The organism is Variovorax sp. CF079 (genome assembly GCF_900101545.1).
In the GTDB taxonomy this organism is placed as follows: domain Bacteria; phylum Pseudomonadota; class Gammaproteobacteria; order Burkholderiales; family Burkholderiaceae_C; genus Variovorax.
The window spans coordinates 1-55633 of sequence record NZ_FMZU01000021.1 but is presented as its reverse complement, the minus strand read 5'-3'; the positions used below and the strand labels follow the sequence as shown (position 1 = coordinate 55633).

Here is a 55633-nt window from a genome sequence, read left to right as displayed (position 1 = left end):
TCGTTGATGCCGTATTCCTTGTACTTGCGCCGGATCTTGGTGAGCAGCGCGTCCACGTGGCTGGTCAGCACGTCCATCCCCTGGCCCTCGGCGACATCGACGCCGCCGGCGCGCGCGTACATCGGGTTGATCAGCCAGGGGTCGATGCCCAACAGCTTGCCGAAGCGCTTGGAAACTTCCTCGTAGCTGTGGAAGTGGTTGCTCTTGCGGCGTACCGACCAGCCGGCATGCAGCGGCGGCAGCAGGTACTGCTCGTGCAGGTCTTCCAGGATGCCGGGCGTGCCGGCCGCGAGGTCGTTGTTGAGCAGGATGGTGCAGGGGTCGAAATGCTTGAGCCCCAGGCGCCGCTTGCCGCGCACCACGGGCTCCAGGCACACGGTCTCGCCGTTCGGCAACTCGATCTTCTTGGGCGACTTGATCGCCGGATCGATCGAGCCCACGCGCACATTGAGCCCCGCCATATGAAAAATCCGCACCAGCCGGGCCACGTTGGCCAGGTAGAAGGTGCTGCGCGCATTGTTTTCCGGGATCACCAGCAGGTTGCGAGCTTCGGGGCAGATCTTCTCGATCGCGGCCTGCGCGGCCTGCACCGCCAGCGGCAGCATGTCATCGGTCAGGTTGTTCCAGCCGCCAGGGTAGAGGGTGGTGTCGACCGGCGCCAGCTTGAAGCCGGCATTGCGGATATCGACCGAGCTGTAGAAGGGCGGCGTGTGCTCCATCCATTCGAGCCGGAACCAGCGCTCGATGGCCGGCATGGAGTCGAGAACGCGTTGTTCGAGTTCGTTGATGGGGCCGGTCAGGGCGGTGACGAGATGGGGAACCATGCGACGGCCTTGTTATGCGTGTTCTGCGACGAAAGGTGGAGTGGAATTGTAGGATTTGGGGGCGCTGGAGCGGATGACAAGCGCTGCCCCGATCCGCGCCACCTTCAGCTCCGCACTTCGCCCTGGCCCAGCACCACGTACTTGAGCGAGGTGAGCCCCTCGATGCCGACCGGCCCGCGCGCATGGAACTTGTCGGTGCTGATGCCGATCTCGGCCCCGAGCCCGAACTCGAAGCCGTCGGCAAAGCGCGTGCTCGCGTTCACCATCACGCTGGCCGAGTCGACCTCGCGCAGGAAGCGCTGGGCGTGCATGTGGTCGCGCGTGACGATGGCGTCGGTGTGATGGCTCGAATAGCGGTTGATGTGCGCGATGGCTTCGTCCACGCCCGCGACCACCTTGATGCTGATGACGGCGGCCAGGTACTCCTCAGACCAGTCGGACTCGACCGCGTCCACCACCCGGGCGCCCGGCGGGAGCGCACCGTCGGCGCGCAGGATGCGCGCCGCTGCGGGGTCGCAGCGCATCTCCACCCCCTTGGCCGCGAAGATCGCGCCGATCTCCGGCAGGAAGCTCTCGGCCATCGAGGCCGCCACCAGCAGGCCCTCGGCCGCATTGCAGGGGCTGTACTTCTGCGTCTTGGCGTTGTCGACGATCTTGACCGCCATGTCGAGCTCGGCCGTGTCGTCCACGAAGACGTGGCAGTTGCCGTCCAGGTGCTTGATGACCGGCACCTTGGCCTCGCGGCTGATGCGCTCGATCAGGCCCTTGCCGCCTCGCGGGATGACCACGTCGACGAACTCGGGCATCGCGATCAGCTGCCCCACCGCCTCGCGGTCGGTGGTCTGCACCAGCTGCACCGCCTCGACCGGCAGGCCCGCCTCGGCCAGCGCCTCCGACACCAGCAGCGCGAGCGCCTTGTTCGACTCGATCGCCTCCGAGCCGCCGCGCAGGATCGCCGCGTTGCCGCTCTTGATCGCGAGGCTCGCGGCCTCGATGGTCACGTTGGGCCGGCTCTCGTAGATCATGCCGAAGACGCCGATCGGCACCCGCATCTGACCGACGCGGATGCCGCTGGGCTGCTGCTTCATGCCGATGACTTCGCCGATCACGTCGGGCATCGCGGCGAGCTGTTCGCAGCCCAGCGCCACGGTCTCGATGACCTTCGGCGTGAGCTTGAGCCGGTCGACCATCGGGGCCGAGAGGCCGGCCGCGACAGCGCGCTCGATGTCGCGCGCATTGGCCGGGGCCAGGCCCTCCGCCCTCTCGCGCAGGCGCCGTGCCAGCGCCTTGAGCGCCTTGTTCTTGGTGGCCGCGGAGGCCTTGGCCATCAGGGCGGCGGCCGCCTTGGCCTGCAGCCCCAGGGTCTGCATGTGTTCGTTGACGTTGAACGCGTTCATCCGCGCATTTTCCCACGCGGGCTGCGGGCAGGGCGGCAATGCGTGGAAACGCGGGGTTCGCGAAAGAGGAACGATCGCGCGCTCAGCCCCGGGCCGGCGCCGCGCAGGCCCGGCACAGCATCAGCGCCAGCCGCTGCAGCGCCTGCCAGCCGCCGGCCGGCCAGTCGGGCTGCTTCAGGCCCTTGACGATGCCGTCCACGATGTGTGCGGCGCGCAGCATGCGGGCCAGCGCACGATCGTCCAGCCGCGGCAGCACGCGCTCGAAGGCGCGCTCGCGCGGGCCCCAGATGCGGTTCTCGCGCAGCGCCATGGGCAGCGGCCGGCCGGCGGCCATCGCGTCCTTGACGCGCTTCAGCGCCCGGATGTCCTCGGCCAGCGTGTAGTGCACCAGCACCTCGGCCTCGCCTTCGGCCTGCAGGCCGTCGAGCATGCGCGCGACGCGCTGCGGATTGCCGCCGAGCACGGCTTCGGAGAGCTTGAACACGTCGTAGCGCGCGACGTTGTTGACCGCGCCTTCGACCTGCTCCCACGACAGCTCGCCCTCGGGATGCAGCAGCGCGAGCTTCTGGATTTCCTGGTGCGCGGCGAGCAGATTGCCTTCCACGCGGTCGGCGAAGAACTGCAGCGTGCGCTGGCCTTCCTCGCCGCCTCTCACGCGCTGGCCCTGCTGCGCGAGCCGCTGCGCGATCCACTGCGGCAGCGCGGCGCGCTCGATGCTTTCGATCTGCAGGCTGATGCCGTTGTTCTCCAGCGCCGAGAACCAGGCGCCGGTGCGCGTGGCCTTGTCCAGGCGCGGCAGCATCACCAGCGTGAGGGTGCTGTCGTTGCCTTGCGCGGCCTCGGCGATCTGCTGCAGCGCGACGCTGCCGTCCTTGCCCGGCTTGCCCGAGGGGATGCGGATTTCGACGATCTGCCGGTCGGCGAACAGGCTCAGCGACCCGCCCGCGGCGAGCACCGCGCTCCAGTCGAAATGCGCGCCGGCCACGGTGTACGAGCTGCGCTCGGTGTAGCCCTGCGTTCGTGCCGCTGCGCGGATCGCGTCGGCCGCCTCCTGCGCGAGCAGCGGCTCGTCGCCGTGGATGGTGTAGAGCGGCTTGATGCCCTTCTGCAGATGGGCTTCCAGCTGCGCGGGGCCGAGCTGCATCAGAGGCTCTTCACCGCGCCCAGCCGCCGCATCGTCTGCTGGGCGATGTCGCTCTGCATGTCGCGGAACAGCAGCTCCGCTTCGCTTTCCTTCGCCAGCGCCGCGGTTTCGTTGTAGGTGATGTCGCGCTGCTGCTGGATCTCGGTCGGTGGCAGCAGTTCCTTGCCGCCCGGCGTGCGCAGCCTGAAGCGCATCGTCAGGCGCAGCTGGAGCTCGCGCACCTGGCCGGCCGAATTGGTGGAGAGCACGATGCGCTCGCGGTTTTCGGCAAGGATGTCGAGCACCGCTTCGGCCGTGTCGAGCTTGTCGGCCGGAATCAGCTCGACGGTGCCGGCGGCGCGGATCTGGCGCCGAAGATCGTTCACGAAAGCCGAGCTGCCCGGCACCGCCAGCGTCTTGAACGCGAAGATCGGCGCACGGCGCAGCTCGAAGCCGCAGCCCGCGACCCCAAGCGAGGCCGCCGCGGCAAGGGCGAGAAAGCCGCGACGCGGCAGGAGGCGCTGAGACCGGGTGCGTGTATTCATGCTTTCCTTCATACCACCACGTTGACCAGCCGCCCGGGCACCACGACCACGCGCTTGGGCACGGCGCCCTCGGCATGCTTGGCCAGCACCTCGCTCGCGAGCGCGATCTTCTCGATCTCCTGCTTCGAGGCATTGGCCGGCACGCGCAGCGAGCCGCGCAGCTTGCCGTTGACTTGCAGCATGAGCTCGATCTCGTCCTGCTCCAGCGCGACCACGTCGACCACCGGCCAGGGCGCGTCGAGCAGCGGGCCGTGCAGCTTGTCGTAGCCCAGCTGATGCCACAGTGCGTGCGTGATGTGCGGCGTGGCCGGGTAGAGGCAGCGCATCAGGATGCCGAAGCCTTCGCGCACGGCCGCGCGGTCGCCCGTGCTGCCGTCGGACTTGAAGCCCTCCAGCGCATTCAGGAGCTTCATCGCGCCCGACACCACGGTGTTGTATTGCATGCGCTGATAGTCGTAGTCGATCTGACGCAGCACGGTATGGACCTCGCGGCGCAGCGCCTTGGCCTCCTTGCCGAAGGCCGAGCGCGGGTCGATCGCGTCGATCTCGATCTCCGCGTTCTCCGCGGCGCTGACGGTCGCCGCTTCGAGCGCCACCCCGAAGTTCCAGACCCGGCGCAGGAAACGGTAGCTGCCTTCCACAGCCGCATCGTTCCACTCCAGCGTGGCCTCGGGCGGCGCGGTGAACATGGTGTAGAGGCGCGCGGTGTCGGCGCCGTACTTCTCGATCAGGTCCTGCGGATCGACGCCGTTGCGCTCGCTCTTGCCCATCTTGCCGACGCCGCCGTATTCGAGCTTCGAACCGTCGGCCAGGGTGCCGCCGGTGATGCGCCCCTGCGCATCGAGCACGGGCGTCACCTCGGAAGGCGGGAAGTACTCCTTGGCCCCCTTCTCGGTGCGCCGGTAGAAGATGTGGTTGAGCACCATGCCCTGCGTGAGCAGCTTGCTGAAGGGCTCGTCGATCTTCACCAGACCGAGGTCGCGCATCACCTTGGTCCAGAAGCGCGCGTAGAGCAGGTGCAGGATCGCGTGCTCGATGCCGCCGATGTACTGGTCCATCGGCATCCAGTAGTCGGCGCCCTCGGCCACCATGGCCTGGTCGTTCTTCGGGTCGCAATAGCGCATGAAGTACCACGCGCTGTCGACGAAGGTGTCCATCGTGTCAGTCTCGCGCCGCGCCGGCTTGCCGCAGACCGGGCAGGCCACGCCGGCGTGGAAGCCTTCATGCTTGGCCAGCGGGTTGCCGGAGCCGTCGGGCACGCACTCGGTGGGCAGCACGACCGGCAGGTCCTTCTCGGGCACCGGCACCGCGCCGTGCTCCTCGCAGTGGATGATCGGGATCGGCGTGCCCCAGTAGCGCTGGCGGCTCACGCCCCAGTCGCGCAGGCGCCAGGTGGTCTGCATCTCGCCCAGGCCCTTCTGGCCGAGCGCGTGCGCCACCGCCTTGACCGCCTCGGCGTAGGACATGCCGCTGAAGTTGTCGGAGTTGATGGTCACGCCGCGCTGCTTGTCGGCATACCAGTCCTGCCAGCGGTGGTAGTCGAAGTGCGGTTCGTCGTCGACCAGCACGACCTGGATGATCTCGATGCCGTACTTGTTGGCGAAGGCGAAGTCGCGCTCGTCGTGCGCGGGCACGCCCATCACGGCGCCGTCGCCGTAGCCGATCAGTACGTAGTTGCCGACCCAGACCGGAATCGGCTCGTCGGTGATCGGGTGCTGCACGTGGAGGCCGGTGGGCACGCCCTTCTTTTCCTGCGTCGCGAGCTCGGCCTCGGTGGTGCCCCCGCTCTTGCATTCCTCGATGAAGGCGGCGACTTTCGGGTCTTTCTTCGCGGCATGCACGGCGAGCGGGTGTTCGGGCGCCACGGCGCAGAAGGTCACGCCCATGATGGTGTCGGCACGCGTCGTGAAAACGTACATGAGGCCGCCCTGGATCAGCTTGCCGTGATCGTCCTTGATGTCGTGCAGGAAGGCGAAGCGCACGCCCTCGCTCTTGCCGATCCAGTTCTCCTGCATCAGCTTCACGCGCTCGGGCCAGCCCGGCAGCTTGTGCTGGGTGTGCTCGAGCAACTCTTCGGCGTAGTCGCTGATCTTGAGGTAGTAGCCCGGGATCTCGCGCCGCTCCACCGTGGCGCCGGTGCGCCAGCCCTTGCCGTCGATCACCTGCTCGTTGGCCAGCACGGTCTGGTCGACCGGATCCCAGTTGACCAGCTGGGTCTTGCGGTAAGCGATGCCTTTTTCGAGCATCTTCAGGAACAGCCACTGGTTCCACTTGTAATAGCTGGGGTCGCAGGTGGCGATCTCGCGGCTCCAGTCGATCGCCAGCCCCATGGCCTGGAGCTGGCTCTTCATGTAGCCGATGTTCTCGTAGGTCCATTGGGCCGGCGGCACGCCGTTCTTGAGCGCCGCGTTCTCGGCCGGCAGGCCGAAGGCGTCCCAGCCCATCGGCATCAGCACGTTGTAGCCGCTCATGCGCAGGTAGCGCGTGAGCATGTCGTTGATGGTGTAGTTGCGCACGTGGCCCATGTGCAGCTTGCCGCTGGGGTACGGCAGCATCGAGCAGGCGTAGTACTTCTTCTTGCGCGCGTCCTCGGTCACGCGGTAGGCATCGGCCGCCGTCCAGGCGGCCTGGGCAGCGGACTCGACGTCGCTGGGTTTGTAGCTGGGGTTCATTGGGCTTGGGGCAACAGCCCGGCATCAGGCGGCCGGGGAATGCGGATTATCGCGGGTGAGGAAGCTCAAGGCTTCCTGGTGGCCGGCGCTTCGGTCACGAAGCCGATGCGGCTCAGCCCCGCCTTGTTCGCGATGCCCATCAACTCGACCACCTTGCCGTAGGGCACGGTCTGGTCGGCGCGCAGCTGGACCTCGGTGTCGCGGTTGGCGGCGGCGGCCTTCTCGAGGCCGGCCGCGAGCTCCTCGACACTCACGGCCTGGTCGTTGAGGAAGACCTTGCCCTCCGCATCCACCGCGAGACTCACGAACTTGGGCGTGTCGGCGGGCTGGCCGGCGTCGGTGCGCGGCAGGTCGAGCTTGATCGAGCTGGCCATCAACGGGGCGGTGATGATGAAGATCACCAGCAGCACCAGCATCACGTCCACCAGCGGCGTGACGTTGATGTCCGACAGCGGCCGCTGCCCGCCGGCGCCGATCGCCCGCCCGCCGGTGGCGGTGCTGCCGAGCGAGGTGCGACCGAAGGCCATGGGTTCTGTGCCCTTCTCAGACCGGCATCGGCCGCGCGGGCGGCAGCGGCGCTTCGCGCTGCGGCTCGTCGCCGAGCGCGCCGAGCAGGTCGTGGGCGAAGCCTTCCAGCTCGGCCTCGATTCGGCTGACCACGCGGCCGAACACGTTATAGGCGAGCACGGCCGGAATCGCGACCGCGAGGCCGAAGGCGGTCATGATCAGCGCCTCGCCAACCGGGCCGGCCACCTTGTCGATGGTGAATCCGCCGGTTTCCCCGGCAATGCCCACGAGCGCGCCGTAGATGCCCCAGACCGTGCCGAGCAGCCCGACGAAGGGTGCCGTGGCGCCGACCGTGGCGAGCAGGATCTGCCCGGCCTGCAGGCGCCGCAGCGCGGCATGCAAGGCGTCGCGCAGGGCGCGCGTGAGGCGCTGGGCGCGGTCGACCGCGCCGCCGAGCGTGGCGGCATCGGACTTGGCGGCCAGGCTCCTGACCGCGCTCACGGCCGGCCAGACCAGGGCCGCGCGGTCGAAGGCCCTGAGCTTCTGCTCGGCGTCGCCGAGCGACGGCGACTGCCAGAAGGCCGCGATGCTGCGTACCACGTCGCGCGTGCCGCCGCGCAGCAGCCAGGCCTTCCAGAGGATCACGACCCAGCTGGAGACCGACATCAGGAGCAGCAGCACGGCCACGGAACGGCTGACGCCGTCGCCGTGGGTGAGCAGCTCCAGAACACTCATGCGCTTTGGCGCAGGCCGAGCACGTCGAACATGTCGAACAGGCCGCTCTGCTGCCCGGCCAGGAAGCGCACCGCACGCAGGCTGCCCTGCGCATAGGTCGCGCGGCTGGCCGATTTGTGCGTGATCTCGATGCGCTCGCCGGTGCCGGCGAACAGCACCGTGTGGTCGCCCACGATGTCGCCGCCGCGGATGGTCGCGAAGCCGATGGTGGACGGGTCGCGCTCGCCGGTGACGCCCTCGCGCGCATAGACAGCGCATTCCTTGAGGTCGCGGCCCAGCGCATCGGCGATCACCTCGCCCATCTTGAGCGCGGTGCCCGAGGGCGCGTCGACCTTGTGGCGATGGTGCGCCTCGATGATCTCGATGTCGTAGCCGGTAGCGAGCGCCTTGGCTGCCATTTCGAGCAGTTTGAACGTGACGTTGACGCCGACGCTCATGTTGGGCGCCATCACGATCGCGATTTCTTTCGCCGCCGCGGCGATCTCGGCCTTCTGCGCGTCGCTGAAGCCGGTGGTGCCGATCACGGCCTGCACGCCGAGCTCGCGGCACACGGCCAGATGCGCCAGCGTGCCTTCGGGCCGCGTGAAGTCGATCAGCACCTGGGCGTCCTGGAGGCCGGTGCGCAGGTCGGCCACGATCGGGACGCCGCTCGTGAAGCCGAGAAAGGCAGCCGCATCGCTGCCGATCGCGGGACTGCCGGCGACATCGAGCGCGCCGGCGAGGCGGCAGTCCTGCGCCTCGCGCACGGCCTCGATCAGCATGTGCCCCATGCGCCCGGAAGCGCCGGCGATCGCGATGCGCCGCAGCGGGGGAATGGAGGGAGAGGAAGAATCAGTCACGCGTTTCAGCCTTGAAGCCTGGAAGAAAGCCGGCCGGCGCGGCCGGCGCGCGCTAGCGCGTCGCTTCGAGCGGGGGATAGCTCGGCGGCAGCGGAGGCAGGGAGGCGGCGGACTCGCCGTCCGCCTTCTTGTCCTTGGCCGGATCGAATTTCTTGAGCTGGTCTTCCGAGGCTTCCAGGGCCGGCACCTTGCCGCTGCGCTTGCGGGTGTCGAGCGCGGCGACGAATTCTTCCTCGCTCGGCATCGGGTCGCCTTCGAAGCGTTCGAGCACTTCGCCATTGAAGAACACCGTCAGGCGGCGCTGCTGGGGCTCGACGCCCTGGCGCCGGATCGTGAACACGTAATCCCAGCGATTGGAATGGAAGACGTCGTTCAGCAGGGAGGTGCCGAGGACTTCGCGCACCTGCTGGCGCGACATGCCGGGCTTGAGCAGCTCGACCTGCTCCTTCGACACGAAATTGCCCTGGACCACGTCGACCTTGTAGGGCGTGATGGCATGCAGCGCATCGCGCGAGCGTTCGGTGACGCTGCTGCAGCCGCCGAGGCAGAGGCTCCCAGCGACTGCGCCGACGAGCAGCCAGAGGCGGCGTTGTGGAATGTCAGGCATGGGCAAAAGGGCAAAGAGGGGTAGCGATATGATCGGGCCATTGTAGCGGCTGCCCCTCGGCGTGCCCCTCTCGCACAGCCGGCGCAGGAACCATCATGGGCAACATCGACGAACTGAAGAACACCGGCCTCAAGGCCACCCTGCCGCGTCTCAAGATTCTCGAAATCTTCCAGAACGGCGGCCAGCGCCACATGACGGCGGAAGACGTGTTTCGGGTGCTGCTCAACGAGCACTCCGACATCGGCCTGGCCACGGTCTACCGCGTGCTGACGCAGTTCGAGCAGGCCGGCATTCTCGAGCGCAGCCATTTCGAGAGCGGCAAGGCGGTCTACGAACTCAACGAAGGCAAGCACCACGACCACCTGGTGTGCACCTCCTGCGGCAAGGTCGAGGAGTTCTACGACCCCGAGATCGAGCGCCGCCAGCAGATGATCGCGACCGACAAGAAGTGGATTCTGCAGGACCACGCGATGTCGCTCTACGGCCTGTGCGGCGACTGCGCCAGCAAGCGCTGAACTGAAAGACGGCGGCCGCCGACGGGCCGCCCCAAGGCGGGCCGCGCCTCCCCCTCGGGGGGGTGGAGTTACACGCAGCGAAGCGAAGTGAAAAGCCGGGGGGCTAATCGTCCTCGCGGGCGCCTTCCATGGCCTTGTGGTGGCGGGCGACGAAATCGGCGTAGGTATCGATGCCGCGCAGCTGCAGGATCGAATTGCGCACCGCCGCTTCCACCAGCACCGCGATGTTGCGCCCAGCCACCACCTGGATGATCACCTTGCGCACCGGAATGCCCAGCACGTCCTGGGTCAGCGGCGCCGAAGGCATGCGTTCGTAGTCGCGCTCGAAGCTGTCGCGCCGTACCAGGTGCACGATCAGTTTGAGGCGCATCTTCCGGCGCACCGCCGTCTCGCCGAAGATCGCGCGGATGTCCAGCAGGCCGATGCCGCGCACCTCGAGCAGGTTCTGCAGCAGCTCGGGGCAGCGCCCTTCCAGCGTGGTCTGGTTGATGCGGTAGAGGTCGACCGCGTCGTCGGCCACCAGGCCGTTGCCGCGCGAGATCAGCTCCAGGCCGAGCTCGCTCTTTCCGAGTCCCGACTCGCCCGTGATCATCACGCCCAGGCCCAGGATGTCCATGAACACGCCGTGCATCGAGGTGCGCTCGGCGAAGTGCTTGGAGAGGTAGGCGCGCAGCAGGTCGATCACGAAGGCCGAGGATTCCCGCGTGGCGAACAGGGGCAGTTGCGCCCGCTCGCAGATCGACAGGAGTTCGTCGGGCGCCGGCTGGCCGTCGGCCAGCACCAGCATGGGCGGCTCCAGCGTGACGATGCGGGCGATCCGCCGCACGCAATCGTCGGGCGTGCCGCGCGTCAGGTAGGCGACTTCGCGCGCACCGAGAATCTGCACGCGGTAAGGATGGATGTAGTTGAGGTAGCCCACTAGGTCGGCGGCCGACTGGGCGCGGCTGATGACGCCGGGATCGAACTGGCGCTCCGAGGCGCCCAGCCCCGCCAGCCACTCCCACCGGAGCGAGCCGCGGAACTCCTCGAACATCGCGTCGGCACTGATGACGGTCGGCTTCATGCGCCAGACTGTCTCATGCGGATACGCTTCAGGCCACCTGGGCGGACTGCCATCCTGCGATCAGGGCGTGGAGCGCGGCGGCGTCGGAGCTCGACTTGATCTGCTCGCGCAGGCCGGCATCGCTGAGCAGCTCCGCGATCTCCGAAAGTATTTCAAGGTGTTTCTGGGTGGCCGCTTCGGGCACCAACAGGAAGATCAGCAGCACCACCGGCTGCTCGTCCGGCGCGTCGAAACCGATCGGATTCGCGAGCTGGAACACCGCGGCCATCGGCGACTTGAGGCCCTTGATGCGCCCGTGAGGGATGGCCACGCCGTGGCCGAGGCCAGTGGAACCCAGGCGCTCGCGGGCGAACAGGCTGTCGGTGATGAGGGCACGGCCCAGGCCGTGCAGGTTTTCAAACAGCAAGCCCGCTTCTTCAAAAGCACGTTTCTTGCTGGTGGCGTCAACGCTCACGAGGACTTGAGCGGGCGGCAGGATGGACGCGAGTCGGTTCATGTTGGGGCGGGGCGGGGGCGATTATGCACCTGCTCCGCAAAAAGCAAAGGGCCGCCCTGAGGCGGCCCGCAAGAGTATTTGCCCGGAGAGGTACTACATCACGCGCTTCGGCGCCTCGTGATGGTGGTCCTGCAGGCGGTCTTTGTGACGGACCACCTGCCGATCGAGCTTGTCCACCAGCTCGTCGACCGCGGCGTAGAGATCAGCGTGGCTCGATTCCGCGAACATGTCATTGCCCTTGACGTGAATATTGCATTCGGCGCGTTGCCGACGTTCCTTTTCCTTTTGCTTTTCCACCGTGAGGATCACCTTCACATCGACCACCTGGTCGAAATGGCGGGTGATTCGGTCCAGCTTGCTCGTAACGTAGCTGCGCAAGGCGGGGGTGACGTCGAGGTGATGACCGCTGATCGTCAAATTCATGAATGACCTCCTGGATTGACGGTTGGGGAAAAAGACCCCGCTTCAGGGTGAAGCGTGGCCGGCGAAATGGGGAAAGGCGGGGGAAGGAGAGAAGAAGGAAGGGGGAGGGAGAGGAAAGGGAGAAGGTCGGTTCACTATGCCCATGCTGTCATCGAATTGCAATCCCTTCCATGGCAAACCCCGGCACCGCCCGCCCACGCTCACGGTGCGCTATCGATTTGATAGCGCTAAAGACCTCGCGCGGCGCTCAGCGCCACGCGGCGCGCATGCGGCTCAGCAGATCGATCGTGGCCGCCGGCGGCGGTACATGGGGTGCGCGTTCGGGCGGCGGCGGCCAGGTCTGCTGTTCAAAGCGCTCGGCATCGGCGGCCGAAATGAAGCGCGTGCGGCCGGCGTACAGATGCCGGTCGCCGCGCGCAGCCTGCTGCGTGACATAGAAGCGCTGAGGCACCAGCAGGTGCAGGTGGTCGCGCGCGCGGGTCATTGCCACGTAGAGCAGGCGCCGCTCCTCCTCCAGCTCCTGTGCGCCCTGCGCCACGTCGGCCGGGATGCAGCCGTCGACCACGTTGAGCACGTGCACCGAGCGCCACTCCTGCCCCTTGGCGGAGTGGATGGTCGAGAGGATCAGGTAGTCCTCGTCGAGCAGCGGCGGACCCGGGCGGTCGCTCGTCGCTTCGGGCGGATCGAGCGTGAGTTCGGTCAGGAAGCGCTCCCGCGAGGCATAGCCCGAGGCCAGGCGCGCGAGTTGCTCGACGTCGCCGCGCCTGAGGCCGGCATCGTCGTGAAGCCGCTCGAGGTGGGGCAGATACCACTGCAACGCGAGCTCGATGTCGGCCGGCCAGGCGAGCGTGGGCGCGCGCAATTCGGCATAGATGGCCGCGAAGCGCGCCCACTCTTCCTTCGCGGCGGCAGGCGGCACGAAGGCCTGCACGACGGCACCGGGGTCTGAAGCCTCGGCCATCGCGTCGAGCAGCCGCGTGGAGCTGACCGGCCCGATGCCTGGAATCAGCTGCGTGACGCGAAAGCCCGCCATGCGCCCGCGCGGATTCTGGGCGAAGCGCAGCACCGCCAGCAGGTCCTTCACATGCGCGGCTTCGAGAAACTTGAGGCCGCCGTACTTGACGAAGGGGATGTTGCGCCGCGCCAGCTCGAGCTCGAGCGCGGCGCTGTGGCTCGAGCTGCGGAACAGCACGGCCTGCGATTTCAGCGCCAGACCGCCTTCGCGGTGCGCGAGCACGCGCTCGGCCACGAAGCGGGCCTGTTGTGCTTCGTCGGGCACCAGCACCAGCTGCGGCCGTCCGGCCGAGGGCTTGTCGGTCCAGAGGGTCTTGGCGTGGCGCTCCGCAGCGGCGGCGATCACCGCATTGGAGACATCGAGGATGGGCTGGGTCGAGCGGTAGTTGCGCTCCAGCGTGACCACCCGCGCGGGCTGCGTGAACTGCTGCGGAAAGTCGAGGATGTTGCGCACCGTCGCGCCGCGGAACGAGTAGATCGACTGCGCGTCGTCGCCGACCACGGTGAGGCCGCGGCCGTCGGGCTTGAGCGCGCGCAGGATGGCGGCCTGCAGCAGATTGGTGTCCTGGTACTCGTCGACCAGCACGTGGTCGAAGCGCGCGCCGATCTGCGCCGCCAGCGCGGGCTCCGCCACCATCTCGGCCCAGTACAGCAGCAGGTCGTCGTAGTCGAGCACCTGCTGCGCCTGCTTGGCTTCGACGTAAGCGCCGAAGAGGCGCTTGAGCTCGGCCTCCCATTCGGCGCACCACGGAAACGCATGCGCGAGCACCTCGGCCAGCGGCGCGCAGCTGTTGACGGCGCGCGAGTAGATCGAGAGGCAGGTTCCCTTGCGCGGAAAGCGCCGCTCCATGGACGCGAGGCCGATGTCGTTGCGCACCAGGCCCATCAGGTCCTCGGCATCACCGCGGTCGTGGATGGTGAAGTTCTCGTGCAGGCCGATCTGCGCCGCGTGTTCGCGCAACAGGCGCGCGCCGATGCCATGGAAGGTGCCGGCCCAGGGCAGGGCCGGCGGCGCATCGGATTTCAGGCCGAGCACGCGCGCCAGCACCTGCCCGGCACGGCGCTCCATCTCCTGCGCCGCGCGGCGCGAAAAGGTCAGCAAGAGGATGCGCTGCGGATCGGCGCCACGCGCGATCAGATGGGCCACGCGATGCGCGAGCGTGCTGGTCTTGCCCGAGCCCGCGCCGGCAATCACGAGCAACGGCCGCTGGTCTTCCGGAGCCTCGCCGAGGGCAGTGCCGACACCGTGCTCCACCGCCGCACGCTGCTCGTCGTTGAGCTTGGCGAGCGCGGCCGCGAGGCGCTCGGCCTGGCTCGTGGGTGCGGGTGTCGCGAGGCTTTGCATCGCCGCGACTTTACTGGATGTCCATCCAGATGCCGGCAGAAAAGCGCCGGAGGCCGATGACATAATCGCGCCTCGCTGCAACCGGAGACTTCGCATGGAAACCGTTCCGCCTCGGCAGCTTTCAACTCCCCTGTGATGCGTTGTTGGCCAGGGACTTGAAAGCGCCCCGAACCCTCGCCAACCGCCACAAAAATTCACCGGGAGTGAGCCATGCTCAATATCTTCACGCTCGCCAACGGCCGCCTTGTCCAGGAAGAAATCGAGGCCCTCGAAGAGCTCTCTCAGTTCCAGCCGATCTGGGTCGATCTCGAATCGCCCACACTCGAAGAAAAGCGCTGGATCAAGCAGTACTACGGCCTGTCCATCCCCGAGGATGCGATGGACGAGGACATCGAGGAGTCGGCGCGCTTCTACGAAGAAGACAACGGCGAGCTGCACGTGCGCAGCGACTTCCTGATCGATGACGCCGAGAACCCGCGCTCCGTGCGCGTCGCCTTCATCCTCAACCAGCACAACACCGAACTGCGCAGCCGCGGCGTGCTGTTCTCGATTCACGACGAAGACGTGCCGGTGTTCCGCCTGCTGCGCATGCGCGCGCGCCGCGCACCCGGCCTGATCGAGGATGCCAAGGAAGTGCTCTTGAAGCTCTTCGATGCCGACGCCGAGTACTCGGCCGACTCGCTCGAGAACATCTACGACGAGCTGGAAGTCGCGGGCAAGAAAGTGCTGGAAGGCAACGTCAGCGACGAACTGGCCGGCGAGGTGCTGGCCGCGATCGCGCGGCAGGAAGACCTGAACGGCCGCATCCGCCGCAACGTGATGGACACGCGCCGCGCGGTGAGCTTCATGATGCGCAGCCGCATGCTGAACGCCGAGCAGTTCGAGGAGGCGCGCCAGATCCTGCGCGACATCGAGTCGCTCGACAACCACACCGCCTTCCTGTTCGACAAGATCAACTTCCTGATGGATGCGACCGTCGGTTTCATCAACATCAACCAGAACAAGACCATCAAGATCTTCTCGGTGGCGAGCGTCGCGCTGCTGCCGCCGACCTTGATCGCGAGCGTGTACGGCATGAACTTCAAGCTCATGCCGGAGCTGGAATGGGGCTACGGCTACGCGTACGCGATCGTACTGATGGTCGCCAGCGCCCTGGTGCCGATGTGGTACTTCCGCCGCCGCGGCTGGCTCAAGTAGCCGATCGGCCGGACAGCGTGGCGAGCCAGGCGTCGATCACCGCGAGGCTGTAGCGGCTCGCGACGGCGGCGACGAAGCGCAGGAAGTCGGCATGCGCCGCGTCGTCGGCGCGGTCCGAGATCGTGCGCACCGCGGCGAATGGCACACGGTAATCGTGGCACACCTGCGCCACCGCGGCGCCTTCCATCTCGACCGCCAGCGCGTCGGGCAACTCGCGCCGGAGCGCATCGCTTTCGGCGGCGGTCGAGACGAAGCGGTCGCCGCTCACCAGCAGGCCGCGATGCAGCCGGGGCGCCTGCAGGCCGAAGTCGTCGACCACCGTCTGCCCGAGCAGCGCGACCGGATCGCGCAGCAGGCCGGCGGCCACGGCGGCCAGCGCATCGCTGATCGCGGTGTCGGCCGCGAAGCGCGCATGCCCGGTCAACGGCACTTCGTATTTGGGAAAGATCGGCGAGGCGTCTAGATCGTGCTGCAGCAGCTTGGTCGCCACCACCACGTCGCCCACCCGCACGCCGGGCCCGAGCCCACCTGCAACGCCGGTGAAGACGATGGCGCGCACGCCGAAGCGCTCGAGCAGCACAGTGGCCGTGGTGGCCGCCGCGACCTTGCCGATGCGCGACAGCACCGCCACGACGGCTTGCCCATGCAAATGGCCGACCCAGAAATCCCGCCCGGCGACGCGCACGCGCTGCTCGTCGGGCATCGCCGCGAGCAGCGCGCCCAGCTCTTCCTGCATGGCGGCAACGATCGCGACCGGCCCCGCCATGGAAGTGCCCGCTACTTCTTGTCGCGCAGCTCGCGCCGCAGGATCTTGCCAACCGGCGTCTTCGGCAGCTCGGTGCGGAACTCCACTACCCTGGGCTGCTTGTAGCCGGTGAGATTGGCGCGGCAGAAGTCGCGCACCTGGGCCTCGGTGAGATCCGGGTTCTTCTTGACGATCACGAGCTTGACGGCCTCGCCGGTCTTCTCGTCGCCGATGCCCACGGCCGCGCATTCGAGCACGCCCGGAATCTGCGCGACCACTTCTTCGACCTCGTTCGGATACACGTTGAAGCCCGAGACCAGGATCATGTCCTTCTTGCGATCGACGATCTTGAAGAAGCCGCGCTCGTCAACCACGCCGATGTCGCCGGACTTGAAGTAGCCGTCGGCCGTCATGACCTTGGCCGTTTCGTCGGGACGCTGCCAGTAGCCGGCCATCACCTGCGGGCCCTTGATGGCGATCTCGCCCGGCTGGCCCATCGGCACCTCATGGCCGTCGTCGTCGAGCAGCTTCAGGTAGGTGCTGGGCAGCGGCACGCCGATGGTGCCGGTGTAGGCAGTGCTGGTGGTCGGGTTGCAAGTGGCCGACGGCGAGGTTTCGGAGAGGCCGTAGCCTTCGCAGATCGGGCAGCCGGTCTTCTCGAGCCAGAGCTTGGCCACCGCGCCCTGCACCGCCATGCCGCCGCCGACCGAGACCTTGAGGTTCTTCCAGTCGACGGTGCCGAAGTCCGGATGGTTGGCCAGCCCGTTGAACAGGGTATTGACGGCCGGGAAGCTGTGGAAGGTGTGCTTCGACAGCTCCTTCAGCACGGCCGGGATGTCGCGCGGATTCGGAATCAGGATCAGCTTGCCGCCGGTGCGCATGCTGAGCATCATGTTCACGGTGAACGCGAAGATGTGATAGAGCGGCAGGGCGCAGACGCTGGTGGGCTGCTCGCCGGCTGGCACCTTCTGCATGACCGGCTCGTTCCAGGCCTCGGACTGCAGCACGTTGGAGATCACGTTGCGATGCAGCAGCACGGCGCCCTTGGACACGCCGGTGGTGCCGCCCGTGTACTGCAGCACCGCGACGTCGTCAGGCCCGATCGGCGCCGGCGTCGGCCCGCGCCCTGCCCCCTTGTCGAGCGCGTCGTTGAAGCGCACGGCGCCGGGCAGGCTGAAGTCGGGCACCATCTTCTTGACGTTGCGCACCACGTAATTGACCAGCGCGCCCTTGAGCAGACCGAGCCGATCGCCCATGCCGCTCAGCACGACGTGCTTGACCGGCGTGGACGCGATGCATTGCTGCAGCGTGGCGCCGAAGTTCTCCATGATCACGATCGCCTTGGAGCCGGAATCCTTCAGCTGGTGCTCGAGCTCGCGCGGCGTGTAGAGCGGGTTGACGTTCACGAGGATCAGCCCGGCGCGCAGGATGCCGCACACCGCGATCGGGTACTGCAGGCAGTTCGGCATCATGACCGCGACGCGATCGCCCTTCGCGAGCCCAAGTCCCTGCAGGTAGGCCGCGAAGCCCCGGCTCAGCTTGTCGACCTCGCCGTAGCTCAGATCCTTGCCCATGAAGCTGTAGGCGGTGCGCTCCGCGTACTTCGAGAAGCTCTCCTCCATGAGCGCCACCAGGGAGGGATAGCGCGAGCCATCGATATCGGCGGGCACGCCTTGCGGGTAACTGGTGAGCCAGGGGCGGTCTGTCATGGATGGGTCTCCTCAACGAAATTCTGAGTTCTGGTCAACGGGGCCGCCGCCGGCGATGCCGGCAAGGCGGAGGCGCGGGCGCAAGGCGCCCTTATTCGATCGCCTTGCCCATGTCCTCGACCACCTTCTTGGCGTCGCCGAAAACCATCATGGTCTTATCCATGTAGAACAGCTCGTTGTCCAGACCGGCATAACCCGCAGCCATCGAACGCTTGTTCACGATCACCGTCTTGGCCTTGTAGGCCTCCAGGATCGGCATGCCGTAGATCGGCGTGCCCTTCTGCAGCGCAGCCGGGTTCACCACGTCGTTGGCGCCCAGGATGATCGCGACGTCGGCCTGCGCGAACTCGCCGTTGATGTCTTCCATCTCGAACACCTGGTCGTAGGGCACCTCGGCCTCGGCCAAGAGCACGTTCATGTGGCCCGGCATGCGTCCGGCCACCGGATGGATCGCGTACTTCACCGTCACGCCCTTGTGGGTGAGCTTCTCGGCCAGCTCGTTGACCGCATGCTGGGCCCGGGCCACCGCCAGGCCGTAGCCCGGCACGATGATCACGGTCTCGGCATTGGAGAGCATGTAGGCCGCGTCGTCGGCGCTGCCGCTCTTGACCGGGCGCTGCTCCTTGGCGCCGCCGGAAGCCGCCGCCGCCTCGCCGCCGAAGCCGCCCAGGATCACGTTGAAGAACGAGCGGTTCATCGCCTTGCACATGATGTAGCTCAGGATCGCACCCGAGGAACCCACCAGCGAGCCGGCGACGATCAGCATCGCGTTGTTGAGGCTGAAGCCGATGCCGGCCGCGGCCCAACCCGAGTAGCTGTTGAGCATCGAGACCACCACCGGCATGTCGGCGCCGCCGATCGGGATGATGATCAGCACGCCCATCACGAAGGACAGCAGCACCATCAAGAAGAAGGCGGTCCAGCTCTCGGTGAAGACGAACACCAGGCCGAGCGCGATGGTCAGCAAGCCCAGCGCCAGGTTCAGCATGTGCTGGCCCTTGAACTGGACCGGCGCGCCCTGAAACAGGCGGAACTTGTACTTGCCCGAGAGCTTGCCGAAGGCGATGACCGAGCCGCTGAAGGTGATGGCGCCGATGGCCGCGCCGAGGAAGAGCTCGAGCCGGTTGCCCGCGGGGATGAGCTCGCCCTTGGGAACGATGCCGAAGGCCCAGGGCTCGACCACCGCCGCCACGGCGATGAAGACCGCGGCCATACCGATCATGCTGTGGAAGAAGGCCACCAGCTCGGGCATCTGCGTCATCTCGACGGTCTTGGCGCGGTAGGCGCCGTAGCCGCCGCCGGCCACCAGGCCCAGCAGCACCCAGGCCATGCCCATGGCCTTGCCGTCCGAGATCTGCACGATCAAGGCCGCGGTGGTCAGGATGGCGATCGCCATGCCGACCATGCCGAACAGGTTGCCGCGAATGGAGGTGGTGGGGTGGCTCAGGCCCTTGAGCGATTGAATGAAGCAGACCGATGCGATCAGGTACAGCAGCGTGGCGACATTCATGCTCATGCTGCATTCCCCTTGTCGGCCGCGGGCGCTGCCTTTTTGTCCTTCTTCTTGAACATCTCCAGCATTCGCCGCGTGACGAGGAAGCCGCCGAAGACGTTGACCGCGGCCAGCGCCACGGCCAGCACGCCCATGGTCTTGCCGAGGCCGCTCTCGGTGAGCGCCGCCGCCAGCATGGCGCCGACGATCACGATCGCCGAGATCGCATTGGTCACGGCCATCAGCGGCGTGTGCAACGCCGGCGTGACGGTCCAGACCACGTGGTAGCCGACGTAGATGGCCAGCACGAAGATGATCAGGTTGATGACGGTATGGGAAACGGGATCCATGGTCTTTTCCTTGTCACTTCCGGGTCACTTGACCGTCTTTGCTCATCAGGCAGGCGGCCACGATGTCGTCTTCGAGGTCGATGTTGAGCGCGCCTTCCTTGTTCACGATGAGCTTGAGGAAGTCGAGCACGTTGCGCGCGTAGAGCGAAGACGCGTCGGCCGCGACCAGCGCGGGCAGATTGGTTTCGCCCACCAGCGTGACGCCGTGCTTGATGACGGTGCGGTCTGCTTCGGTGAGCGGGCAGTTGCCGCCTTGCGGCGCGGCCAGGTCGACGATGACCGAACCGGGCTTCATGGCCTTGACCATCTCTTCGGTCACCAGCACCGGCGCGGGCCGGCCCGGGATCAGCGCGGTGGTGATGACGATGTCGGCCGCGGCCACGCGCTTGGCCACTTCGACCTTCTGCCGATCGAGCCAGCTCTGGGGCATCGGCTTGGCGTAGCCGCCGACGCCCTGCGCCGCTTCCTTCTCTTCGTCGGTGTCGTACGAGACGTCGATGAACTTGGCGCCCAAGGACTCGACCTGCTCCTTGACGCTCGGGCGCACGTCGCTCGCTTCGATGACGGCCCCGAGCCGCTTGGCGGTGGCGATGGCCTGCAGGCCGGCGACGCCGACGCCGAGGATCACGATGCGCGCCGCCTTCACGGTGCCGGCGGCCGTCATCAGCATCGGAAAGAAGCGCTGATACTTGTCGGCCGCGATCATGACGGCCTTGTAGCCGGCGATGTTGGCCTGGCTCGACAGCACGTCCATGCTCTGCGCGCGGGTGGTGCGCGGCGCGGCTTCGAGCGCGAAGCCGGTGAGGCCGGCCGTCGCGAGCCTTTGCAGGCCCGCGGCATCGAAGGGGTTGAGCATGCCAATGACGACGGTGCCGGGTTTCATGAGCACCGCCTCGGCATCGCTCGGCGCGCGCACCTTGAGCACGATGTCGGCGCCGAAGGCGCCGTTGCCGTCGGTGATCTCGGCGCCGACGGCCTGGTAGGCCGCATCGGTGACGCTGGCCACCACGCCGGCGCCGGACTGGATGCGCACGGTGTGACCCTGTGCAACGAGCTTCTTGGCCGTCTCCGCAGTGACGGCCACACGGGTTTCGCCTGGCGCAGTTTCGGCCGGCACGCCTATCAGCATGGGGGATCTCCTCGGGGCAGCGTTGGAATTCGGGCCGAGCTTACATGAAGATGACAAAGAACTGGCCGAGGACCGCATCCCTCTGTACAGTAGCGCCTCGCGAATGACCGGCGCACAGATCGCCGGCTTGACGGAAAGAAATCAGGGGGATGAAAGATGCGAATTGGAGCGCTCGACGACGAGCCGCGCCAGCTCGAACTGGTTCGGCATGCCATGGTAGTGATCGGGCATGAATGTCATGGTTTCGAAGACAGGCGCTCCCTGCAGCGTGCCCTCTACCAGCAAAGCTTCGACATGCTGATCCTCGACTGGCGGCTTCCCGACGTCGACGGGTCGAACGTCGTCAGATGGATACGCGAAAAGCTCGGCAGCAGCCTCCCCATCCTCTTCGTGGCCAAACGGCGCAAGGAAGAGGACATGGTCGAGGCGCTGACGCTCGGCGCCGACGACTTCATGGCCAAGCCGATCCGCGTGGCCGAACTCCAGGCGCGGGTGCAGGCGCTTTTGCGCCGCACCTATCCGGCGCTGTTCCAAACGGAACCTGTCTGCGGCCCCTATCGCTTCATCCCACTCAAGCACGCCCTGCTGATCCACGGCCAGGCGACCAAGCTCAAGCACCGCGAATACACGCTGGCGATCTTCCTGTTCCGCAACATCGGCCGCCTGCTGTCGCGCGAGCACCTGCTCGAGGCCGTGTGGGGGCGCAGATGCAACGGTCACTTCGCGCTCGCTCGACACGCACATGTCACGGTTGCGCTCGAAGCTGGACCTGCGCCCCGCCAACGGCCTCGTGCTGTCGGCCGTCTATGGCCTCGGTTACCGGCTCGAGTTCATCGACCAGAATGGGATCGAGTCGCCGTACCCCATGGCGGGCGCGTCCGAATGAGCCGGTCCCCGATCGAAGGAGCATCACCACGATGATGAGTCGAATGACCCGACTTTTGTCCGCGGCCCTGCTGCTCGGCGGCTGGCTGCACCTCGCGGCCGCGCAGGAGGTGGACCCGAGCGAGCTGGTGCGCGGCGGCCTGCAGGCGATCCAGATGATCGACCAGAACAAGACCGGCGAGCTCTGGGACGGCGCCGCGCCGGCTGCCCGCAAGCGCGTCAGCCGCAGCGACTTCATGAGCCAGGTCGCCAAGGCCCGCACGCCGCTCGGCGCCGCGCAGCAACGCACCTGGGTCGCGATCAACCGGCAGGTCGTCGGCGATGGCGATCCCGAGCTGGCCGGCCAGTATGTGAACATCGAGTACGAGACCCGCTTCGCCAACAGCAGCACGACCACCGTGCGCGAGCTGGTGACCTTTCAACTGGGCAGCGACCGCGTCTGGCGCTTCTCGGGCTACGTGCTGCGCTGAATGGCCTCGGTCGCTCGCTGGAAACCCAACGTCACCGTCGCCGCGGTGATCGAGCAGGACGGACGCTTCCTGCTGGTCGAAGAGCGTACGAAGGCCGGCCTCAAGCTCAACACGCCGGCCGGCCATCTCGACCCGGGCGAGTCGCCGGCCGAGGGCTGCGCGCGCGAGACGCTGGAAGAAACGGCCCACCACTTCACGCCGACCGCCCTCGTCGGCATCTACATGGCGCGCTTCCTCGGCGACGAAGACGTGACCTACATGCGCTTCGCCTTCGCGGGCACGCTCGGCGCCTTCGAGCCGGGCCGGCCGCTGGACGAAGGCATCGTGCGTACCCTGTGGATGACGGCCGACGAGATCCGTTCGAGCGTGGCGCGCCATCGCAGCCCGCTGCTGCTGCAATGCGTGGAGGACTACCTGGCAGGACAACGCTATTCGCTGGACCTGATCCACACCCACGTGTCGGTCGCCGCACCGTCGCAAATCTAGCCGGCCCGCGCGATCACCCCGCCACCAAGGCACACATCCCCGTCGTAGAGCACCGCCGACTGCCCCGGTGTCACCGCCCACTGCGGCTCGGCGAAGGCGAGCCGGAAAGCGCCGTTGGCGCCTTCCCCCAGCTCGCAACCCGCATCGGCCTGGCGGTAGCGCGACTTCGCGGCATAGGCGCCCGAGGGCGGCGCGCTGCCCGCGACCCAGCTCGCATCGTCGGCTTCGAGCGCCGGCGACAGCAGCCATGGATGGTCGTGGCCCTGCACCACCCACAGCGTGTTGTTCGCTACGTCCTTGCGCGCCACGAACCAGGGCGAGTGATCCCCCGCCCCGCGCTGCGCTCCCTTGGGCTTGATACCGCCGATGCCGAGTCCCTGCCGCTGGCCCAGCGTGTAGAAACTCAGGCCCTGGTGCTCGCCGATTTGGCGGCCGCGCTCGTCGCGGATCGGGCCCGGCTCCTTGGAGATGTAGCGGTTGAGGAACTCACGGAAAGGCCGCTCGCCGATGAAGCAGATGCCGGTCGAGTCCTTCTTCTTTGCGTTCGGCAGGCCGATCTCGTCGGCGATGCGGCGCACCTCGGTCTTGCGCAGTTCGCCGACGGGGAACAGCGTCTTAGAGAGCTGCGGCTGGTTCAGGCGATGCAGGAAATAGCTCTGGTCCTTGGCCGGATCGAGCCCCTTGAGCAGCTCGTAGCGCCCGCTTGCCGCGTTGCGGCGCACCCGCGCGTAGTGCCCGGTGGCGATCATTGAAGCGCCGAGCCGCATCGCATGATCGAGAAAGGCCTTGAACTTGATCTCGGCATTGCACAGCACGTCCGGGTTGGGCGTGCGGCCGGCCTGGTATTCGCGCAGGAACTCGGCGAACACGCGGTCCTTGTAGTCGGCCGCGAAGTTGACGTGCTCGATCTCGATGCCCAGCACGTCGGCCACGCTCGCGGCGTCGACGAAGTCGATGTTCGACGAGCAGTACTCGCTGTCGTCATCGTCTTCCCAGTTCTTCATGAAGATGCCGACCACCTCGTGGCCCTGCTGCTTGAGCAGGTGCGCCGTGACCGCGGAGTCCACTCCGCCGCTCAGGCCCACCACGATGCGCTGTTTTTCCATGAGGAGGCGATTGTCCCAGCCTCGGCAAGCCGGTGCCCGCATCCGGGAAATCACCGAGCGGCCCATGCCCGCAGGGAGGCGGCAGGCTCCCACAATGGGCTGCCTCAATTGGAGACACGCATGAACCGCCTTCCCCTCGGCCCCGCGTGGCCGCCCCCGGTCTCGCGCCGGCTGGTTTGCCAGTCGCTCGCGCTGTTCGCCGCGGGCGGCGCCCACGCCGTGCAAGCCCAGGGCGCCTGGCCGCAGAAGAGCATCCGGCTCGTGGTGCCCTTCGCGCCCGGCGGCTCCAGCGAGGTGGTGGCGCGCTCGGTCGCGGCCGAGCTCACCAAGCAGTTGGGCCAGAGCGTCTACGTCGAGAACAAGCCCGGCGGCGCGGGCACCATCGCCATGCAGGAGATCGCCAAGGCCCCAGGCGACGGCTACAGCCTGATCCTCGGCCATGTGGGCACACTGGCCGTCAACCCCTACATGCTGCCGAACCAGCCCTACGACGTGAACCGGGACTTCGTGCCCGTGACCTTGCTGGCCAAGGTGCCGAACGTGCTGGTGGTGCATCCGGACGTGCCAGTGAAGACCTTCAAGGAGTTCATCGCCTACGCCAAGGCCAACCCGGCCAAGCTCAACTACTCGTCGGCCGGCAACGGCAGCGCCGGCCACCTGAGCATGGAGTACCTGAAGCTCACGGCCGGCTTCTTCATGACGCACATCCCTTACCGCGGCAGTGGCCCGCAGATGACCGACCTGCTGGCCGGCCGCACGCAGGTGGCGATGAACGGCATGCCCAGCGTCTCGGCCTTCATCAAGTCGGGCAAGCTGCGCGCGCTGGCCGTGGGCTCGGCGCAGCGCATCGCCGCCCTGCCCGACGTGCCCACCATCGCGGAGAGCGGCTACAAGGGCTTCGAGACCTCGCAGTGGTATGGCCTGCTTGCACCGGCCTCGACGCCGGCGCCGATCGTGAAGCGGCTGCAGGAAGAAAGCCTGAAGGCCCTGAAGACCGGCCCCGTGACCGAGCGCTTCGCGCACGATTCGGCCCTGGGCGTGGGCGATACGCCGGAGCAGTTCGGCGCCTTCATCTCGGCCCAGCAGAAGACCTGGAAAGAGATCGTCACCAAGGCCGGCATCAAGCCCGATTGATCAAGGAGCCCGTCATGATTCACCTCAGCGGCATGGACGCATCGTTCCTGCACCTCGAAACACCCGAATCGCCGATGCACGTGGGCAGCCTGCAGCTCATCGACCTGCCGGCAGGCTACGAAGGCGACTTCGCCGAGGACGCCAAGAAGTACCTGAGCGGCCGGCTGCACCTGGCTTCGGTGTTCGTGCGCAAGCTCGCGATGATGCCCTTCGACCTGGCCAACCCAGTGTGGGTGGACGACGACGACCTGGATCTCGACCACCACATCCGTCACGTGATCATGCCGAGGCCCGGCACCATGGCACAGCTCGAGCGGCTGGTCGGCCGGCTCCACTCCACGCTGCTGGACCGCAGCCGGCCGCTTTGGGAGATCTACATCATCGAAGGGTTGCAGACCGGCCAGGTCGCGCTCTACAGCAAGATGCACCATGCGGCCATCGACGGGCAGGCCGGTGTCGCGGTGGCCAAGGCGCTGTTCGACATCTCCGCCACGCCAGCACCGGTGAAGGCGCCGCGCGCCAACCGTCGCCCCGATTCATCGCAGCTGGGCATGGCCGAGCTCGCGAGCGCGGCGCTCAGCAACACCGTGCAGCAGTACGTGAAGCTGATCCAGTCGATCCCCGCCACCGCCAAGGCGATCACGAGCGTGCTGCTGCCGGTCTCGGAAACCACCGGCAAGCGCAGCTTCGAGCTGCCCAAGGGATTGAAGACCGCGCCCAGGACGCCACTCAACGTCTCGATCACCAACCAGCGTTCCTTCGCCGGGCGCTCGGTGCCGCTGGCCGAGGTCAAGCAGATGGCCAAAGCCACGAACACCAGCCTCAACGACATCGTGCTGGCCATCTGCGCCGGCGCGCTCAAGCGCTACCTGGCCGACTACGGCTGCAAGCCCGCCAAGGCGCTCATGGCCGGCGTGCCGGTATCGCTGCGCAGCGAGGGCAACACCGATCTCAACAACCAGGTGTCGGTGATGCTGGTCAGCCTGGCCACCGACATTTCAGATCCACTGGAACGCCTCGCCGCCATCCACGAATCGTCGAGCGAGGGCAAGAAGCTCACCGGCAACGTGAAGGCCGCGATCCCGACCGACTTCCCGTCGCTCGGCGTGCCATCGCTGATGTCGGGCCTGGCCTCGCTCTACGGCCGCTCCGGCCTCGCGGACAAGCTGCCGCCGATGGCCAACGTGGCGATCTCCAATGTGCCCGGCCCGTCGTTCCCGCTCTACTTCGCGGGCGCCAAGCTGGCGACCTACTTCCCGGTGTCGATTCCGGGGCACGGGCTGGCGCTCAACATGACGGTGCAGAGCTACAACGGCTCGCTCGAGTTCGGGCTCACGGCCTGCCGGCGCGCGGTGCCGGACATCGCCGATCTGGGCGACTATGTGGTCGCGGAGCACAAGAAGCTCTTCGGGCTGATCGTGGGGCAGGCGGCGACTGCGCCTGTTGCTGCTCCAGTTGCCGCGCCTGTTGCTGCGCCAGTGGCGAAGAAGCGGGCAGCGCCGAAGAAGAAGGTCGTTGCGAAGGCGGTGCGCGCTGCCGGGACGCGGGCGCCGCGCAAGGCAGCTGCAGCGAAGCGCGCTGCCGCGTTGAACTGAGGACTTGTCTATTCGCGCAGCTCGGCCAGGATCTCGTAGGACCGCAGCCGGGCCTCGTGGTCGAACACCTGCGAGGTGATCATCAGCTCGTCCGCCCCCGTGCGTTCGACGAAGGCCTCGATGCCGGCGCGCACCGTCTCGCGCGATCCCACGGCCGAACACGAGAGCACCGAATCGAGCAAGGCGTTCTCCGCCGGCCCGACACGCTGGCGGTAGTTCTCGACCGGCGGCGGCAGGCGCCCCGGCCGCCCGCTGCGCAGGTTCACGAAGGCCTGCTGCCACGAACTCGAACGGAACACCGCCTCCTCGTCGGTCTCGGCCGCGAACACGTTGAAGCCGAGCATCACGTAAGGCTTGTCCAGCTGCTTCGAGGGCTTGAAGGTCTCGCGGTAGATGCGGATCGCCTGCATCAGCTGCTGCGGCGCGAAATGCGAAGCAAAGGCGTAGGGCAGCCCGAGGTGAGCCGCAAGCTGCGCACCGAAGGTGCTCGAGCCCAGGATCCAGATCGGCACTTCGAGTCCCATGCCCGGCACCGCACGCACCGGCTGCTTCGGCTCCTTCGACATGAAATCCATCAGCTCGACCACGTCCTGCGGAAACTGGTCGGCATCGGACTGCAGGTCGCGCCGCAGCGCCTGCGCGGTGCGCTGGTCCGAGCCCGGTGCGCGGCCGAGACCGAGATCGATGCGGCCGGGATAGAGCGACTCGAGCGTGCCGAACTGCTCGGCGATCACCAGCGGCGAATGGTTGGGCAGCATCACGCCGCCGGCGCCGATGCGGATGGTGGAAGTGCCGGCGCCGATATACGCCAGCAGCACGGCCGTCGCGGCGCTCGCGATGCCCGGCATGCCGTGGTGCTCGGCCAGCCAGTAGCGCCGGTAGCCAAGCTTCTCGCCATGCTGCGCCAGGCTGAGCGAATTGCGGAAGGACTGCGCGGCGGTGCTGCCCTCGGTGATGGGCGACAGGTCGAGGATGGAAAGTGGGATCATGGATCGGCCGGAGCGAACGAAGCAGGGCCGGTATCTTGGGCCGAAGTGCGGGGCCCGCGAACGCGAAGGGCCATTGCAGCCTTGCAGCCGCTCTGCTAGGCGAGCTCGATCAAGCCAGGTTCATGGGAGACCGCTTGCCGTGACGGTGCACTGCATCGTCACGACCACGACGCCGCCCGCAGGCAGCACGGCCACGAACGCGCCCCGCGCGCTCACCGTTCCAAACGTCAGGCCCGTGCTCAGCGTGTCCGTCAGCACCACCGGCTGCGTCGTCGCCCCTCCCGTCGCCGTCACCGTGTACGTGATCGTCTGGCCCGCCAGCACCGCGCTGCCGCTCGCAGGGTTGGCGCTCTTGCTCACCGTCACCGCCCACACATCGATCGTGGCGGACGAGGTCTTGTTTCCCGTGCAGTTCGGCGGCGTCGCGGAGTCGCAACCGCCTACCGTATCCGTCACCCCCGCCGGCGGCGCAATGGTTGCGGTATTAACTGCCGTGGTCGCCGCAAACGCTTGGGCACCGGCAAAGGCAAGCCATATCCACAGAAACCAAAGGGTGCTGCGGCGGAAAACCTCAATTGCGTTGCGCTTCATCATGACGGACGGACTTTTCTCAAGGTCCGAACTCCCTCACGCATGAATAGAGAAACCCGGACCGCAGGACTGCAAAAAGGACAGCAAGTCCAAAAGGAATAATTGACAGGCGACGCAACGCTTTGCGCTCTTGTCAGCGGGTGCGGATGGTGCGGGGGAGGGTTGGCGCGACAGAATTGCCGCGACAATTCATCAAAATTGGCTCAGGCCAAGAAGTAGTTCTTGCGACCTACTTCACACTTCTTGTGCAATCCACCTGCTGGATACCCTGTGAGAGGGTGAGCGAGGCGTGACAGGTGAGAACGAGGTCGTTCTACGGAAAGTGCCGGCTGGACGGACTAACCGAGCGATGTGGTCTGTTTAGGCCGTCCGTCAGGAAAAAACAGATTTGCACGACTGTTCTGGGCACCGCAGGATTTGTCCCAAAGACTTGCTGGTCGCAATAAATGCGCAGTCAATTGATATACCGCTGACCTTCGCCTCTCGTGCTCGGCGTCATGGGCATATCGAGGTGCAACAAAAAAGGCGCAGGGCCGTCAAGCCCTGCGCCTCTTTTTGAGACCTCTGAAAGATTTCGTCAGAACGGAATATCGTCGTCCATATCGTCGAAGCCCGACGAGGATTTGGCCGGCGCCTGCCGTGGTGCCGGTGCCGCAGCGCGAGGTGCCGCCGCGGGAGGACGCGAATAGCCGCCGCCTTGCGAACCCTGCGAGTAGCCGCCGTCGTCGTCGCCGCCCGAAGGCCCGCCCTGGCCCTGGCGGCTGCCGAGCATCTGCATCTGGTCGACGCGGATGTCGGTGGCGTATTTTTCGACGCCGTCCTTGTCGTTGTACTTGCGGGTGCGGATCTGGCCCTCGACGTAGATCTGCGAGCCCTTGCGCAGGTACTGGGCGGCGATCTCGGCCAGGCGGCCGTTGAACACGAGACGGTGCCACTCGGTGGCTTCGCGCATCTCGCCGCTTTGCTTGTCTTTCCACTTGTCGGTGGTGGCGAGGGTCACGTTGCAGATCTGGTCCCCGCTGGGAAAGGTGCGCGTTTCCGGATCGCGCCCGAGATTGCCGACGAGGATGACTTTGTTGACCGATGCCATATGCACTGCCCCTGATGAATGGATGGAAGAGGAGGAAAGCGGAGATTGTGCCGCAGCCGGTCGCGCCGGCCGAGGAGCCGAAAAAGTCCGCCGAATCCCGCCGCGTGCCCTGAAATCGCCGGGGACTTATCATGCTCGGTTGCCCAAGACCGACCGCCCCGTGAATTCCCCCAACGACGATGCCTACCTCGGCGCCGTGCTCGCGCAGCAGCGCATCAGCATCCGCGGCGCACGCACGCACAACCTCAAGAACGTCGACCTCGACATCCCGCGCAACAAGCTGGTGGTGATCACCGGCCTGTCGGGCTCGGGCAAATCGAGTCTGGCCTTCGACACGCTCTATGCCGAGGGCCAGCGCCGCTACGTCGAGAGCCTGTCGGCCTATGCGCGGCAGTTCCTGCAGCTGATGGACAAGCCCGACGTCGACGTGATCGAGGGCCTGTCGCCCGCGATCAGCATCGAGCAGAAGGCGACCAGCCACAACCCGCGTTCCACCGTGGGCACGGTGACCGAGATCCACGACTACCTGCGGCTGCTCTATGCGCGCGCCGGCACGCCCTATTGCCCCGACCACGACCTGCCGCTGCAGGCGCAGACCGTGAGCCAGATGGTGGATGCCGTGCTCGCGATTCCGGATGAACCGCGACTCATGATCCTGGCGCCCGTCGCGCGCGAGAAGAAGGGCGAGTTCCTCGAGCTCTTCGCCGAGATGCAGGCGCAGGGCTACGTGCGTTTCCGCGTCAACGGCGAGACCTTCGAATACAACGACCTGCCCAAGCTCAAGAAGACCGAGAAGCACGACATCGACGTCGTCATCGACCGGCTGCGCGCGCGGCCCGACATGCAGCAGCGCCTGGCCGAGAGCTTCGAGAACGCGCTGCGCCTGGCCGAGGGCCGCGCGATCGCACTGGAGATGCACGAGGACGGCAGCACCAAAGAGCACCTCTTCAATGCCAAGTTCGCCTGCCCGATCTGCCACTACTCGCTGGCCGAACTCGAACCGCGCCTGTTCTCCTTCAACTCGCCCGTGGGCGCCTGCCCGAGCTGCGACGGCCTCGGCCACAGCGAAGTCTTCGATCCGGCGCGCGTGGTCGCCTTTCCGTCGCTGAGCCTGGCGAGCGGCGCCATCAAGGGCTGGGACCGGCGCAACGGCTACTACTTCAGCATGCTGGAGAGCGTGGCCAAGCACTACAAGGTCAACGTCGACACGCCCTTCGAAGAGCTGCCCGCCTCGGTGCAGCAGGCCGTGCTGCACGGCTCGGCCCAGGAAGAGATCAAGTTCTCTTACGTGATGGACAGCGGCCAGCAGGCCGGCAAGAAGTTGGTGCGCAAGCACCCCTTCGAAGGCGTGATCCCGAACATGGCGCGGCGCTACCGCGAGACCGATTCGGCGATGGTGCGCGAAGACCTCGCGCGCTTTCGCAACATGCAGCCCTGCCCCGATTGCGGTGGCACGCGGCTTCGGCGCGAGGCGCGCAGCGTGTTCCTGCTCGACGAGTCGGGCCCCGAGCCGCGGCGCATGGCGATCTTCGAGATCAGCCGCGCGACGCTACGCGAAAGCCTCGCCTACTTCCAGGGCCTGCACCTGCGCGGCGCCAAGGCCGAGATCGCCGACAAGGTGGTGCGCGAGATCGGGCTGCGCCTCAAGTTCCTCAACGACGTGGGCCTCAACTACCTGAGCCTGGACCGCAGCGCCGAGACGCTCTCGGGCGGTGAGGCGCAGCGCATCCGCCTGGCCTCGCAGATCGGCTCCGGCCTCACCGGCGTGATGTACGTGCTCGACGAGCCCAGCATCGGCCTGCACCAGCGCGACAACGACAGGCTGATCGGCACGCTCAGGCATCTGCGCGACATCGGCAACAGCGTGATCGTGGTCGAGCACGACGAGGACATGATCCACGCCGCCGACCACGTGATCGACATGGGCCCGGGCGCCGGCGTGCACGGCGGCCGCGTGATGGCGCAGGGCAGCTATGCCCAGGTCGCGGCCCATCCGGATTCGCTGACCGGCCAGTACCTGTCGGGCGCGAAGAAGATCGCGGTGCCCAAGCGCCGCACGCCCTGGCTGCCGGCGGTCGCCAAGCCGGCCTTCAACGAGGGCAAGAAGGCCTCGCGCTTTCCGCAGAGCCCGGCGGCCGAACGGCGCGCGGCGCGCGAGGCGGCGCACCTCGCATCGCAGACCGACCTGCAGGAGATCCGCGTGATCGGCGCCACCGGCAACAACCTCCAGAACGTGGGCGTGGCCTTCCCGGTCGGCCTCTTGACCTGCGTGACCGGCGTCTCCGGCTCGGGCAAGTCGACGCTGGTCAACGACACGCTCTACAGCGCCGTGGCGCGCACCCTCTACCGAGCCCACGAAGAGCCGGCCGCGCACGAGGCGGTCGAGGGCATCGAGTACTTCGACAAGGTCATCAACGTCGACCAGTCGCCGATCGGCCGCACGCCGCGCAGCAATCCCGCCACCTACACCGGCCTCTTCACGCCGATCCGCGAGCTGATGGCCGAGACCAACACCGCACGCGAGCGCGGCTACGGGCCCGGGCGCTTCAGCTTCAACGTCGCGGGCGGCCGCTGCGAGGCCTGCCAAGGCGACGGCGTGGTCAAGGTCGAGATGCACTTCCTGCCTGACGTCTACGTGCCCTGCGAGGTCTGCCACGGCCAGCGCTACAACCGCGAGACGCTGGAGGTGCAGTACAAGGGCCGCAACATCGCGCAGATCCTCGACATGACGGTCGAGGCCGCGCACGAGTTCCTGAAGGCCGTGCCGACCATCGAGCGCAAGCTGCGCACGCTGCTCGACGTCGGCTTGAGCTACATCAAGCTGGGCCAGGCCGCGACCACGCTGTCGGGCGGCGAGGCGCAGCGCGTGAAGCTCGCGCTCGAACTCAGCAAGCGCGACACCGGCCGCACGCTCTACATCCTCGACGAGCCGACCACCGGGCTGCACTTCGCCGACATCGAGCTGCTGCTGAAAGTGCTGCACCAGCTGCGCGACGCCGGCAACACCATCGTCGTGATCGAGCACAACCTCGACGTCATCAAGACCGCCGACTGGTTGATCGACATGGGTCCCGAAGGCGGCGCGGGCGGCGGCACGGTGGTGGGCGTGGGCACGCCTGAAGAGATCGCGGCGAACGAGGCGAGCCATACCGGTCGATATCTGAAGCGGCTGCTGCCCTGACAGGCTACAGTCGGCGATGACCCAAATCACTCCTCCTGACTCAGGCCCTGAGGAGCCGGACGACCTGCAGACGGAGGCATCGGCATTTGCAGCCGCCTGGATCGTCTTCGGCGTGCTCATGCTGCTGGTGCTTCTGTTTCTGGCAGGCGTCGCTCACTTCTTTCCCTGACGATCGCGCGCCAGCGGTCGGCCCATCCGTGCGCTATCGCACTGAAAAAACGGCAGGTTCGGAATACGCTGGCATGCCCTCGATGCACGGAGCCATCTCATCGCCCTTTTCCTGTTTGCCGCCGAATGTCTCGTTCGTGACTACCTGAACGGCCGCACGATGCCGACGCTCGTGCACCGCAGGGTGGTGAGCATCGTCGAAGCACGGCTCGTCGACGGCACGCTGCCGGTGCTCGATCAGGACCTCCGCAGAGACGTCGACAGCGAGGCCAGCGCCCCTGCGCACTTCATCAAAGCCTCCTGAGAATCCGCGCTTCGGGCGCCCTCGCAGCTTTGTGCGATATCGAACATACTGCGCAATGGCCACGCCCCCCGACCCCCGCAAGAACCACCTGCTCGCCATGCTGCCGGACGCCGAGTGGCAGCGCTGGCTGCCGCAACTGGAGTGGGTGGACATGCCGCTCGGGGAGGTGCTCTACGAGTCGGGCAGCACGCTCAGCCACGTGTACTTTCCGACCACCGCCATCGTTTCGCTGCTCTATGTGATGGAGAACGGCGCCTCGGCCGAGATCGCCGTCGTCGGCAACGAGGGCATCGTCGGCATCTCCCTCTTCATGGGGGGTGAATCCACGCCCAGCCGCGCCGTGGTGCAAAGCGCAGGCCAGGGTTGGCGGCTGAAGGCGCAGATGATGAAGGACGAATTCAACCGTGCCGGTGCGGTGCTGCATCTGCTGTTGCGCTACACCCAGGCGCTGATCACGCAGATGGCGCAGACGGCGGTGTGCAACCGCCACCATTCGCTGGACCAGCAGCTGTGCCGCTGGCTGCTGCTGAGCCTGGATCGCCTGCAAGGCAACGAGCTCGTGATGACGCAGGAGCTGATCGCCAACATGCTCGGCGTGCGCCGCGAAGGCGTGACCGAGGGCGCCCTCAAGCTGCAGAAGGCAGGGTTGATCCGGTATGCACGCGGCCGCATCACGGTGCTGGACCGCGAGGGACTGGAGAAGCGCACTTGCGAATGCTACGCCGTGGTCAAGAAGGAGTACGACCGGCTTCTTCCGGAGCGCTTGGCGGCCTGATCCCGCGGCTGCTCTGTGCGCTGGCAGACAGTCGTGCCGCGGCGCGGCGCGCAGACTGGAAGCCCTTCCATCACCGGAGTGCCTTTGCCTGCCGCCGAAAACCACCTCATCGAGCTGCTTTCCCGCAGCGACCGCCAGAGTCTGCTCGCCATCTGCGAGCCGGTCCAGCTGGTGCTGGCCGAGGTGATGTGCGAGCCCGGCGAGCCGACCCGGCATGTCTACTTCCCTGTCGATGGCTTCATTTCGGTGATCGCACGGATCGACGGCCATCCAGGCCTGGAAGTCGGCATGGTGGGCCGCGAAGGCATGCTGGGGACGCAACTGGCCCTCGGCGTGGCGACGACGCCCCTGCATGCGGTGGTTCAGGGCCCGGGTGCTGCATGGCGCATCGCCGCCCCCGACTTCCAGCGCGAACTGGCGCGCAACGCGGGCCTGCAGCGCGGCCTGCACCGCTACATCCACGTCCTGATGTCCCAGCTGGCCGATTCGGCCGCGTGCCTTCGCTTTCACCTGATCGGCCCGCGCCTGGCGCGCTGGCTGCTGATGAGCCAGGACCGCGCCCATTCGGACAGCTTCCGCGTGACGCAGGAGTTCCTGGCCTACATGCTGGGCGTGCGCCGCGTCGGCATCACGGAGGCTGCCGGCGCCTTGCAGCGTGACGGATTGATCCAATACAGCCGTGGCGATCTGAAGGTGCTGGACCGCCCCGGGCTCGAAGCGATGGCATGCGCCTGCTACGCCGCAGACAAGAGAGCCTACGCCGAGTTGCTCTGAATGTGCGGTCGCGAACAGACAGGGCGCACCCGATCGCCTACAAGGGGGCATGGACTATGACTTCGCTTCCAAACGCCTTCCGTACCAAGGATGGGAGGTGCGCAGCCGCCTCACCCATGTTTCCCTGGAGGGCACCGTGGCGGCCGGTGCGGAACTCTTCGTCGACGACGTTTGCATGTGCCACCTCGTGTCGTGCAAGCAGTTCGCTCATGGGGGTGACGCCATCCGCGCGATCGAGCGCAAGGCCACCCTCTGGATCGATGACCGCGGAACGCATTCCAGGAGCAGCGATGTCGCAGCCGCCCTTCTTTCATGAGGCTTCCGGCACCGTCCGTTTCTGGGTCGAGGTCGAGGGGCAGCTCGTCGGCGCCAGCGTCGGCAAGGAAACCTTGCACTACCGCTATCGGTCGACCGCCACCGACGACGAAGCACTGGACACCTATGCGCTGCACGCGCAGGACATCGATGACGCCGTGCGGCGCCGTGTCGCACAAGGTTCCACCGAACCCGTGATGCTGCGCGAGTTCGATCTGCGCCATGACGCTCCGCGCCCCTGAGGCCCGGCCAGCGGCCATGACCTGCGAGGTCATCGACGCCGCGCACCCGCTCTGAGACATTGGATGCAAGCCGGAACCGGGGTGGTTCCGGCAGCCACCAGGCCGAACTTCAAAGGCCGCGAAAGAGCACCATGACCTCAGGTTTCGACATCCTCCCCCTCGCCGTCGCGTTTCTCATCGGCATCGCCGCCGTGGGTTCCTGCATCGGCATCGGCATCGTCGGGTCGAAGCTGCTGGAAGGCACGGCGCGGCAACCCGAGCTCAAGGACACGCTGCAGACCCTGTTCTTCCTGATCGCGGGCGTGACCGATGGTGCCTTCATCATCGCGACCGGCATCGGCCTCTGGTTCGCGACTGCCAACCCCTTCCGTTGAGGTGCGGGCTCAAGCGGCCTTGAATTCGATCTCGCGGTACGGCCGCTCCGGAACCGCCGCTGCCGTGCGCGCTGCCGCTTCGCTCTGCAGCGCCTCCCACAGCGCGGCATCGCCGGCCCGGCGCGCGGCCTCCATCGCCGTCAGGTAAATCAGGCTGCGCTGCGCCTGGCTGCCGCCGAAGCCGTGGGCGACGGGCAGCAAGGGAAACAGCAGCTGCGCGCAGTGGCCGTAGCGGCCTTCGCCGAAAGCCATGACCGCCTCGCAGACGGTGCCCGCCTCGCGCCACCACGGCGCGGGCGCCGTGGCCGGCACGGCGGCGATCGCGCGCTGCCCGGCCTCGATCTGTATGGCCTCGCCGGCGCCGACCAGGGCCAGCATCGCATGCACGTCGTTGAAGACCGACCAGCCCCAGGCGGCCTGGTCGCGCCAGCGCGGCGCCAGGGCCTGCCAGCGCCCGGCCACATCGACGCCGCAGAGGCCGAGCCGCCACAAAAGCGCACTCGCATCGACCAGGTCCAGCGCCATCGAGGCCGGCCCGGGCGCGATCGCGCGGTCGTAGAGCGCCAGTGCCGAGGCGTGGTCGTCGCTGCGCAGATGCTGCAGCGCCAGATGCCAGTGGTTGTGCACCGCGAGCGCGTTGTCCTGCTGCCAGAGCGAGGTGTCGGTCGTGAGCCAGCGGATGCCCTCGGCCACGCGGCCCTGCATCTCGTAGACGTGGGCCACTGCATGCACGGCCCAGGCGTCCTGCGGATTGCGCGCCAGCGCCTCCATGCCCAGCGCCTCGGCGCGCGCGTATTCGTTGCATTCCTCGAGGCCGAAGGCATGCATGCCCAGCACGTAGCTGTAACCGACGTCGTCCTCGCTCCATTGGTCCAGCGCGCGGCCGATGCGGTCGCGCAGCATGGTCGACTGGCCGAGCACCAGGTCTGCCATGTGCGTGAGTTGCAGCGCGAAGAGGTCGCGCGGATGGTCGATCAGATGGCGGTCGAGCAGGCGGTTGGCGCGGCCCATGTCACCGTCGGCCCAGACCTGCAGGGCCGCCTGGAAGGACTGCTCGCGCTCGTTCGGCCGGCGGCGGCTCGCGGCCGCGGCCGCGGCCGCCAGGCTCTCGCGCGCGGCGGGCAGCGCCTGGCCATCGATGGCGCTGAGCATGAAGCCGGCCATCAGGAGGTGGCCGGAAATGAAGTCCGGATCCTGTTCCAGCGCCGGCTGCAGCACCGCGACCGGATCGAGCCGCAGGCTGTTGAAGAGGTCGAGCGCCTGCTCGTAGGCGGCCACGGAAGCCGGCTGGTCGGTGGAAAGCGCCAGGCCGCGCGCGTCGTGTTGGGTCATGGTGGATCCTTGTACGAAAGACGCAAGAAGCGTAAGTTCGCCCGGCTGAAACCCCCGCAGCGATTCCCGCAACAAGGCTGACGATTCCGCCAATCGATGAGTTCCGCAGTCGCTTCTTCCGGCGATCGTCCCGTGATCGCCATCCTCGTCACCACCGAGAGCGCAGCCTCGGTGGTCTACGGCATGTTCGACCTCCTGAAGTGTGCGGGCCGCGACTGGCCGATGGTGGTCGACGGCCGGCCGGGCGCCGAGCTGCTCGAGCCCGTGCTGGTCGCCGCGAAACCGGGCATCGTGCGCGCCGCCAACGGCGTGCCCATCGAGGCGCACCGCAGCTTCGACGAGGTCATTGCGCCGGCGGTGGTCTGCGTGCCCGAACTCATGATCTCGCCCTACGGTCCGCTCGACGGACTGTTCGCCCGGGAGGTCGCGTGGATGCGGCGCTGCCACGCGGCCGGCTCGCTGGTCGCCGCCTCCTGCTCGGGCGCCATGCTGCTGGGCGAAGCAGGCCTGCTCGACGACGAGGACGCCACCACGCACTGGGCATTCTGCGAGGTGCTGCAGCGCCGCTATCCGCTCGCGCGCGTGCGGCCGCATTGTGCGCTGATCACCTCCGGCGAGGGCCAGCGCCTGGTGATGACCGGCGGCGGCAGCTCATGGATGGACCTGGCGCTCTACCTGATCGCGCGCTATGTCGGCATCGAGGCCGCGATGCAGGTCGCCAAGCTCAACCTGATCGACTGGCACCACGTGGGCCAGCAGCCCTTCGCGCGCGTGGCGAGCACGCGGCAGGCGGAGGACGCGGTCATCGGCCGCTGCCAGACCTGGATTGGCGACCACTATGCGCAAGCCGCGCCGGTGGCCGCGATGGCCGCGCTGAGCGGGCTGGCGGAGCGCTCGTTCCAGCGCCGCTTCAAGCTCGCGACCGGCATGACGCCGATGGAATACGTGCAGAACCTGCGCATCGAGGAAGCCAAGCACCTGCTCGAGACCACGGAAGACCCGGTCGAGGCGATCGCGGGCGAGGTGGGCTACGACGACGCGGCCTTCTTCAGTCGCATGTTCCGCCGCGCGGTGAGCCTGAGCCCAGGGCAGTACCGGCGGCGCTTCGGCGGCCTGCGCGCGGCGCTGGCCGGCACGCGGCACTGAGTGCTATATCGGCGCCGCGCCGCCGGCGCTCGACAAGGGACTTCCTTCGGGCAGCACGCGCAGCATGCCTTCCTGCGCGGTCGAGGCCACCAGCCGCCCGTCGCGCGTGAACAGGCTGCCGCGGCACAGGCCGCGGGCGCCGCCCGCGCTCGGCGAATCGAGCAGATAGAGCAGCCAGTCGTCCATGCGGAAATCGCGGTGGAACCACATCGCATGGTCGAGGCTGGCGGGGCGCACCCGGCCGCTCATGAAGCTCAGGCCGTGGGGCAGCATCGCGGCCCGCAGCAGCCCGTGGTCGGAGGCATAGGCCAGCAGCGCGCGATGCACGACCGGGTCGTCGGGCAGCGGCGCGATGGCGCGCAGCCAGAGCGCACTGTGCGGTGGACGCGGCGCGGGCGTGAGCAGGTCGTCCGGATCGACGCGGCGGTACTCGATGCCGTGCGGCGCCAGCGCGTTGTTGCGCCAGCGTTCGGGCAGTCGCTCGCCGAGCGCGCGGCGCTGTTCCAGTTCGCTTTGCAAGCCTTCCGGCCCGGCCGCCTCGGGCATCGCGAGCTGGTGCTCGATGCCCTCGTCCACCGTCTGGAAGGAGGCCGACATCTCGAAGATGATGCGCTCGCGCTGGCGCGCCACCACGTGCCGGGTGGTGAAGCTGCGGCCGTCGCGCACGCGGTCGACCGCGTACTCGATCGGTGCATGTTCGCCCGGCAGCAGGAAGTAGGCGTGCATCGAATGCACCGGCCGGTCGGCGCCGACCGTGCAGCTCGCCGCCACCAGCGCTTGGCCCAGCACCTGGCCGCCGAACACCGCCGGGGTGCCGATGTCCTCGCTCTGGGCCCTGAAGCGGTCATCGCCCAGGGCTTCGAGGTGCATCAGGTCGACGAGCTGGTTGACGAGGCGGGCGGCGGTGGCGGGATCGGTCATCCGGCGAAGATAGCAAAGAGGATGCCGCGGCGCTGTCCCGCCGGCGGCTTGCTGCTATCGATCGAGGTCGACGCCGTCGGCGATCAGCTTCTTCTGCAGCGCCGGCACATCGACAGCGGCGAAGCTGCCGGTGCCCAGCGATGCCGCAGCCGTCCCCGCGGCCTGCCCCATCACGAAGCAGCCGCCGCTCGCCCGCGCGGCCGACTGGCCCTCGTGCGTCATCGAGGCGCAGCGCCCGGCCACCAGCAGGTTGTCGACGCCGCGCGGCACCAGCATGCGCCAGGGCAGCTGGTTGTAGGTGCGCGTTTGGTCGCGCGGAAAGGCCCATTCGATCTTGCCGGCGGCATGCATCTCCATCGGCCAGGCGTTGATGCCGATGCTGTCGTCGAAACGCGCCGACGAGAGGATGTCTTCGCCGGTGAGCGCATAGAGCCCCTCGATGCGCCGCGTCTCGCGGATGCCGACCTGCGGCGCGATCTCGACGATGGCCGATCGCTCGAAGCCCGGCACCTCGGCCTTCAAGAAGCGGAAGTACTCGCCGATCTGGCGCCGGCCCTCGACCTCGCCGTCGCTGAGCTCGCGCGCATCCACGCCGTTCATCGCGTCGCCCTTGGCATTGCGGATCTGCGTGACGTTGGCGCGCCATTCGCGCGGATCGATCTGCGGCCGCAGGATCGCGCCTTCGCGCGGGAAGCGGTAGGCCTCGGGGTCGCGCTCGCGCGCCTTCGCCATCAGGTCGTTGATGGCCTTGAACTCGCCCACCGCGGCCAGCGCGCGCGGCGCATCGACGTGGCCGACGCGGAACATGGTGGACGGAAAAAGCCCGCTGCCATGGCCGTCGCCGACCGCGAAAGGCACGCCCGCGAAGACCGCGACATCGGCATCGCCGCTGCCGTCGATGAAGGCATTGGCGCGGATCGCCTGCCGGCCCGACTTGGTCTCGACCACCAGCGCGGCGATGCGCGGGCCTTCCATCACCACGGCCGCGGCCCAGGCGTGGAACAGCAGCTCGACACCCGCATCGAGCAGCAGCTGATCGGCCGCGCACTTGTAGATCGAGGTGTCGTAGGAGCGCACGCGGATGCGGCCCTGCATGCCGTCCTGCGGCTTGTTGAGGCCGCCCATCGCATCCATGCGTGCGAGCAGCTCGTCGACCACGCCGTGCACCAGCTGCGTCATCTCCCCGTTGCGCTTGCCGTAGAGGCCCGCGAAGTTGGTCACGCCGCCGGCCGTGCCCATGCCGCCGAGGAAGCCATAGCGTTCGACCAGCAGCGTGCGCGCGCCATGGCGCGCGGCGCTCACGCTCGCCGCGATGCCGGCCGGGCCGCCGCCGACCACGACCACGTCGTATTCGCCGAAGACCGGCAGGCTGCGCTCAGGCTCGACGATGGAAGCGCTCATTGCAGCTTGATGTTGTTGGTCGAAATGATCTTGGTCATGATCGCCGCCTCTTCCTTCACGCGCGTGCGCATGCCGTCCGGCGAGGTGCCAACCGCCTGCCAGCCCTGCTCGAACAGCTTCTGCCGCACTTCGGGCGCCTTCATGATGACGGCGAGCTCGCGGGAGATGCGCTCCTGCGCGGCCTTGGAAAGACCGGCCGGGCCGAGCAGCGCGGTCCACACCTCGAGGTTGAAGTCCTTCACGCCGGCATCGGCCAGCGGCGCCAGTTCGGGCACCAGCGTGCTGCGCCCGCTCGTGATGCCGATGGCCTTGACCTTGCCGGCCTTGACCTGGGGCATGGCCACGCCGGGCGGGATCAGGGCCATCTGGATCTGGTTGCCGATCAGGTCGGTCATGACCTGCGGATTGCCCTGGTAGGGCACGTGCACGGCCTTCAGGCCCGGCACGCGGCCCTTGAGCAACTCCATGCCCAGGTGGCCCACCGAGCCGACGCCCACCGAGCCGTAGCTCCATTTGTCGTCGCTCTTGCGCGCCGCATCGACGAAGGCTGCGCCGCTGGGCAGGCTGTTCTGCGCCACCAGCACCAGCGGCGCGGTGGTGAGCAGCGAGAGATAGGTGAAGTCCTTGGCCGGGTCGTAGGGCAGCCTGGAATAGAGCAACTTCGACGAGGTCAGGTTGCCGTTGATGACCACGCCGAGCGTGTGATCGTCGGTCGCCTTGGCCACCTGGTCGGCCGCGATGTTGCCCGAGGCCCCCGGCTTGTTGTCGACCACCACGGGCTGGCCCAGCGCCTTGGCCAGCGGCTCGGCGATGGTGCGCGCCGCGATGTCCGGCGTCGAGCCGCCGGGGAAGCCGACGATCAGGCGGATCGGCTTGGTGGGCCAGGCGCCGTTCTGCGCCGCGGCGGCCAGCGGCAGCGCGCAGGCGGCGATCAAAAGAGCTCTCTTGGAAAACTGCATGGGAGTGAAGCGGGAATGGAAAGAGAAGCGAAGGATAAAGCCGAGTTGTGACCAGGCGTTACTCGAGGCTGATATTGCCCCGCCGAACCAGTTCCCCATAGACCTTGGACTTGGCCTCGGCCTGCCGCTGGATCTCCTCCGGCGACCAGGCCAGCGGCTCGAAGGCGAAGGTGTCGAAGCGCGCGCGGATCTCGGGGTCGGCGATGACCTTGGCGACGTCGGCATGGATCCTGGCCCTGATCGCCGGCGGCACGCCCTTGGGCGTGAGCAGCGAGACGAAGGAGCTCACGTACAGGCTCGCCGGGCCGCCGGCCTCGGCCATGGTGGGCACATCGGGCATTTGCGGAATGCGCTGGGGCGCCGCAATCGCGATGTAGCGCAGCTTGCCGGCCTTGTAGACGCCCTGGCTGGAGGGGATGGTCGCGAAGCTCCACGGCACATCGCCCGAGCCCACGTTGGCGTAGAGCTGGGAGACTTCGCGGTAGGGCACATGCTGCATGTGCACGCCGGCCAGGGACTCGAGCTGCTGCGCGCCCAGGTGGCCGGCGCTGCCGACGCCCCAGGAGCCGTAGCTCACCGGGTTGGACTTGGCGGCAGCGACCAGGTCGCTCATGTTCTTCCACTTCGAGTCGCTGGCCACGGCGACGAAGAAGGGCGTGCGGAACAGCGAGGCCACCGGGTCGAAGTGCTGCAGCGTCACGAAATTGCGCGACTTGTACAGATGCGGCAGCGCGGCGACATGCTCGCTGTCGAGCTGCAGCAGGGTGTAGCCGTCGGGCGCCGCGCGCCGGGCCTGGTCGATCGCGATGAAGCCGCCGCCGCCGGGCCTGTTGTCCACCACCACGCGCTGGTTCCAGAGCCGCCCCAGCTTGTCGGAGACCAGCCGCAGCACCGCGTCCGGCCCGCTGCCGGCGGCGAAGGGCGTGATCAGGGTGACGGGCTTGCTCGGGTAGTCGGCGGCCGATTGCGCCGCGGCGCCGGCGGTGAAGAGGGCGGCGGCGAGGCCGGCGATCAGCGGGAGGATGGGTTTCATGCGGTTTGTCTCCGTGGTGTGTCGTTGAAATAAGGCGGGTTGTCTCAGGCCGCGGTGCGCTGCGCGTCGGCCAAGCTTTGAGCCGGGTTCCATGCGTAGAGCCATTCGACTGCGTCGTAGAAGCGCTCGGGCGTGCGGCCGGTCCACAGGCTGTTGCGCACCAGGCGCTCAATGCCCTTGGCGTGGTAGAGCCGGCCCATCTCGCGCACCGACAGCACGACGCGGGCCGTGCGTGCCACGCGGGCCGACGCATAGAGCTGGAAGGCGGTGGGCAGGTCGAACTCGCAGGCCTCGACCGCCGCGCCCAGCGTCACCGCGTCTTCGAGCGCCATGCAGGCGCCCTGCGCGAGGTACTGCGTCATCGGATGGGCCGCATCGCCCAAGAGCGTGGCCGGACCTTCGCTCCAGTTCGCGACCGGATCGCGGTCGGCGGTGCTCCAGCGGCGCCAGGAGGTGGGCCGGTCCAGCAGCTGGCGCGGGCGCGCGTGCACGCCTTCGAAGTAGGACAGCACTTCCTTCTTGCTGCCCTCGGTCACGCCCCACTCTTCCTGCTCACGGCTGTGGAAGGTCACGACCAGGTTGTATTGCTCGCCATGGCGCAGCGGGTAGTGCACCAGGTGGCAGTTGGGGCCGGCCCAGACCACCGGCGCGTTCCAGCGCAGGTCTTCGGGCATGTCGGCGGCCGGCACCACGGCGCGGTAGACCACGTGGCCCGAAACGCGTGGCGCATCGCCGACGAGCCTGGCACGCACCACCGATTTGACGCCGTCACAGCCGACGATCGCATCGGCATGGAAGCGCCGGCCGTCGCGCGTGACCGCCGTCACGCCGCTGCCGCCGATGTCCAGGTGCTCGACCTGCGCCGAGGTGTGGAAGCGGATCAGCGGATGCTCTTTGACCGCCTCGTGGATCGCGCCATGCAGGTCGGCGCGATGGCTCACCGCATACGGATTGCGAAAGCGCGCGCGGAAGGCCTCGCCCACCGGCACCGAGGCCACCTCGCTGCAGTCGACGGCATCCATCATCACCAGCCGGTCGGTGAAGACCGAGCCGCGCCGCACCGCTTCGCCGACGCCCAGGGCATCGAGTGCGGCAAAGGCATTGGGGCCCAGCTGCAGGCCGGCGCCGATCTCGCCGATGGCCGCGCTCTGCTCCAGCAGGTCGATCGAAATGCCGAGCCGAGCCAGCGCCAGCGCCGCCGCCATGCCGCCGATGCCGCCGCCGACCAGCAGCACCGAAGGCTTGGAGTTCTGCGTCTTGCTCATTCCACTCGCACTGCGATCGGCTCGAGGCCGTCGATGCGCACCTGCATGGTCTGCCCGCGCTGCACCGCACCCACGCCTTCGGGCGTGCCGGTGAAGATCAGGTCGCCGGGCTGCAGCGCGAACAGCGTCGACAGGTTCGCGATGACCTCGTTTACCGACCAGATCAGGTTGCGGATGTCGCTCTTCTGGCGCGTTTCGCCGTTCACTTCGAGCGTGATCGCGCCGGCCGCGACCTCGCCCGACTCGGCGAACCGACGCACCACGCCGACCGGCGCCGAGAAGTCGAAGGCCTTGCCGATCTCCCAGGGCCGGCCCTGCTCGCGCATCTTCATCTGCAGGTCGCGGCGCGTCATGTCGAGGCCGACCGCATAGCCGTAGATGTGCTTCGCCGCGTCCTCGACCGCGATGTCCCGGCCGCCCTCGCCGATCAGCACCACGAGCTCGGCTTCATAGTGGTAATTGGCGGTCTGGCCTGGGTAGGGAATGCCCACCGTTTCACCCGCGGGCACCGGCACGATCGACGCATCGTCGTTCGGCTTGCAGAAGAAGAAGGGCGGCTCGCGGTCGGGGTCGAAGCCCATCTCGCGCGCATGCGCCGCGTAGTTGCGGCCCACGCAGTAGACGCGGCGAACCGGGAACAGGTCGGACGAGCCGGCGACGGGAAGGCCGACGACGGCCGGGGGAGTGAGGACGAAAGACATGAGAACTCCTGCCGCGGTGCGGCGCATGGGGATCGAGAAAGGAGAAGGCTGCCGGGGCAGCGCGGGTCAGGCGTTGTCGAGAAAGGCTTCGCGCAGCACGCCCATCGCCTGTTGAACGGGCCGGTCGGAAAAACTGAACAGCACCACCTCCTCGCTCGCCGCGAGGCGCAGCGGCGCCCACGAGGGCACGACGAAGGTGTCGCGCGGACCGAAGTCGAAGCGCTGGCCGCCGATCTCGGCCGTGCCGCGGCCCTCGACCACGCTGTAGACCGTGCCGTCGGTCGCGCGGTGCGTCTTGCCCGCGAAGCCCTTCGGCAGCAGTTGCAGGTTCGTCGCGATGGTCGGCATCGGCGAGCCGCCGGTCAGCGGGTTGATGTAGCGCAGCTTGTGGCCCAGCCAGGCGTCGGGCGCCTCCTGCTCCTGCAGCTGCGCCAGCGCCTCGCGGCTGCGTGCATAGGGGTAGTTGAAGATCGGCGACGTGGGCGCGCTGTGGTCATGGCGCACCGGCACCATGTTGTGGCCGAAGCGCGCCAGGCTGTGACCCTCGGGCCGCGCGACGTGCTGCACCTTGGCGTCGTCGTTCTCGGCGAAGCCGGCGTCGAAGAAGCGCAGCATCGGGATGTCGAGCCCGTCGAGCCACACCACCGGCTCGGCCACGCCTTCGATGCCCTCGTTGCCGTGGTCGTGCCAGGCCCACGAGGGCGTGATGATGAAGTCGCCCGGGTACATGGTGGTGCGCTCGCCGCCCACCGTGGTGTAGGCGCCCTTGCCGTCCACGATGAAGCGCAGCGCCGACTGCACATGCCGGTGCGAGGGCGCGACCTCACCCGGCATGATGAGCTGCAGGCCGGCATAGAGCGATTGCGTGATCGACGAACGGCCCGGGATCGCCGGGTTCTCCAGCACCAGCACGCGGCGCACCGCCTCCTCGGCCGTGATCAGCGCGGCCGACTCCATCAGGAGCGGGCGGATCTCGTCGTAGCGCCAGAGCGCGGGCACGCAGGGCGTCTGCGGCTCGCGCGGCACCAGCGCATGCAGCGACTCCCACAGCGGCGTGAGGTGCAGCGGGCGGATGCGCTCGTAGTAGTCGCGGCGCTCGGCGGCGTCGGCGCGCGCGGCCTGGGGGGCGGTGTTCATCTGGGCATGTCTCCGAGGGGTGACTGCATTGTTTGTCCGCACCACTATTTGTTCAAGACGTGTACTCAATACTCGGAATCTCGATTTTCGATAATGGTGGCTGCATTGCGAAGGAAATCCCATGTCCAAGCTCGATCTCGAATGGCTCGCGGTCTTCGACGAGGTCTACAAGACCGGCAGCGTCTCGAAGGCGGCCGAGCGCCTCGACATGGCGCAGGCCGCGGCCAGCACCATGCTCAACAAGCTGCGCGCGCATTTCGACGACCGGCTGTTCGCGCGCACCGCGCAAGGCATGCAGCCCACGCCCTATGCCCAGCGCATCTACACCCACGTGCGGGAGGCGCTCGCGCAGCTCGAGCAGGCGCGCGGCAGCCGCAGCAGCTTCGACCCCGGCGCGGCGAGTCGCAACTTCCGCATCTGCATGACCGACATCAGCGAGGTGGTGATCCTGCCCGGGCTGCTCGACCACCTGCGCCGCACGGCGCCCGGCGTGCACATCGAGACCGAGATCATCTCGACCGAGAGCGGCCGCCGGCTGGAAGACGGCGAGGTCGACCTGGCGGTGGGCTTCATGCCGCAGCTCGATGCCGGCTTCTACCAGCAGACGCTCTTCATGCAGAACTTCGTCTGCCTGGTGGCGCGGAACCATCCGCGCATCGGCGAGCGGCTCACGAAGAAGCGCTTCGAGGCCGAAGCGCATGCGGTGATCTCGTCCTCGGGCACCGGCCATGCGATCGTCGACAAGACCATCGCCCGCCTCGGCCTGGCGCGCAACGTGGTCGTGCGCTTGTCGAGTTTTCTCAGCGTGGCGCGCATCGTCGCCCACACCGAGCTGGTCGTGATCGTGCCGCGCATCCTCGGCGAGGTACTGGCCACGCAGGAGCCGGTGAAGCTGCTGGAGCCGCCTTTCGCGCTGCCGTCCTATGCCGTCAAGCAGCACTGGCACGAGCGCTTCCACGCCGATCCGGGCAATGCGTGGCTCAGGCGCACGGTGGCTCAACTTTTCGGCGCCCAAACCGCTTCGCCGCTCACATAATCGCCGCGGGCGCCCCACGACATCAACTCATCGCCCAGGCACTCCATGAGCTCGATCACCCTGCGTTTCCTGGCCGAACCCAGCACCGTCAACTTCGGCGGCAAGGTCCACGGCGGCACCGTCATGAAATGGATCGACGAGGCCGGCTACGCCTGCGCGACCAGCTGGTCCAAGCGCTACTGCGTGACGGTGTTCATCGGCAGCATCCGCTTCCACCGGCCGATCATGATCGGCGACCTGGTCGAGGTCGAGGCGCGGCTCGCCTACACCGGCAGCAGCAGCATGAACATCTCGGTCGAGGTGCGCAGCGGCGACATGAAGGGCGGCGAGATGCAGAAGACCACCGAGTGCCTGGTCGTCTTCGTCTCGGTCGACTCGCACGGCCGGCCGCTGCCGGTCGACAGCTTCACGCCGGGAACCCCGGGCGAGATGGCGCTGGCGGAGCGGGCACGTACACACCTCGAGGCCTCGCGCGCCGCTTCGGGCGGCGGCTAGTCGCAAACGCTCCGGCTGCCTATGCCGCAGCGGGCGCTCCCTGGCTACACTGCGGCGTGCCGAGGCACGCCGCTTTCGTCTAAGGCACTTTTTCCTCACTCCGAGAGGGGCAAGAGATGAACGTTCTGGACAAATCCGTAGCGACCAGCTCACTGGAGGAGATGGCAACGCTTCTGGATGCGCTGACCCGGTTCCGCAAAGGCGATGCCAAGGTCCGGCTGCCCGTGCACTGGACCGGGCTTTCGGGCAAGGTGGCCGACGTCTTCAATGACCTGGTCGAGCAGAACGCCACGCTGGCCGCCGAGCTGGTCCGCCTGCGCCAGGTGGTCGGCAAGGAAGGCAAGCTCAAGCAGCGTGCGGTGCTTTCCGAAACGCGCGGCTTCTGGGGCGAATCGGTCGAATGCGTGAATGCGCTCATCGACGATCTCGTGCACCCGACCACCGAAGTGGCTCGCGTGATCGGCGCCGTGGCCCAGGGCGACCTGTCGAAGAGCATGGCGCTGGAGGTCGACGGGCGCAAGCTCGAAGGCGAGTTTCTTCGCACGGCCAAGACCATCAACAAGATGGTCGAGCAGCTCGGCAACTTCTCGGCCGAGGTCACGCGCGTGGCGCGCGAGGTCGGCACCGAGGGCAAGCTCGGCGGCCAGGCCAAGGTGAAAGGCGTGGCCGGCACCTGGAAAGACCTGACCGATTCCGTCAACTCCATGGCCGGAAACCTGACCGACCAGGTGCGCAACATCGCCGACGTGACAACCGCGGTGGCCAAGGGCGACCTGTCGAAGAAGATCGATGTCGACGTCAAGGGCGAATTCCTGACCCTGAAGAACACGATCAACACCATGGTCGACCAGTTGCGCTCCTTCGCATCGGAGGTGACGCGGGTGGCGCGCGAGGTCGGAACGGAAGGATCCCTGGGCGGGCAGGCGCGGGTCGAAGGCGTCTCGGGCACCTGGAAGGACCTGACCGATTCGGTGAACTCGATGGCCGGCAACCTGACCAGCCAGGTGCGCAACATCGCCGACGTGACCAAGGCAGTGGCGGCCGGCGACCTCTCCAAGAAGATCACCGTCGACGTGAAGGGCGAGATCCTCGAGCTGAAGAACACGGTCAACACCATGGTCGACCAGCTGCGCTCCTTCGCGGCCGAAGTCACGCGCGTGGCGCGCGAGGTCGGAACGGAAGGGATCCTGGGCGGACAGGCCGACGTGCAGGGCGTGGCCGGCACCTGGAAGGACCTGACCGAGTCGGTCAACTTCATGGCCGGCAACCTGACTTCCCAGGTGCGCAACATCGCCGAGGTGACCACGGCCGTCGCCGCCGGCGACCTGTCCAAGAAGATCACGGTGGACGTGAAGGGCGAAATCTCCGAACTGAAGAACACGGTCAACACGATGGTCGACCAACTGCGCTCCTTCGCCGCCGAGGTGACGCGGGTGGCGCTCGAGGTCGGCACCGAGGGCATCCTGGGCGGGCAGGCCGATGTGCAAGGCGTGGCCGGCACCTGGAAGGACTTGACCGACTCGGTCAACCTGATGGCATCGAACCTCACATCGCAGGTGCGCAACATCGCCGACGTGACCAAGGCAGTGGCGACCGGCGACCTTTCCAAGAAGATCACGGTCGACGTGAAGGGCGAGATCCTGGAGCTGAAGGCCACCATCAATACGATGGTGGACCAGCTCTCGTCCTTCGCCGCCGAAGTGACGCGCGTGGCGCGCGAGGTCGGCACCGAGGGCCGGCTCGGCGGCCAGGCCCAGGTGCGCGATGTCTCGGGGACCTGGAAGGACCTCACGGACAACGTCAACTCCATGGCCGGCAACCTGACCGGCCAGGTGCGCGGCATCGCGAAGGTGGTGACCGCGGTGGCCAACGGCGATCTGCAACAGAAGCTCACGGTCGAGGCCAAGGGCGAGATCGCGGCGCTCGCCGAGACCATCAACAGCATGACCGAGACGCTTGCCACCTTTGCCGACCAGGTGACGACCGTCGCGCGCGAGGTCGGCGTCGAAGGCAAGCTGGGCGGCCAGGCGAAGGTGCCCGGCGCCGCCGGCACCTGGAAGGGCCTGACCGAGAACGTGAACCAGCTGGCGGCCAACCTGACGACCCAGGTGCGCGCCATCGCGGAGGTGGCCACCGCCGTGACGCAGGGCGACCTGACCCGCTCCATCACCGTGAAGGCTCAGGGCGAGGTCGCGGCGCTGAAGGACACGATCAACGAGATGATCCGCAACCTGAAGGACACGACGCAGAAGAACACGGAGCAGGACTGGCTCAAAACCAACCTCGCCAAGTTCAGCCGCATGCTTCAGGGCCAGAAGGATCTGCTCACGGTGGGGCAGCTGATCCTGTCCGAACTGGCGCCGGTGGTGGGTGCGCAGCAGGCGGAGTTCTACGTGCTGAACACCGCCACGGCCACGCCGAAGCTGAAGCTCTTCGCCAGCTACGCCTCCGGCGGCCAGACTTCGCACGGCAAGGAGATCGAGCTGGGCCAGGGCCTCGTCGGCCAGTGCGCCGTCGAGAAGTCCAAGATCCTTCTGACCAACGTGCCGAGCACGGCCTTCCGGATCGTCACGGGCCTCTCCGAAGGCGCGGCCATGGACGTGATCGTGCTCCCGGTGATCTTCGAAGGCGAGGTGCGGGGCGTGCTGGAGCTGGCCTCGCTGGAGCGTTTCAACCCCGCGCACCAGGCCCTCCTGGACCAGTTGACCGAATCCATCGGCATTGTGATCAACACCATCGCCGCCAACATGCGCACCGAGGACCTGCTGACCCAGTCGCAGTCGCTGGCCGAGGAGCTGCAGAACCGCCAGCTCGAGCTTCAGCAGACCAACGAGGCGCTGCAGGAGAAGGCCCGGCTGCTGGTGCACCAGAACCAGGAGGTGGAGCGCAAGAACCAGGAGGTGGAGCAGGCGCGCCAGGCGCTGGAGGAAAAGGCGGAGCAGCTCGCGCTCACCTCCAAGTACAAGTCCGAGTTCCTGGCCAACATGTCGCACGAACTGCGCACGCCGCTCAACAGCCTGCTGATCCTGTCGGACCAGCTGTGCAAGAACAGCGAGGGCAACCTGACGGCCAAGCAGGTGGAGTTCGCGAAGACCATCCACCTCTCGGGCAACGATCTGCTGATGCTGATCAACGACATCCTGGACCTGTCGAAGATCGAATCCGGAACGGTCGCGGTGGAGGTCAGCGAACTGCGGCTGGACGACCTGCAGCGCTCGGTCGAGCGCAGCTTCCGCCACGTCGCCGAGGCCAAGCACGTCGGCTTCGACATCCACGCGTCGGGGCCGCTGCCCGAGACGATCGTGACCGACGTCAAGCGCCTGCAGCAGGTCATCAAGAACCTGCTGTCGAATGCGTTCAAGTTCACGCACCAGGGTTCGGTCGCGTTGACGGTCGAGGCCGTGGACAGCGGCTGGTCGCGCGACAACGAGGAGCTCAACCGGGCCGGCCAGGTCATGGCCTTCGCCGTGTCCGATACCGGCATCGGGATTTCCGCCGACAAGCAGCAGATCGTGTTCGAGGCCTTCCAGCAGGCGGACGGCTCGACCTCGAGAAAATACGGCGGCACCGGCCTCGGCCTCGCGATCAGCCGTGAACTGGCGCGCCTTCTGGGCGGCGAGATCCGCCTGGTGAGCACGCCCGCGCAGGGCAGCACGTTCACGCTGTACCTGCCGCAAAGCTACAGCTCGCCGCGCAGTGCACGGCTGGGCCGTACGGCGGCGGCGCGGGCGGAAGTTCCTCGCCGCGCCGAACGCAACCGGGTCGCGGAACTGCGGCCCGGTCCGGGTCCGCAGAAGTCGGCCCGGCGCATCGTTGCCGCAGGGGCCAAGCCCGTCCAGGCCGCCGAACGCGGCGATGCAGCCGACATGCTCCCGTCGCTCAACATCGCCGACGACGACCGCGACAGCATTCTTTCCGGGGACAAGGTGCTCCTGATCGTCGAGAACGACCTCGCCTTCGCCAAGATGCTGTTGCAGGCCGGGCGCAAGAGCGGCTTCAAGGGCCTGGTCAGCTCCAGCGGCGCCGGCGCATTGGCGCTCGCGCGCGACTACCGCCCGGCACTCATCACGCTCGACATCTTCCTGCCCGACATGGAAGGCTGGCGCATCCTCGAGCGCCTGAAGGCCGACCTTGCCACGCGGCACATTCCGGTCTGCGTGGTCTCGACGGACGACTCGCGGGAGCGGGCCCTGAACTCCGGCGCCGTCGGCTTTCTGGCCAAGCCGCTGCAATCGATCGACGAAATCGATGCCGGGCTCGGGCATCTTTACGGCTTCGTTCAGGCGGACGCCAGGAAGCTGGTGGTCGCCATGCGCCCCTCGTCGCTGCGCGATCGCTATGTCGCGACCCTGGCCGGCAGCGAGATCGACAGCGTGGTCGTGGAAACCGCCGAGGCGGCCAGGGACGCGCTGGCGCAGAACGACGTGGACTGCCTCGTGACCGACGGCATGGTGGCCGGCTTCGGCCGCGCGGATGCCGCCGAGTTCGTCGAAGCCCGCCCGGCGACGCGGCAACTGCCGGTCGTCCTGTACAGCGCGGCTCCGGGCGGCCGCGTGCCGGGGTGGGAGCACGGCCACGGCGGCTCGGCGATGCGCGTCGCGGATTCGCTGGAGCGGCTGATCGACGCAACGGCCTTCTTCCTGCATCGGGGCCTGGCTTCGATGTCCGAGCAGGAACGGAGAGCGGTCGAAGCGGTCAACGCCGGCGCCGGCACGCTGGCCGGCAGGAAGGTGCTGATCGTCGACGACGACATGCGCAACATCTTTGCGCTGGCGACCATCCTCGACGCACAGGGAATGCTCATCGTGTCGGCGGAGAACGGCCGCGATGCGATCCGGCTGGTGCAGGAGGATGCCGGCATCGACATCGTCCTGATGGACATCATGATGCCGGAGATGGACGGCATGCAGACGATGCGCGAGCTGCGCCGCCTGCCGCGCGGCAAGCAGCTGCCGCTGGTGGCGGTGACGGCGAAGGCCATGAAGGGCGACCGCGAGAAGTGCATCGAAGCGGGGGCCTGGGACTACCTGTCGAAGCCGGTGGACACGACCTATCTGCTCGCCGTTCTGCGGGGGTGGCTGTGCAAGTAGAAGAGCCTCCTGCACTGCCCGAGGAACGGGGCTCCGACGGGGGGCCGTTCGACGAGAAGGCCGACATCCTGGTCGTCGACGATCTGCCCGAGAAGCTGCTGGTCTTCCGGACCGTGCTCGAAGACCTCGGCCAGAACCTGGTGCTGGTGCGCTCGGGCACCGATGCGCTGCGGGAGATCCTGCAGCGCGAGTTCGCGGTCATCCTGCTGGACGTCAACATGCCCGGCATGGACGGGTTCGAGACGGCGACGCTGATCCGCCAGCATCGGCGAAGCGCCCATACGCCGATCATCTTCATCACCTCCTACGCCGACGAGATGCAGACCGCGCGCGGCTACTCGCTCGGCGCGGTGGACTACATCCTCTCCCCCGTGGTGCCGGAGGTCCTGCGCAGCAAGGTGAGCGTCTTCGTCTCGCTGTACCTGATGCGGCGCCAAGTCCGGCGCCAGGCCGATGCGCGGGCCGCAATGATGGCGGCGCAGGCGGCTCGCCGCGTCGCGGAGGAGAACGACAGGCGCTCCGCATTTCTCGCCCATGCGAGTCGCGCGCTCAGTAGCTCGCTGGAGATCACGGTCGCGATGAACCAGCTGGTCGAACTGCTGGTGCCCAGCCTGGCCCCGCTCGCCGTGCTGCTCCTGATCGACCCCGAGCTCGGCGCGGGAGAGATGCTTGCCGCGGCGGTGCGGCCGGGCCACGCGAGGCTTCAATGGTTCGCAGGCCCCGAAACGGCGCTCGCCCCGGGCATCCGCGCCGCGCTGCACGCCGCGGCGAACCGCGGGCGGCGAACCACCGTGGCGGAAGAAGCGCTGAAGCCGCTCACGGCCGCATCGTTCGGCCTCGCTCCGGCGGACGCCGAGTTCCCGCTGCTGCGCTCGGCCGCGGCCGTGCCGATGGTCTTCGGGGAACGTGTTCTGGGCGCGGTTCTGGTCGCATCCGGCAATCCGGACGACTCGAACGCCGGCGCCCAAGCCGGGATGGTCGACGAGTTGGCGGCCCGGGCCGCGACGGCGTTCGAGAACGCGCGCCTCTACCGCATCCTGCAGCGCGAAATCCTCGAGCGGCAGGCGGCGCAGGAAGAGCTGCAGCAGTCCAACCAGCGCAAGGACGAGTTCCTCGCGATGATGTCGCACGAGCTGCGCAATCCGCTGGCGCCCATTCATACCGCCGTCGAGGTGATCCGCCGCGTCGCCGCGCCGCACCCCAGGGTCACGTGGGCGCTCGACATCGCCGATCGGCAACTGCGGCAGATGACGCGTCTGATCGAAGAGCTGCTCGACGTGGCCCGCATCAGCCAGGGCAAGATCGCGCTCAAGCGCGAGACGATGGATCTCAACACGGTGATCGTTCAAGGCGTGGAAACGGTGCAGCCCTTCATCGACAGCCGTCGCCAGGCGTTGAGCGTCGCGATACCCGAAGAGCCGGCATGGCTTCTGGGCGACGTGGCCAGGCTCACGCAGGTGATCGCCAACCTGCTGCACAACGCTGCCAAGTACAGCCCGGAGGGAACCGATATTGCGCTGGCCTCCTGGTTCGAGGACGGCGACATCGTCGTCTCGGTGCGCGACCAGGGCATCGGCATCGACGAGGAACTGTTGACGCGCATCTTCGACCTCTTCGCGCAAGGCCAGCGCGGCCTCGACCGCGCCCAGGGCGGGCTGGGCGTCGGGCTGACGCTGGCACGGCGCCTGACGGAGATGCACGGCGGCCAGATCGAGGTCTTCAGCGAGGGGCGGGACCGGGGCTCCGAGTTCAAGATCCGCTTGCCGCGCGTTGCGGCGGTGCCCGAAGCCGGGCAGACCGCGTCCGCGCTCCCGTCAGCGCCGCGCCTCGAGCCCCAGCGCATCCTGATCGTCGACGACAACCGGGACGCGGCCGCAGGCGTCGCGGCGGTCCTCGAGCTCGAAGGCCACCAGGTTCGCACGGCGGGCGATGGCGAGGAGGCGCTCGCGATCGTCGCGGCGTACCGGCCCAGCGTCGTCGTGCTGGACATCGGACTGCCGCTGCTCGACGGCTACGAGGTCGCGCGCCGGATGCGCAAGATGCCCGAGACCGAAGACGCGCTGCTGATCGCGCTGACCGGCTACGGCCAGAACGAAGACCGCCAGGCCGCGCTCGGCGCCGGCTTCGATCACCACTTCGTCAAGCCCGCGGAGCCGAATGCGCTCCTGGCCTGCATCCATCACTGGTTCGAGCGGCGCACCAGCGAGAGGCGCACCGTATCACCGTCCAGCGCCACGAAGTAGCCCAGGTCTTCGGCCAGCAACTGCAGCGCGACGGCATCGATCGCCAGCTTGCGTGGCGCCCGGTGCGGATCCGCCAGCTCCGCGAGCTCGGCTGCCCCGCGTGTCGCGCTGAAGCGCACGATGTCGCGGCCTTCGGGTTCGATGTGCACCGCGCCGAGCTGCGGTGCGCCGTCCTGCAGATAGCTCAGGACGCCGAGACACATGTAGCGCAGCGCGGCGCCGGCCGGAAAGCGCTGCTCGCCCTCTCCGGGCGCCAGCCCCTCGCCGACATGCAGCCGGATGCCGTTCAGTCCGAAGGCGGCGCGCATCAGCCCGGTGCACTGGGCCACCAGCGCGCTGCGGGTCACGCCCTCGTCGCTGACGGCCAGCTCCCAGTCGCGAAGGGAACGCACGCCGGTCGCCAGCGCACCGACCTGGCCTTCCACCAGCGCCACTCTCTCCTGCCAGGCCGCGGCGTCGGCGGGCTTCACCGTCGCCTGGCGCTTGAACATCAGCATGGCCATCCGGATCACCGACACCGGCGACGCCAGGTCGTGGCGCAGCGCCGGGAAGACGCGCGTGAGCAGTTCGTGGCGCACGCCGGCAGCCATCCAACTGCGGGCTCCGGGGGTTGCCTTCATCGTGCGGCAGGCGGCGCCAGGATGCGATCCAGATCTTCGAAGTCGATCGGCTTCTGCAGATGATGGTCGAACAGGCCCGGCGTGGTCGTGCCGCCGGCCTCGTCGGCGCCGAAGCCTGAGATCGCGATCAGCAACAGCGGCTTGTTCCCGGCGCTTGCACGCATGCGCCGCGCAAGCTCGGCGCCGGGGAGATCCGGCAGCACCAGATCGACCAGCGCCGCATCGAAGGCTTTCTCGGCGGCGGCGGCGATCGCCTGTTGCGCGGTGTAGGTGCAATGCGCCTCATGGTCCTGCAGCGCCAGCAGTTCCCGCAGCAGATCGGCCGCGGCCTTGTTGTCGTCGACGATCAGCACGTTCACGGCAATACCCCTGAAACAAGGGTTTGCAGTATCGGGGCCGGTCGCGGAACGCCGCGTAGGAGCGTGCCTCGTCCGAACCGAGGCCGTGAACGCTCAGGCGCCGGCCGCTTCGACCGTCGCGCTGACTTCGCCCAGCCCGATGCGCACCGCGCCTTCGCGCTCGCAGAAGCCCCGCAGGCTGAGCGTATCGCCGTCTTCGAGGAAGCTACGGCGCTCGCCGTTGGGAAGCAGGATCGGCTGCTTGCCGCCCAGCGTGAGCTCGAGCAGCGAGCCGGCCTCATCGGGCTTCGGGCCCGAGAGCGTGCCCGAACCGAGCAGGTCGCCCGGCTGCAGGTTGCAGCCGTTCACCGTGTGGTGCGTGACGAGCTGCGCGGCCGTCCAGTAGGCGGCGTCGCGGGCGTTGCCGTGCGTGAGGCGCACGGCGCCCTCGCCGGCTTCGCGCATCTTCGCCGTCTGCAGCCACACCTCGAGCGTGATGTCGAGCGCGCCGCTTTCGCGGTTGGCGGGTGCATCGAGGTAGGGCAGCGGCTGCGGATCGCCGGCCGGGCGCTCGAAGGCGGCGCGGAAGGGCGCGAGCGCCTCCATCGTCACGATCCAGGGCGAGAGCGTGCTGGCGAAGTTCTTCGACAGGAAGGGCCCGAGCGGCTGGTACTCCCAGGCCTGAATGTCGCGGGCCGACCAGTCGTTGA

52 protein-coding genes and 1 pseudogene (1 of these 53 cut by a window edge) are annotated in these 55633 nt (G+C 67.6%); 20 read left to right on the top strand and 33 right to left on the bottom strand.

The genetic code is table 11. The annotated features are described in order from the left end of the window. From gshA to BLS74_RS25470, 9 genes are all read right to left on the bottom strand, one after another. Positions 1 to 824, bottom strand: partial view of a glutamate--cysteine ligase gene (gene gshA, locus BLS74_RS25510; protein WP_093109951.1) — the 5' portion only. 475 nt of this gene lie to the left of the window's left edge; only the first 824 of its 1299 coding nucleotides appear in the window; its start codon is at positions 822 to 824; the stop codon falls past the left edge of the window. A 104-nt stretch (positions 825 to 928) separates the two neighbouring features. Next, a complete protein-coding gene (locus tag BLS74_RS25505) occupies positions 929 to 2221 on the bottom strand; it encodes a glutamate-5-semialdehyde dehydrogenase (protein ID WP_093109950.1) in 1293 nt (430 codons plus the stop codon). A gap of 82 nt (positions 2222 to 2303) precedes the next feature. Then, on the bottom strand, positions 2304 to 3365 hold the full coding sequence (holA, locus tag BLS74_RS25500) for a DNA polymerase III subunit delta (RefSeq protein WP_093109949.1): 1062 nt from the start codon (positions 3363 to 3365) through the stop codon (positions 2304 to 2306). Then, the gene (gene lptE / locus BLS74_RS25495) at positions 3365 to 3889 is read right to left on the bottom strand and encodes an LPS-assembly lipoprotein LptE (RefSeq protein WP_093109948.1); all 525 of its coding nucleotides are present in this window, start codon (positions 3887 to 3889) and stop codon (positions 3365 to 3367) included. Before lptE ends, holA begins: the two co-directional genes overlap by 1 nt. Before the next feature lie 8 nt (positions 3890 to 3897). Continuing rightward, positions 3898 to 6561 (bottom strand): leucine--tRNA ligase, encoded by a 2664-nt coding sequence (gene leuS / locus BLS74_RS25490; RefSeq protein WP_093109947.1) that lies wholly within the window; start codon positions 6559 to 6561, stop codon positions 3898 to 3900. Between the two features lie 65 nt (positions 6562 to 6626). Then, positions 6627 to 7088 carry an ExbD/TolR family protein gene (locus BLS74_RS25485; RefSeq protein ID WP_093109946.1) on the bottom strand — a complete coding sequence of 154 codons (462 nt, stop codon included), beginning with the start codon at positions 7086 to 7088 and terminating at the stop codon, positions 6627 to 6629. 16 nt (positions 7089 to 7104) lie between these two features. After that, complete coding sequence (locus BLS74_RS25480) at positions 7105 to 7803, bottom strand: MotA/TolQ/ExbB proton channel family protein (protein ID WP_093109945.1); 699 nt, start codon at positions 7801 to 7803, stop codon at positions 7105 to 7107. Beyond that, on the bottom strand, positions 7800 to 8609 hold the full coding sequence (gene dapB / locus BLS74_RS25475; RefSeq protein ID WP_093110037.1) for a 4-hydroxy-tetrahydrodipicolinate reductase: 810 nt from the start codon (positions 8607 to 8609) through the stop codon (positions 7800 to 7802). Before dapB ends, BLS74_RS25480 begins: the two co-directional genes overlap by 4 nt. A gap of 85 nt (positions 8610 to 8694) precedes the next feature. Beyond that, on the bottom strand, positions 8695 to 9249 hold the full coding sequence (locus tag BLS74_RS25470) for an outer membrane protein assembly factor BamE (protein WP_093109944.1): 555 nt from the start codon (positions 9247 to 9249) through the stop codon (positions 8695 to 8697). A gap of 95 nt (positions 9250 to 9344) precedes the next feature. On the opposite strand from BLS74_RS25470, the gene fur reads away from it, so the two are divergent. Next, positions 9345 to 9764 (top strand): ferric iron uptake transcriptional regulator, encoded by a 420-nt coding sequence (gene fur, locus BLS74_RS25465; protein WP_093109943.1) that lies wholly within the window; start codon positions 9345 to 9347, stop codon positions 9762 to 9764. Between the two features lie 103 nt (positions 9765 to 9867). On the opposite strand, the gene hprK is transcribed toward fur, so the two are convergent. The 4 genes from hprK to BLS74_RS25445 form a co-directional block, all read right to left on the bottom strand. After that, complete coding sequence (gene hprK / locus BLS74_RS25460) at positions 9868 to 10827, bottom strand: HPr(Ser) kinase/phosphatase (RefSeq protein WP_093109942.1); 960 nt, start codon at positions 10825 to 10827, stop codon at positions 9868 to 9870. A gap of 28 nt (positions 10828 to 10855) precedes the next feature. Then, a complete protein-coding gene (locus BLS74_RS25455; RefSeq protein WP_093109941.1) occupies positions 10856 to 11323 on the bottom strand; it encodes a PTS sugar transporter subunit IIA in 468 nt (155 codons plus the stop codon). 93 nt (positions 11324 to 11416) lie between these two features. Beyond that, the gene (gene raiA / locus BLS74_RS25450) at positions 11417 to 11746 is read right to left on the bottom strand and encodes a ribosome hibernation-promoting factor, HPF/YfiA family (RefSeq protein ID WP_093109940.1); all 330 of its coding nucleotides are present in this window, start codon (positions 11744 to 11746) and stop codon (positions 11417 to 11419) included. 247 nt (positions 11747 to 11993) lie between these two features. After that, positions 11994 to 14105 (bottom strand): ATP-dependent helicase, encoded by a 2112-nt coding sequence (locus BLS74_RS25445; RefSeq protein ID WP_093109939.1) that lies wholly within the window; start codon positions 14103 to 14105, stop codon positions 11994 to 11996. 210 nt (positions 14106 to 14315) lie between these two features. Between BLS74_RS25445 and corA the strand changes: the two genes are divergently transcribed. Then, on the top strand, positions 14316 to 15302 hold the full coding sequence (corA, locus tag BLS74_RS25440; RefSeq protein ID WP_093109938.1) for a magnesium/cobalt transporter CorA: 987 nt from the start codon (positions 14316 to 14318) through the stop codon (positions 15300 to 15302). Here corA and BLS74_RS25435 read toward each other — a convergent pair. The 5 genes from BLS74_RS25435 to BLS74_RS25415 all read right to left on the bottom strand — a co-directional run bounded on the left by BLS74_RS25435 (position 15295) and on the right by BLS74_RS25415 (position 20727). After that, positions 15295 to 16068 carry a 5'-methylthioadenosine/adenosylhomocysteine nucleosidase gene (locus BLS74_RS25435; RefSeq protein WP_093109937.1) on the bottom strand — a complete coding sequence of 258 codons (774 nt, stop codon included), beginning with the start codon at positions 16066 to 16068 and terminating at the stop codon, positions 15295 to 15297. The two genes, corA and BLS74_RS25435, sit on opposite strands and share 8 nt — an antisense overlap. Before the next feature lie 11 nt (positions 16069 to 16079). Then, positions 16080 to 17756, bottom strand: a complete 1677-nt coding sequence (locus tag BLS74_RS25430; RefSeq protein WP_093109936.1) for a long-chain-fatty-acid--CoA ligase — start codon at positions 17754 to 17756, stop codon at positions 16080 to 16082. Between the two features lie 91 nt (positions 17757 to 17847). After that, on the bottom strand, positions 17848 to 19272 hold the full coding sequence (locus tag BLS74_RS25425) for an NAD(P)(+) transhydrogenase (Re/Si-specific) subunit beta (RefSeq protein ID WP_093109935.1): 1425 nt from the start codon (positions 19270 to 19272) through the stop codon (positions 17848 to 17850). Then, positions 19269 to 19598, bottom strand: coding sequence for an NAD(P) transhydrogenase subunit alpha part 2 (locus BLS74_RS25420; protein WP_093109934.1), 330 nt, complete (start codon positions 19596 to 19598; stop codon positions 19269 to 19271). Before BLS74_RS25420 ends, BLS74_RS25425 begins: the two co-directional genes overlap by 4 nt. A gap of 13 nt (positions 19599 to 19611) precedes the next feature. Further along, positions 19612 to 20727 (bottom strand): Re/Si-specific NAD(P)(+) transhydrogenase subunit alpha, encoded by a 1116-nt coding sequence (locus BLS74_RS25415; protein ID WP_093109933.1) that lies wholly within the window; start codon positions 20725 to 20727, stop codon positions 19612 to 19614. Positions 20728 to 20883: 156 nt separating this feature from the next. On the opposite strand from BLS74_RS25415, the pseudogene BLS74_RS25410 reads away from it, so the two are divergent. The 3 genes and pseudogenes from BLS74_RS25410 (at position 20884) to BLS74_RS25400 (ending at position 22568) form a co-directional block, all read left to right on the top strand. Continuing rightward, positions 20884 to 21613 (top strand): annotated as a pseudogene (locus BLS74_RS25410) (response regulator transcription factor). A gap of 43 nt (positions 21614 to 21656) precedes the next feature. After that, complete coding sequence (locus BLS74_RS25405; protein WP_244503994.1) at positions 21657 to 22082, top strand: DUF4019 domain-containing protein; 426 nt, start codon at positions 21657 to 21659, stop codon at positions 22080 to 22082. Continuing rightward, the gene (locus tag BLS74_RS25400) at positions 22083 to 22568 is read left to right on the top strand and encodes an NUDIX hydrolase (protein WP_093109932.1); all 486 of its coding nucleotides are present in this window, start codon (positions 22083 to 22085) and stop codon (positions 22566 to 22568) included. It abuts the gene before it with no gap. Here BLS74_RS25400 and mnmA read toward each other — a convergent pair. After that, complete coding sequence (gene mnmA, locus BLS74_RS25395) at positions 22565 to 23674, bottom strand: tRNA 2-thiouridine(34) synthase MnmA (protein WP_093109931.1); 1110 nt, start codon at positions 23672 to 23674, stop codon at positions 22565 to 22567. The genes BLS74_RS25400 and mnmA overlap by 4 nt on opposite strands. Before the next feature lie 120 nt (positions 23675 to 23794). Here mnmA and BLS74_RS25390 point away from each other — a divergent pair, with 120 nt between their 5' ends. Both BLS74_RS25390 and BLS74_RS25385 read left to right on the top strand, forming a co-directional pair. Continuing rightward, on the top strand, positions 23795 to 24808 hold the full coding sequence (locus tag BLS74_RS25390) for a Bug family tripartite tricarboxylate transporter substrate binding protein (protein WP_093109930.1): 1014 nt from the start codon (positions 23795 to 23797) through the stop codon (positions 24806 to 24808). A gap of 14 nt (positions 24809 to 24822) precedes the next feature. Continuing rightward, the gene (locus BLS74_RS25385; RefSeq protein ID WP_093110035.1) at positions 24823 to 26403 is read left to right on the top strand and encodes a WS/DGAT/MGAT family O-acyltransferase; all 1581 of its coding nucleotides are present in this window, start codon (positions 24823 to 24825) and stop codon (positions 26401 to 26403) included. Positions 26404 to 26411: 8 nt separating this feature from the next. Here BLS74_RS25385 and BLS74_RS25380 read toward each other — a convergent pair whose 3' ends face one another. From BLS74_RS25380 to ssb, 3 genes are all read right to left on the bottom strand, one after another. Then, on the bottom strand, positions 26412 to 27392 hold the full coding sequence (locus BLS74_RS25380) for an LLM class flavin-dependent oxidoreductase (protein ID WP_093109929.1): 981 nt from the start codon (positions 27390 to 27392) through the stop codon (positions 26412 to 26414). 120 nt (positions 27393 to 27512) lie between these two features. Continuing rightward, positions 27513 to 27986 (bottom strand): DUF7927 domain-containing protein, encoded by a 474-nt coding sequence (locus BLS74_RS25375; protein WP_093109928.1) that lies wholly within the window; start codon positions 27984 to 27986, stop codon positions 27513 to 27515. Between the two features lie 574 nt (positions 27987 to 28560). Then, complete coding sequence (gene ssb, locus BLS74_RS25370) at positions 28561 to 29073, bottom strand: single-stranded DNA-binding protein (RefSeq protein WP_093109927.1); 513 nt, start codon at positions 29071 to 29073, stop codon at positions 28561 to 28563. A gap of 160 nt (positions 29074 to 29233) precedes the next feature. Between ssb and uvrA the strand changes: the two genes are divergently transcribed. The 8 genes from uvrA (at position 29234) to atpE (ending at position 35206) form a co-directional block, all read left to right on the top strand. Further along, positions 29234 to 32254 (top strand): excinuclease ABC subunit UvrA, encoded by a 3021-nt coding sequence (gene uvrA / locus BLS74_RS25365; RefSeq protein WP_093110034.1) that lies wholly within the window; start codon positions 29234 to 29236, stop codon positions 32252 to 32254. Positions 32255 to 32270: 16 nt separating this feature from the next. Then, complete coding sequence (locus tag BLS74_RS34535; protein ID WP_170855702.1) at positions 32271 to 32423, top strand: hypothetical protein; 153 nt, start codon at positions 32271 to 32273, stop codon at positions 32421 to 32423. Between the two features lie 159 nt (positions 32424 to 32582). Then, entirely contained in the window at positions 32583 to 32726 is a 144-nt protein-coding gene (locus tag BLS74_RS34530; RefSeq protein ID WP_170855701.1) for a hypothetical protein, read from the top strand. A 55-nt stretch (positions 32727 to 32781) separates the two neighbouring features. Next, positions 32782 to 33501: a Crp/Fnr family transcriptional regulator gene (locus tag BLS74_RS25360; protein ID WP_093109926.1), complete on the top strand. Its 720-nt coding sequence runs from the start codon at positions 32782 to 32784 to the stop codon at positions 33499 to 33501. An 84-nt stretch (positions 33502 to 33585) separates the two neighbouring features. Then, positions 33586 to 34275, top strand: a complete 690-nt coding sequence (locus BLS74_RS25355) for a Crp/Fnr family transcriptional regulator (RefSeq protein WP_093109925.1) — start codon at positions 33586 to 33588, stop codon at positions 34273 to 34275. 49 nt (positions 34276 to 34324) lie between these two features. After that, positions 34325 to 34591, top strand: coding sequence for a hypothetical protein (locus BLS74_RS25350; protein ID WP_093109924.1), 267 nt, complete (start codon positions 34325 to 34327; stop codon positions 34589 to 34591). Next, the gene (locus tag BLS74_RS25345; RefSeq protein ID WP_093109923.1) at positions 34566 to 34832 is read left to right on the top strand and encodes a DUF1488 family protein; all 267 of its coding nucleotides are present in this window, start codon (positions 34566 to 34568) and stop codon (positions 34830 to 34832) included. The genes BLS74_RS25350 and BLS74_RS25345 overlap by 26 nt, the downstream gene beginning before the upstream one ends. Before the next feature lie 131 nt (positions 34833 to 34963). Further along, on the top strand, positions 34964 to 35206 hold the full coding sequence (gene atpE / locus BLS74_RS25340) for a F0F1 ATP synthase subunit C (protein ID WP_093109922.1): 243 nt from the start codon (positions 34964 to 34966) through the stop codon (positions 35204 to 35206). A gap of 9 nt (positions 35207 to 35215) precedes the next feature. Here atpE and BLS74_RS25335 read toward each other — a convergent pair whose 3' ends face one another. After that, positions 35216 to 36538, bottom strand: coding sequence for a tetratricopeptide repeat protein (locus BLS74_RS25335; RefSeq protein ID WP_093109921.1), 1323 nt, complete (start codon positions 36536 to 36538; stop codon positions 35216 to 35218). A gap of 96 nt (positions 36539 to 36634) precedes the next feature. Between BLS74_RS25335 and BLS74_RS25330 the strand changes: the two genes are divergently transcribed. Further along, positions 36635 to 37684, top strand: a complete 1050-nt coding sequence (locus BLS74_RS25330; protein ID WP_093109920.1) for a GlxA family transcriptional regulator — start codon at positions 36635 to 36637, stop codon at positions 37682 to 37684. A 3-nt stretch (positions 37685 to 37687) separates the two neighbouring features. Here BLS74_RS25330 and BLS74_RS25325 read toward each other — a convergent pair whose 3' ends face one another. From BLS74_RS25325 to gtdA, 7 genes are all read right to left on the bottom strand, one after another. Next, the gene (locus BLS74_RS25325; RefSeq protein WP_093109919.1) at positions 37688 to 38605 is read right to left on the bottom strand and encodes an acyl-CoA thioesterase; all 918 of its coding nucleotides are present in this window, start codon (positions 38603 to 38605) and stop codon (positions 37688 to 37690) included. Between the two features lie 54 nt (positions 38606 to 38659). Continuing rightward, positions 38660 to 40006, bottom strand: coding sequence for an FAD-dependent oxidoreductase (locus BLS74_RS25320; protein WP_093109918.1), 1347 nt, complete (start codon positions 40004 to 40006; stop codon positions 38660 to 38662). Next, positions 40003 to 40965, bottom strand: a complete 963-nt coding sequence (locus BLS74_RS25315; protein WP_093109917.1) for a Bug family tripartite tricarboxylate transporter substrate binding protein — start codon at positions 40963 to 40965, stop codon at positions 40003 to 40005. Before BLS74_RS25315 ends, BLS74_RS25320 begins: the two co-directional genes overlap by 4 nt. Positions 40966 to 41023: 58 nt before the next feature. Beyond that, entirely contained in the window at positions 41024 to 41998 is a 975-nt protein-coding gene (locus BLS74_RS25310) for a Bug family tripartite tricarboxylate transporter substrate binding protein (RefSeq protein WP_093109916.1), read from the bottom strand. Between the two features lie 44 nt (positions 41999 to 42042). Continuing rightward, positions 42043 to 43263 carry a 3-hydroxybenzoate 6-monooxygenase gene (locus BLS74_RS25305; protein WP_093109915.1) on the bottom strand — a complete coding sequence of 407 codons (1221 nt, stop codon included), beginning with the start codon at positions 43261 to 43263 and terminating at the stop codon, positions 42043 to 42045. After that, positions 43260 to 43964, bottom strand: coding sequence for a fumarylacetoacetate hydrolase family protein (locus tag BLS74_RS25300; protein ID WP_093109914.1), 705 nt, complete (start codon positions 43962 to 43964; stop codon positions 43260 to 43262). Before BLS74_RS25300 ends, BLS74_RS25305 begins: the two co-directional genes overlap by 4 nt. Positions 43965 to 44030: 66 nt before the next feature. Further along, positions 44031 to 45101: a gentisate 1,2-dioxygenase gene (gene gtdA, locus BLS74_RS25295; protein WP_093109913.1), complete on the bottom strand. Its 1071-nt coding sequence runs from the start codon at positions 45099 to 45101 to the stop codon at positions 44031 to 44033. Positions 45102 to 45222: 121 nt separating this feature from the next. On the opposite strand from gtdA, the gene BLS74_RS25290 reads away from it, so the two are divergent. The 4 genes from BLS74_RS25290 (at position 45223) to BLS74_RS25275 (ending at position 53965) form a co-directional block, all read left to right on the top strand. Beyond that, positions 45223 to 46137 carry a LysR family transcriptional regulator gene (locus BLS74_RS25290; RefSeq protein ID WP_093109912.1) on the top strand — a complete coding sequence of 305 codons (915 nt, stop codon included), beginning with the start codon at positions 45223 to 45225 and terminating at the stop codon, positions 46135 to 46137. A gap of 45 nt (positions 46138 to 46182) precedes the next feature. Continuing rightward, the gene (locus tag BLS74_RS25285) at positions 46183 to 46632 is read left to right on the top strand and encodes an acyl-CoA thioesterase (RefSeq protein ID WP_093109911.1); all 450 of its coding nucleotides are present in this window, start codon (positions 46183 to 46185) and stop codon (positions 46630 to 46632) included. A gap of 116 nt (positions 46633 to 46748) precedes the next feature. Beyond that, positions 46749 to 51722, top strand: a complete 4974-nt coding sequence (locus BLS74_RS25280) for a HAMP domain-containing protein (RefSeq protein ID WP_093109910.1) — start codon at positions 46749 to 46751, stop codon at positions 51720 to 51722. Further along, the gene (locus BLS74_RS25275) at positions 51713 to 53965 is read left to right on the top strand and encodes a response regulator (RefSeq protein ID WP_170855700.1); all 2253 of its coding nucleotides are present in this window, start codon (positions 51713 to 51715) and stop codon (positions 53963 to 53965) included. Before BLS74_RS25280 ends, BLS74_RS25275 begins: the two co-directional genes overlap by 10 nt. Here the strand turns inward: BLS74_RS25275 and BLS74_RS25270 are convergent. The 3 genes from BLS74_RS25270 to BLS74_RS25260 form a co-directional block, all read right to left on the bottom strand. Then, the gene (locus BLS74_RS25270; protein WP_093109908.1) at positions 53902 to 54585 is read right to left on the bottom strand and encodes a hypothetical protein; all 684 of its coding nucleotides are present in this window, start codon (positions 54583 to 54585) and stop codon (positions 53902 to 53904) included. The two genes, BLS74_RS25275 and BLS74_RS25270, sit on opposite strands and share 64 nt — an antisense overlap. After that, positions 54582 to 54944: a response regulator gene (locus BLS74_RS25265; protein ID WP_093109907.1), complete on the bottom strand. Its 363-nt coding sequence runs from the start codon at positions 54942 to 54944 to the stop codon at positions 54582 to 54584. Before BLS74_RS25265 ends, BLS74_RS25270 begins: the two co-directional genes overlap by 4 nt. Before the next feature lie 93 nt (positions 54945 to 55037). Beyond that, the coding region (locus tag BLS74_RS25260; protein ID WP_170855699.1) for a fumarylacetoacetate hydrolase family protein at positions 55038 to 55633 on the bottom strand (596 nt) is incomplete at its 5' end.

What these genes read in the sequence shown, in the direction of transcription:
- BLS74_RS25505 (WP_093109950.1), bottom strand. Translation starts at nt 2,221, where the DNA reads ATGAACGCGTTCAACGTCAACGAACACATGCAGACCCTGGGGCTGCAG.
- holA (WP_093109949.1), bottom strand. Translation starts at nt 3,365, where the DNA reads ATGCAGCTCGGCCCCGCGCAGCTGGAAGCCCATCTGCAGAAGGGCATC.
- lptE (WP_093109948.1), bottom strand. Translation starts at nt 3,889, where the DNA reads ATGAATACACGCACCCGGTCTCAGCGCCTCCTGCCGCGTCGCGGCTTT.
- leuS (WP_093109947.1), bottom strand. Translation starts at nt 6,561, where the DNA reads ATGAACCCCAGCTACAAACCCAGCGACGTCGAGTCCGCTGCCCAGGCC.
- BLS74_RS25485 (WP_093109946.1), bottom strand. Translation starts at nt 7,088, where the DNA reads ATGGCCTTCGGTCGCACCTCGCTCGGCAGCACCGCCACCGGCGGGCGG.
- BLS74_RS25480 (WP_093109945.1), bottom strand. Translation starts at nt 7,803, where the DNA reads ATGAGTGTTCTGGAGCTGCTCACCCACGGCGACGGCGTCAGCCGTTCC.
- BLS74_RS25470 (WP_093109944.1), bottom strand. Translation starts at nt 9,249, where the DNA reads ATGCCTGACATTCCACAACGCCGCCTCTGGCTGCTCGTCGGCGCAGTC.
- fur (WP_093109943.1), top strand. Translation starts at nt 9,345, where the DNA reads ATGGGCAACATCGACGAACTGAAGAACACCGGCCTCAAGGCCACCCTG.
- hprK (WP_093109942.1), bottom strand. Translation starts at nt 10,827, where the DNA reads ATGAAGCCGACCGTCATCAGTGCCGACGCGATGTTCGAGGAGTTCCGC.
- BLS74_RS25455 (WP_093109941.1), bottom strand. Translation starts at nt 11,323, where the DNA reads ATGAACCGACTCGCGTCCATCCTGCCGCCCGCTCAAGTCCTCGTGAGC.
- raiA (WP_093109940.1), bottom strand. Translation starts at nt 11,746, where the DNA reads ATGAATTTGACGATCAGCGGTCATCACCTCGACGTCACCCCCGCCTTG.
- BLS74_RS25445 (WP_093109939.1), bottom strand. Translation starts at nt 14,105, where the DNA reads ATGCAAAGCCTCGCGACACCCGCACCCACGAGCCAGGCCGAGCGCCTC.
- corA (WP_093109938.1), top strand. Translation starts at nt 14,316, where the DNA reads ATGCTCAATATCTTCACGCTCGCCAACGGCCGCCTTGTCCAGGAAGAA.
- BLS74_RS25435 (WP_093109937.1), bottom strand. Translation starts at nt 16,068, where the DNA reads ATGGCGGGGCCGGTCGCGATCGTTGCCGCCATGCAGGAAGAGCTGGGC.
- BLS74_RS25430 (WP_093109936.1), bottom strand. Translation starts at nt 17,756, where the DNA reads ATGACAGACCGCCCCTGGCTCACCAGTTACCCGCAAGGCGTGCCCGCC.
- BLS74_RS25425 (WP_093109935.1), bottom strand. Translation starts at nt 19,272, where the DNA reads ATGAGCATGAATGTCGCCACGCTGCTGTACCTGATCGCATCGGTCTGC.
- BLS74_RS25420 (WP_093109934.1), bottom strand. Translation starts at nt 19,598, where the DNA reads ATGGATCCCGTTTCCCATACCGTCATCAACCTGATCATCTTCGTGCTG.
- BLS74_RS25415 (WP_093109933.1), bottom strand. Translation starts at nt 20,727, where the DNA reads ATGCTGATAGGCGTGCCGGCCGAAACTGCGCCAGGCGAAACCCGTGTG.
- BLS74_RS25405 (WP_244503994.1), top strand. Translation starts at nt 21,657, where the DNA reads ATGACCCGACTTTTGTCCGCGGCCCTGCTGCTCGGCGGCTGGCTGCAC.
- BLS74_RS25400 (WP_093109932.1), top strand. Translation starts at nt 22,083, where the DNA reads ATGGCCTCGGTCGCTCGCTGGAAACCCAACGTCACCGTCGCCGCGGTG.
- mnmA (WP_093109931.1), bottom strand. Translation starts at nt 23,674, where the DNA reads ATGGAAAAACAGCGCATCGTGGTGGGCCTGAGCGGCGGAGTGGACTCC.
- BLS74_RS25390 (WP_093109930.1), top strand. Translation starts at nt 23,795, where the DNA reads ATGAACCGCCTTCCCCTCGGCCCCGCGTGGCCGCCCCCGGTCTCGCGC.
- BLS74_RS25385 (WP_093110035.1), top strand. Translation starts at nt 24,823, where the DNA reads ATGATTCACCTCAGCGGCATGGACGCATCGTTCCTGCACCTCGAAACA.
- BLS74_RS25380 (WP_093109929.1), bottom strand. Translation starts at nt 27,392, where the DNA reads ATGATCCCACTTTCCATCCTCGACCTGTCGCCCATCACCGAGGGCAGC.
- BLS74_RS25375 (WP_093109928.1), bottom strand. Translation starts at nt 27,986, where the DNA reads ATGATGAAGCGCAACGCAATTGAGGTTTTCCGCCGCAGCACCCTTTGG.
- ssb (WP_093109927.1), bottom strand. Translation starts at nt 29,073, where the DNA reads ATGGCATCGGTCAACAAAGTCATCCTCGTCGGCAATCTCGGGCGCGAT.
- BLS74_RS34535 (WP_170855702.1), top strand. Translation starts at nt 32,271, where the DNA reads ATGACCCAAATCACTCCTCCTGACTCAGGCCCTGAGGAGCCGGACGAC.
- BLS74_RS34530 (WP_170855701.1), top strand. Translation starts at nt 32,583, where the DNA reads ATGCCGACGCTCGTGCACCGCAGGGTGGTGAGCATCGTCGAAGCACGG.
- BLS74_RS25360 (WP_093109926.1), top strand. Translation starts at nt 32,782, where the DNA reads ATGGCCACGCCCCCCGACCCCCGCAAGAACCACCTGCTCGCCATGCTG.
- BLS74_RS25350 (WP_093109924.1), top strand. Translation starts at nt 34,325, where the DNA reads ATGGACTATGACTTCGCTTCCAAACGCCTTCCGTACCAAGGATGGGAG.
- BLS74_RS25345 (WP_093109923.1), top strand. Translation starts at nt 34,566, where the DNA reads ATGTCGCAGCCGCCCTTCTTTCATGAGGCTTCCGGCACCGTCCGTTTC.
- atpE (WP_093109922.1), top strand. Translation starts at nt 34,964, where the DNA reads ATGACCTCAGGTTTCGACATCCTCCCCCTCGCCGTCGCGTTTCTCATC.
- BLS74_RS25335 (WP_093109921.1), bottom strand. Translation starts at nt 36,538, where the DNA reads ATGACCCAACACGACGCGCGCGGCCTGGCGCTTTCCACCGACCAGCCG.
- BLS74_RS25330 (WP_093109920.1), top strand. Translation starts at nt 36,635, where the DNA reads ATGAGTTCCGCAGTCGCTTCTTCCGGCGATCGTCCCGTGATCGCCATC.
- BLS74_RS25325 (WP_093109919.1), bottom strand. Translation starts at nt 38,605, where the DNA reads ATGACCGATCCCGCCACCGCCGCCCGCCTCGTCAACCAGCTCGTCGAC.
- BLS74_RS25320 (WP_093109918.1), bottom strand. Translation starts at nt 40,006, where the DNA reads ATGAGCGCTTCCATCGTCGAGCCTGAGCGCAGCCTGCCGGTCTTCGGC.
- BLS74_RS25315 (WP_093109917.1), bottom strand. Translation starts at nt 40,965, where the DNA reads ATGCAGTTTTCCAAGAGAGCTCTTTTGATCGCCGCCTGCGCGCTGCCG.
- BLS74_RS25310 (WP_093109916.1), bottom strand. Translation starts at nt 41,998, where the DNA reads ATGAAACCCATCCTCCCGCTGATCGCCGGCCTCGCCGCCGCCCTCTTC.
- BLS74_RS25305 (WP_093109915.1), bottom strand. Translation starts at nt 43,263, where the DNA reads ATGAGCAAGACGCAGAACTCCAAGCCTTCGGTGCTGCTGGTCGGCGGC.
- BLS74_RS25300 (WP_093109914.1), bottom strand. Translation starts at nt 43,964, where the DNA reads ATGTCTTTCGTCCTCACTCCCCCGGCCGTCGTCGGCCTTCCCGTCGCC.
- gtdA (WP_093109913.1), bottom strand. Translation starts at nt 45,101, where the DNA reads ATGAACACCGCCCCCCAGGCCGCGCGCGCCGACGCCGCCGAGCGCCGC.
- BLS74_RS25290 (WP_093109912.1), top strand. Translation starts at nt 45,223, where the DNA reads ATGTCCAAGCTCGATCTCGAATGGCTCGCGGTCTTCGACGAGGTCTAC.
- BLS74_RS25285 (WP_093109911.1), top strand. Translation starts at nt 46,183, where the DNA reads ATGAGCTCGATCACCCTGCGTTTCCTGGCCGAACCCAGCACCGTCAAC.
- BLS74_RS25280 (WP_093109910.1), top strand. Translation starts at nt 46,749, where the DNA reads ATGAACGTTCTGGACAAATCCGTAGCGACCAGCTCACTGGAGGAGATG.
- BLS74_RS25270 (WP_093109908.1), bottom strand. Translation starts at nt 54,585, where the DNA reads ATGAAGGCAACCCCCGGAGCCCGCAGTTGGATGGCTGCCGGCGTGCGC.